General features: G+C 46.2%; 41 protein-coding genes (2 of these 41 cut by a window edge). 31 read left to right on the plus strand and 10 right to left on the minus strand.

The features are described 5' to 3' along the window. A protein-coding gene (locus HMPREF9447_RS11375) for a glycosyl hydrolase 115 family protein (protein WP_167549120.1) crosses the window boundary here: on the plus strand, positions 1–697 show its 3' portion. Its footprint begins 1,829 nt before the window's first position; 697 of the gene's 2,526 nt are visible here — the last part of the coding sequence; the start codon falls outside the window, past its left edge; its stop codon occupies positions 695–697. A gap of 15 nt (positions 698–712) precedes the next feature. Then, entirely contained in the window at positions 713–3,556 is a 2,844-nt protein-coding gene (locus HMPREF9447_RS11380; protein WP_009129884.1) for a glycoside hydrolase family 2, read from the plus strand. Between the two features lie 176 nt (positions 3,557–3,732). Here the strand turns inward: HMPREF9447_RS11380 and HMPREF9447_RS11385 are convergent, their stop codons facing one another. Then, positions 3,733–4,101, minus strand: coding sequence for a DUF3244 domain-containing protein (locus tag HMPREF9447_RS11385; RefSeq protein ID WP_009129885.1), 369 nt, complete (start codon positions 4,099–4,101; stop codon positions 3,733–3,735). A gap of 149 nt (positions 4,102–4,250) precedes the next feature. Further along, the gene (locus HMPREF9447_RS27805; protein ID WP_009129886.1) at positions 4,251–5,891 is read right to left on the minus strand and encodes a hypothetical protein; all 1,641 of its coding nucleotides are present in this window, start codon (positions 5,889–5,891) and stop codon (positions 4,251–4,253) included. Positions 5,892–6,109: 218 nt separating this feature from the next. On the opposite strand from HMPREF9447_RS27805, the gene mnmG reads away from it, so the two are divergent. The 3 genes from mnmG to uvrC are packed head-to-tail and all read left to right on the plus strand — an operon-like array spanning position 6,110 to position 10,440. Further along, on the plus strand, positions 6,110–7,984 hold the full coding sequence (gene mnmG, locus HMPREF9447_RS11395) for a tRNA uridine-5-carboxymethylaminomethyl(34) synthesis enzyme MnmG (protein WP_009129887.1): 1,875 nt from the start codon (positions 6,110–6,112) through the stop codon (positions 7,982–7,984). 57 nt (positions 7,985–8,041) lie between these two features. After that, complete coding sequence (locus HMPREF9447_RS11400; RefSeq protein WP_009129888.1) at positions 8,042–8,566, plus strand: adenine phosphoribosyltransferase; 525 nt, start codon at positions 8,042–8,044, stop codon at positions 8,564–8,566. A gap of 35 nt (positions 8,567–8,601) precedes the next feature. After that, positions 8,602–10,440, plus strand: a complete 1,839-nt coding sequence (gene uvrC / locus HMPREF9447_RS11405; protein WP_009129889.1) for an excinuclease ABC subunit UvrC — start codon at positions 8,602–8,604, stop codon at positions 10,438–10,440. 23 nt (positions 10,441–10,463) lie between these two features. On the opposite strand, the gene HMPREF9447_RS28445 is transcribed toward uvrC, so the two are convergent. After that, a complete protein-coding gene (locus HMPREF9447_RS28445; RefSeq protein ID WP_157225276.1) occupies positions 10,464–10,646 on the minus strand; it encodes a hypothetical protein in 183 nt (60 codons plus the stop codon). Positions 10,647–10,773: 127 nt separating this feature from the next. Here HMPREF9447_RS28445 and dtd point away from each other — a divergent pair, with 127 nt between their 5' ends. The 3 genes from dtd to deoC are packed head-to-tail and all read left to right on the plus strand — an operon-like array spanning position 10,774 to position 12,453. Next, positions 10,774–11,226: a D-aminoacyl-tRNA deacylase gene (gene dtd, locus HMPREF9447_RS11415; RefSeq protein WP_009129890.1), complete on the plus strand. Its 453-nt coding sequence runs from the start codon at positions 10,774–10,776 to the stop codon at positions 11,224–11,226. Beyond that, positions 11,226–11,564: a nucleotide pyrophosphohydrolase gene (locus tag HMPREF9447_RS11420; protein WP_009129891.1), complete on the plus strand. Its 339-nt coding sequence runs from the start codon at positions 11,226–11,228 to the stop codon at positions 11,562–11,564. The genes dtd and HMPREF9447_RS11420 overlap by 1 nt, the downstream gene beginning before the upstream one ends. Next, entirely contained in the window at positions 11,551–12,453 is a 903-nt protein-coding gene (deoC, locus tag HMPREF9447_RS11425; RefSeq protein WP_009129892.1) for a deoxyribose-phosphate aldolase, read from the plus strand. The genes HMPREF9447_RS11420 and deoC overlap by 14 nt, the downstream gene beginning before the upstream one ends. Before the next feature lie 123 nt (positions 12,454–12,576). Here the strand turns inward: deoC and HMPREF9447_RS11430 are convergent, their stop codons facing one another. Beyond that, positions 12,577–13,551: a polyprenyl synthetase family protein gene (locus HMPREF9447_RS11430; RefSeq protein ID WP_009129893.1), complete on the minus strand. Its 975-nt coding sequence runs from the start codon at positions 13,549–13,551 to the stop codon at positions 12,577–12,579. Between the two features lie 86 nt (positions 13,552–13,637). Between HMPREF9447_RS11430 and polA the strand changes: the two genes are divergently transcribed. The 9 genes from polA (at position 13,638) to lgt (HMPREF9447_RS11475) (ending at position 25,207) form a co-directional block, all read left to right on the plus strand. Then, complete coding sequence (polA, locus tag HMPREF9447_RS11435) at positions 13,638–16,463, plus strand: DNA polymerase I (protein WP_044138031.1); 2,826 nt, start codon at positions 13,638–13,640, stop codon at positions 16,461–16,463. 279 nt (positions 16,464–16,742) lie between these two features. Further along, positions 16,743–17,135, plus strand: coding sequence for a DUF3836 domain-containing protein (locus HMPREF9447_RS11440; protein ID WP_009129896.1), 393 nt, complete (start codon positions 16,743–16,745; stop codon positions 17,133–17,135). 142 nt (positions 17,136–17,277) lie between these two features. Then, positions 17,278–17,901, plus strand: a complete 624-nt coding sequence (locus tag HMPREF9447_RS11445; RefSeq protein ID WP_044138147.1) for an HD domain-containing protein — start codon at positions 17,278–17,280, stop codon at positions 17,899–17,901. A 118-nt stretch (positions 17,902–18,019) separates the two neighbouring features. Further along, a complete protein-coding gene (locus tag HMPREF9447_RS11450; RefSeq protein WP_148374812.1) occupies positions 18,020–20,272 on the plus strand; it encodes a DUF5703 domain-containing protein in 2,253 nt (750 codons plus the stop codon). Between the two features lie 282 nt (positions 20,273–20,554). After that, positions 20,555–21,658, plus strand: coding sequence for a redox-regulated ATPase YchF (gene ychF / locus HMPREF9447_RS11455; protein WP_009129899.1), 1,104 nt, complete (start codon positions 20,555–20,557; stop codon positions 21,656–21,658). 73 nt (positions 21,659–21,731) lie between these two features. After that, a complete protein-coding gene (locus HMPREF9447_RS11460; protein ID WP_009129900.1) occupies positions 21,732–22,547 on the plus strand; it encodes a carboxypeptidase-like regulatory domain-containing protein in 816 nt (271 codons plus the stop codon). An 11-nt stretch (positions 22,548–22,558) separates the two neighbouring features. After that, positions 22,559–23,482 carry a ketopantoate reductase family protein gene (locus tag HMPREF9447_RS11465; protein ID WP_009129901.1) on the plus strand — a complete coding sequence of 308 codons (924 nt, stop codon included), beginning with the start codon at positions 22,559–22,561 and terminating at the stop codon, positions 23,480–23,482. A gap of 21 nt (positions 23,483–23,503) precedes the next feature. Then, the gene (gene lgt, locus HMPREF9447_RS11470) at positions 23,504–24,349 is read left to right on the plus strand and encodes a prolipoprotein diacylglyceryl transferase (RefSeq protein ID WP_009129902.1); all 846 of its coding nucleotides are present in this window, start codon (positions 23,504–23,506) and stop codon (positions 24,347–24,349) included. A gap of 30 nt (positions 24,350–24,379) precedes the next feature. Next, positions 24,380–25,207, plus strand: a complete 828-nt coding sequence (gene lgt / locus HMPREF9447_RS11475) for a prolipoprotein diacylglyceryl transferase (RefSeq protein ID WP_009129903.1) — start codon at positions 24,380–24,382, stop codon at positions 25,205–25,207. Between the two features lie 65 nt (positions 25,208–25,272). Here the strand turns inward: lgt (HMPREF9447_RS11475) and HMPREF9447_RS11480 are convergent, their stop codons facing one another. Next, the gene (locus tag HMPREF9447_RS11480; protein ID WP_009129904.1) at positions 25,273–26,814 is read right to left on the minus strand and encodes a hypothetical protein; all 1,542 of its coding nucleotides are present in this window, start codon (positions 26,812–26,814) and stop codon (positions 25,273–25,275) included. A 298-nt stretch (positions 26,815–27,112) separates the two neighbouring features. Between HMPREF9447_RS11480 and rbsK the strand changes: the two genes are divergently transcribed. The 12 genes from rbsK to HMPREF9447_RS11540 all read left to right on the plus strand — a co-directional run bounded on the left by rbsK (position 27,113) and on the right by HMPREF9447_RS11540 (position 44,767). After that, positions 27,113–28,021 carry a ribokinase gene (gene rbsK / locus HMPREF9447_RS11485; RefSeq protein ID WP_009129905.1) on the plus strand — a complete coding sequence of 303 codons (909 nt, stop codon included), beginning with the start codon at positions 27,113–27,115 and terminating at the stop codon, positions 28,019–28,021. A gap of 24 nt (positions 28,022–28,045) precedes the next feature. Further along, positions 28,046–29,050 carry a GRP family sugar transporter gene (locus tag HMPREF9447_RS11490; protein ID WP_009129906.1) on the plus strand — a complete coding sequence of 335 codons (1,005 nt, stop codon included), beginning with the start codon at positions 28,046–28,048 and terminating at the stop codon, positions 29,048–29,050. 116 nt (positions 29,051–29,166) lie between these two features. After that, the gene (locus HMPREF9447_RS11495; RefSeq protein WP_009129907.1) at positions 29,167–32,178 is read left to right on the plus strand and encodes a SusC/RagA family TonB-linked outer membrane protein; all 3,012 of its coding nucleotides are present in this window, start codon (positions 29,167–29,169) and stop codon (positions 32,176–32,178) included. A gap of 11 nt (positions 32,179–32,189) precedes the next feature. After that, positions 32,190–33,758, plus strand: coding sequence for a RagB/SusD family nutrient uptake outer membrane protein (locus HMPREF9447_RS11500; RefSeq protein WP_009129908.1), 1,569 nt, complete (start codon positions 32,190–32,192; stop codon positions 33,756–33,758). Between the two features lie 17 nt (positions 33,759–33,775). After that, positions 33,776–34,765, plus strand: a complete 990-nt coding sequence (locus HMPREF9447_RS11505; RefSeq protein WP_044138035.1) for a BACON domain-containing protein — start codon at positions 33,776–33,778, stop codon at positions 34,763–34,765. 37 nt (positions 34,766–34,802) lie between these two features. Beyond that, positions 34,803–35,837, plus strand: coding sequence for a glycoside hydrolase family protein (locus HMPREF9447_RS11510; protein ID WP_009129910.1), 1,035 nt, complete (start codon positions 34,803–34,805; stop codon positions 35,835–35,837). Further along, positions 35,834–37,027: a nucleoside hydrolase gene (locus HMPREF9447_RS11515; RefSeq protein ID WP_009129911.1), complete on the plus strand. Its 1,194-nt coding sequence runs from the start codon at positions 35,834–35,836 to the stop codon at positions 37,025–37,027. Before HMPREF9447_RS11510 ends, HMPREF9447_RS11515 begins: the two co-directional genes overlap by 4 nt. A gap of 18 nt (positions 37,028–37,045) precedes the next feature. Further along, positions 37,046–38,098: a nucleoside hydrolase gene (locus HMPREF9447_RS11520; protein ID WP_009129912.1), complete on the plus strand. Its 1,053-nt coding sequence runs from the start codon at positions 37,046–37,048 to the stop codon at positions 38,096–38,098. A gap of 8 nt (positions 38,099–38,106) precedes the next feature. Next, positions 38,107–39,252, plus strand: a complete 1,146-nt coding sequence (locus tag HMPREF9447_RS11525) for a glycoside hydrolase family protein (RefSeq protein ID WP_009129913.1) — start codon at positions 38,107–38,109, stop codon at positions 39,250–39,252. A gap of 839 nt (positions 39,253–40,091) precedes the next feature. After that, entirely contained in the window at positions 40,092–41,291 is a 1,200-nt protein-coding gene (locus tag HMPREF9447_RS11530) for a glycoside hydrolase family 76 protein (protein WP_009129914.1), read from the plus strand. Positions 41,292–41,312: 21 nt separating this feature from the next. Next, a complete protein-coding gene (locus HMPREF9447_RS11535; RefSeq protein ID WP_009129915.1) occupies positions 41,313–42,776 on the plus strand; it encodes a glycoside hydrolase family 125 protein in 1,464 nt (487 codons plus the stop codon). 41 nt (positions 42,777–42,817) lie between these two features. After that, positions 42,818–44,767 carry a glycoside hydrolase family 97 protein gene (locus HMPREF9447_RS11540; protein ID WP_009129916.1) on the plus strand — a complete coding sequence of 650 codons (1,950 nt, stop codon included), beginning with the start codon at positions 42,818–42,820 and terminating at the stop codon, positions 44,765–44,767. A gap of 1 nt (position 44,768) precedes the next feature. Here the strand turns inward: HMPREF9447_RS11540 and HMPREF9447_RS11545 are convergent, their stop codons facing one another. Next, positions 44,769–45,998, minus strand: coding sequence for a glycoside hydrolase family 76 protein (locus HMPREF9447_RS11545; RefSeq protein WP_044138038.1), 1,230 nt, complete (start codon positions 45,996–45,998; stop codon positions 44,769–44,771). Between the two features lie 24 nt (positions 45,999–46,022). Here HMPREF9447_RS11545 and HMPREF9447_RS11550 point away from each other — a divergent pair, with 24 nt between their 5' ends. Continuing rightward, positions 46,023–46,205, plus strand: coding sequence for a hypothetical protein (locus HMPREF9447_RS11550; protein WP_009129918.1), 183 nt, complete (start codon positions 46,023–46,025; stop codon positions 46,203–46,205). On the opposite strand, the gene HMPREF9447_RS11555 is transcribed toward HMPREF9447_RS11550, so the two are convergent. Beyond that, a complete protein-coding gene (locus HMPREF9447_RS11555; protein WP_009129919.1) occupies positions 46,196–49,807 on the minus strand; it encodes a glycoside hydrolase family 38 N-terminal domain-containing protein in 3,612 nt (1,203 codons plus the stop codon). The genes HMPREF9447_RS11550 and HMPREF9447_RS11555 overlap by 10 nt on opposite strands. Before the next feature lie 225 nt (positions 49,808–50,032). On the opposite strand from HMPREF9447_RS11555, the gene HMPREF9447_RS11560 reads away from it, so the two are divergent. Continuing rightward, positions 50,033–54,088, plus strand: a complete 4,056-nt coding sequence (locus HMPREF9447_RS11560; RefSeq protein ID WP_009129920.1) for a hybrid sensor histidine kinase/response regulator transcription factor — start codon at positions 50,033–50,035, stop codon at positions 54,086–54,088. Between the two features lie 7 nt (positions 54,089–54,095). Here the strand turns inward: HMPREF9447_RS11560 and HMPREF9447_RS11565 are convergent, their stop codons facing one another. From HMPREF9447_RS11565 to mutS, 3 genes are all read right to left on the minus strand, one after another. Then, the gene (locus HMPREF9447_RS11565; RefSeq protein WP_009129921.1) at positions 54,096–56,537 is read right to left on the minus strand and encodes a beta-L-arabinofuranosidase domain-containing protein; all 2,442 of its coding nucleotides are present in this window, start codon (positions 56,535–56,537) and stop codon (positions 54,096–54,098) included. 217 nt (positions 56,538–56,754) lie between these two features. Then, entirely contained in the window at positions 56,755–57,588 is an 834-nt protein-coding gene (gene dinD / locus HMPREF9447_RS11570; protein WP_009129922.1) for a DNA damage-inducible protein D, read from the minus strand. 19 nt (positions 57,589–57,607) lie between these two features. After that, on the minus strand, positions 57,608–57,671 hold the 3' portion of the coding sequence (gene mutS, locus HMPREF9447_RS11575; RefSeq protein WP_009129923.1) for a DNA mismatch repair protein MutS. The gene runs 2,552 nt beyond the window's last position; the window shows 64 of its 2,616 coding nt (coding positions 2,553–2,616); its start codon lies off the right edge, out of view; the stop codon is at positions 57,608–57,610.

Here is a 57,671-nt window from a genome sequence, read left to right on the forward strand (position 1 = left end):
AGAGAGCCAATTAATGGCTGCCTGTGCCAAAAGCATCAAGGCTTATCAGGAAATACGCAACCTGACGGACTACTATAACAATGAACTGGCAGGTGGCAAATGGAAATACTCCATGTGCCACAATCCGCGAGATTTATATGTGTTCTATCCGCCTAAAGTCCCTGTATGGCTGACAGACAAAGAAATAGAGAAGTATGCTTCTTTAAAAAGAACAAAATCATTACCTTTGGCAGAAGCAGTTAAAGATAGTTGTATCGTTTCTAATGCTTGCGATTATGCAAGAGCGTCCGAAGGTGTCATGACAATTCAATCATTAGGGCACAGCATGAATGCAGTTTCCGTACCGAAGGGAAAATCAATTACTTTTGAATTTGATTGCTTATGGGATGGAGAAGCGACACTGCGCACCGCCGTCATCCCTACACAACCTAATGATAAAGGGGATATTCGTTTCAGTGTCAGCATAGATGGTGAAAAACCTCAGATATGCTCCTTTAAAGAAGGTTTCCGCACGGAGGGCTGGAAGCAGAATGTGCTTCGGGGACAGGCTATCCGTGCAACCCATCATCGATTGGCAAAAGGAAAGCACACCTTATCCATCACAGCTTTGGATGACCATGTATTGATAGATCAATGGATGATTGATTTCAAGCCAGATAGAATGTTTTATGTATTCCCTGTCCAACCAACATATTAATATAACATGAATTATATGAAAAGAATTATTGGATTATTCATTATTTTACTGTGTCTTTGTTCTGCAAAAGCTCAGCAGACAGAAGTGAGATATCTCTCCGGCACAGGACCGGATAATACTGTGAAGTGGGATTTCTGGTGTTCATCAGGTATGAATTCCCAAAAGTGGAGCAAGATAGAAGTTCCGTCTTGCTGGGAACAGCAAGGTTTTGGAGGCTATACCTACGGACGCTACTACATTTATAAGGAACGTGAAAATGAAAAGCAATATGATGCCTACAGAGAACATGATTTTTGCGATGAATACGGCATTTATCATCACCGTTTTGACGTTCCGGATAGTTGGAAAGGCAAACAGATAAGCATTGTATTCGAAGGTGTCATGACCGATGCCGAAGTGAAAATCAACGATGTTATCGTTGGTCCCACTCATCAGGGAGCATTCTATCGTTTCTCTTATGATATCACAGACAAACTGAAATTCGGGAAAAAGAATTCAATGGAAGTGACAGTGAGGAAGCAATCGGCGGATAAATCAGTAAATGCAGCGGAACGCCGTGCTGACTGGTGGCTCTTCGGAGGTATCTACCGCCCCGTATATCTGACGGCAAAACCTCGCACGCAAATAGATCATATAGCGGTGGATGCCCGTGCAGATGGCACGTTGCGTACAGATGTCTATCTGAAAAATATTTCCAAAGGACAACAAATGGAACTGTCGCTTATTTCCTGTGATTCACAGCTTCCCATAGGACGACAGGTATGTGGACTTTCGACGGAAGAGAGACAAACACTTACCACACATTGGAACAATATCAGGACATGGGACCCTGAACATCCCAACCTTTACCAGCTTACTATGCGTCTTCTTTCCACAACAGGAGATGTTGTACACGAGATAACGGAGCGCATTGGATTCCGCACCATTGAATTCCGTCCTGAAGATGGCATATATCTGAACGGTACACGTCTTTTAGTGAAGGGGACTAACCGCCATTGCTTTGATTCTGAGACGGGTAGAACAATCAGCCGGAAACTCAGCCTGAAGGATGCTTTGCTCATTAAGCAGATGAATATGAATGCCGTGCGTTCACATTATCCTCCTGATAGCCATTTCTTAGAAGTATGCGACTCCATAGGGCTTCTTTATCTCAATGAATTGTGTGGTTGGCAGAATAGCTATAGTACTGAAATAGCAGAAAAGTTGCTGCCCGAAATGATGTTTCGTGATATAAACCACCCGTGCATCTTTATTTGGGCAAATGGTAACGAAGGAGGATGGAATGCTGCCATTGACAATCGTTTTGCCGACTACGACCCGCAGAAACGCCACGTCATTCATCCGTGGGCAGATTTCAATGGCTTGGATACACGCCATTACCCCAACAGTACGGATAACATGTATCGGTTGGAACGCGGACATAAGGTTTTCATGATGACGGAGTTTCTACATGGCCTCTACGACCGTGGACAGGGGGCAGGCCTCAAAGGACTATGGTCAAAGTTTAAGGCGAATCCGCTCTTTGCCGGTGGCTTCCTTTGGGCGTATGTGGATGAAGCTATCCGCCGTACAGATACCGGACAAATGGACACTTACGGTCCTAATGCTCCCGATGGTATCGTGGGGGCAAATCGCGAAAAAGAAGGCAGCTTCTATACTGTTCGGGAGGTATGGTCGCCCATTCAAATAAATCCATTAAAAATAACTTCTTCCTTCAAAGGAGATTTTTACATAGCTAATGATTATTTATTCAGCAACTTAAACGAATGCCGAATGAAGTGGAAGGTAATGCGTTTACCTATTCCACAGGTGTCCGATAGCCCAATCTGCTTAGCGGAAGGCAGCGTACTGCTACCTGCAATTCAACCTGGTGAAAAGGGTACAGCCCACTTCGATCTGCCTGAGAAATTCTTCAATGGCGACGTTCTGGAATTAGAAGCCTACAATGCGATGGGTGACACGGTATGTAACTGGGCGTTCCCCATCAAGAATAATCGTAAGTACTTTGCAGAATACAGGCACTTACAACCAGCAACAACAACCGCCGCCAGATATCAGACAACCAGCAATAGAGTTACACTAATGGCGAATGGAGTTGCAGCAACATTCAACAAGGCAAATGGCAATTTGGTGGAAGTGAAAAATGGCAGCAAGATAATACCATTGTCTGATGGTCCTCTCCCGGTCGGGATGAAGATGCTTTTCAGCTCTGCTAACCTAAAAATGCAAGGTGACACGGCCATTTATACCGTAAAATATAAAGGTGCAGCCGACTCCATTGTCTGGAGAATGACGCCTGACGGATTGCTTGGAATGGATGCATTGGTGCTGAATTACAGGGCAGATAACAAGTTTGACGGTGCATACTTTGACCGTCCGGTTCATAATCTCGGTTTTTCATTCTCCTTTCCTGAAAAGAACGTCAGCGGGATGCGTTGGTTAGGTAAAGGCCCTTACCGGGTATGGAAGAACCGTATCGAAGGAACGAATTATGGCATTTGGCAAAAGGACTACAACAATACTGTGACGGGAGAATATTATCATTCGCTCGTTTATCCCGAATTCAAAGGATATCATGCCGGTCTCTATTGGGCGACACTCCAATCACAGACAACCCCAATGACAGTCTATTCGGAAACTGACGGTATTTTCTTTCGTGTCTTCACTCCGGAAGAGCAGCGCGACCGCGAAAGCCGTGGAATATCGGTAAAGGAATATCCTGCCGGAGACATCTCATTCTTATTTGAAATTCCTGCTGTCAATTCTCAAGGGACAGGAGGAGAAGCTTCTTATATTAAAATCAATAAGGGCGATGAGGGTTTCAGAATGAAACTCTGGTTTGATTTCCACTATCTATAAAGAAGCAAAACGGTGAGCATTCATCTCGCTTTTACATAAAGAATTCACAGACGGTGGCTATTTTTATATTATAGCCACCGCTGTGAAGAATTGTACAATTTTAATGTCTAAAGGAAAATTGCACATGAAAAAGAGGAAAGATGCTCCTTAAAAGAACAGATAAAAAGAATGTTTTCTTATACAATTTCTATCGTATAAGATTCTCCCAAATTAGTTAAGGCAATTACAAGAATATTACCGATAAAAGTGCCAGAATACACGATTTCACCGGATTCGGTATCTTTAACTACTAAATATTCGTCTTCGATAGGTGCCCCAAAGCAAATGTAGAGTTGATTGTCCTCAATATAGCCGGGAACTACGGGTAATATGGAACGAGTAGATGTTTCTCCTTTCAATAAATGAATATTGGCAGGCTTTCTGATTCTCTTCTCTTCTGTAGGAACAGACGAAGTTCCGTCAGCTATGACTGATGCATTTATAGATAGCATAGTCGACTGCAATAAGAACACACTTCCTAATAAAACCAATGATAATGCTTTCATGAATCTCACGCATTTTTATAAGATTAATAATAGGGCGAAGTTAGCCACATCAAAGCAAAGAAGAGAATAAAAGCGATAACATCTCTTTTTTATAAAAGCATATATTTCAGCATATTAAGGTATTAAGCCATAACAATTACAACCATATCTTACTGGATATCAGACTTTTGTTTCATCCTATGTCTTCTTTGAACAATTATCTGCTTATTTACATTGCCAAAGCAGAGAGCGATTGTAAAATCATCCCAGCCGCAAAGTGAAAGACATAAGAATATACAGTCGTCTTCAGTATATTTAGGATAAGTTTGGCGTAAATAAGCGATATAGTCCTTATAGATATTCATAATGCTCAGGCGAAGTTGCTTCTGTTCATCTTCCAACAAAATGCGCAGGTTCTGCTTTTTCGTGGTTTTCTCTTGACGGCTCAGTTGCTCCACTTTTCGATAAATAGGAGTTTTCTTAAAGATGATATTACATAATTCGGCCTTTTCATCGGCCAATCTTCTTATTTCACTCTCCCTTTGAGATATTCTTTCTTTATCTTGTTCTTGTTCCATACGCAATGAAGCTATATGATATTGAGATTCTGCAATATCAGCCTTTAGTGAAGCCACATCTCGTTCATGCTCCAATTGCATAATCTTTTTGCGGCGTTTCACCCGTTGAACATACCAAACAGCAAAAACAATCACAAACAAACTAAGAATAATGAAAGAAAGTCGCTGTTTTTCCATCTTCATTTTATCTTTATAGACTTTCATTTCTGCTTCGTGTTCATAAGCTTTTTGTTCCGTTTCAGAACTTCGCTTATGAAAATAAATAGAATCCATTACGCCTGAATAAGCCTCCGAATATTTCAATGCCTGCTGAGGCTCTCCTCCTACATCCATTACATCTTTCAGACCATACAAAGCCAAAGCCTTTGTTTCCATCAACGTATCACATAAAGCTTGTCTAAAATAATATTCTGCTGAATCAAGATGCTCTTGATTTAAGAATGCATATCCTACCACAATAGCAGCTTTTGAAGCCAATCTTTTACTAAAAGCTAAAGACCGTTTTCCGTAAAAGAGTATAGAGTCCATATCCTCATAAGAACAACTCAAGTTATGATAGATCATTGCAGCAATCGCAGAGTCATTCTTCTCCAAAGCAAACCCCAATCCCCGTTTCATATGTTCAAGAGCAAGCCGGGTATCACCCTGCAACAAATAATTCCATCCTATACCATTAGCAACAGAAGCCAATCCTTCCTTACAGTCACATCGCATAAAACAATCCTCAGCCTGGCGAAATGCTTCGGTTGATTTTTCCGTTAGCACCTGATTAGAATAAAGATTACCCAAATCCTCATAAAGCATTCCTTTTATCCGCAGTTCTTTCTTATCCGCCTCTCCGAGTTCTTTCAATGCTGCAAAGTAGTTTTCCATAGCCTCCGTATACATATTCATCTGAGACTGCAAACGCCCCTTATACATCAAAGCTTTCGCACGGTTCAGACCACTATCATAGTAATGAATAGCCTCATTCAACAAAGAATCGCATGCTAAGAGAGAAAGATATTTTTTATCCGTTGCTTCAGCTAAAAGCAATCCGTAATACATCTGTTCGGATTTAGAAAGGGGATCGGGAGAAATGGATTGCAGAATCTGATAACTACTGTCAGGAGAAGAAGATATTAAAGTCTCGGCACGAAGCAACTGTTTGTTTTCTACTTTATTCTTATTGCAGGAAACAAGAATCAGAAAGAGACAAAGGGCAGATAGTAAGCTATTCAATCGGGTTAACATAAAATGATTCGATTATTAAACGGCAAAGAAAACAAAAAGAAGGAGATATAGCAACATATATGTTAGAAAAATCCAGAGTAATCCGCAGCAGCATTACATAGTCCCACTGTATGTATTCTCTATAGCCCACCTTACCTTAAACAATGATAAGAAAGAGAAAAGCTAGAGGAGTAGCTGTTTTTTTCGTAACTTTGCACAGTTTTAAATACATTGAATGAATGGAGTTTAAATACGACGTTATCGTGATTGGCGCCGGACATGCCGGCTGTGAAGCTGCCGCAGCCGCAGCAAATCTGGGTTCAAAAACCTGTCTTATCACCATGGACATGAATAAGATAGGACAGATGAGTTGCAATCCTGCCGTAGGTGGTATTGCCAAAGGACAAATTGTACGAGAGATAGACGCTTTAGGCGGATACATGGGGCTGGTGACTGACCAGACCGCCATCCAGTTTCGCATATTGAACCGTTCCAAAGGCCCTGCCATGTGGAGCCCGCGCGCGCAATGCGACCGTAATAAATTCATCTGGGCATGGCGCGAAATCCTGGAGAACATCCCAAACCTGCATATCTGGCAAGATACTGTACGCGAAATCCTTATTGAGGATGGAGAGATTGTAGGTTTGACTACCTTACTGGATGTCACCTTCCGTGCCAAGTGTATAGTATTAACTGCTGGGACTTTCCTGAACGGATTAATGCACGTCGGGCGTACCCAACTTGCCGGCGGACGCATGGCAGAACCTGCATCTTACAAATTAACCGAATCCATCGCAAGACATGGCATTGAGTATGGGCGCATGAAAACCGGTACCCCTGTCCGTATTGACGGGCGAAGCGTACACTATGAATACATGGAGACACAGGACGGCGAATCAGACTTCCACAAGTTTTCATTCATGGATACCAGCGTCCGTCACCTGAAACAACTTCCATGCTGGACTTGCTTCACAAACGAAGAAGTGCATCGCGTGTTGCGCAAAGGCTTACCAGACTCTCCCCTTTTCAACGGACAAATTCAAAGCATCGGTCCCCGCTATTGCCCCAGCATCGAAACTAAAATAGTAACATTCCCCGATAAGGGACAACATCAGCTTTTCCTTGAACCGGAAGGGGAAACTACTCAGGAACTATATTTAAATGGTTTCTCTTCATCGCTCCCGATGAATATACAAATCGAGGCATTGAAGAAAGTACCAGCATTCAAGGATTTGGTAATTTATCGCCCGGGCTATGCCATCGAATATGATTTCTTCGACCCTACGCAACTGAAACATACGTTGGAATCGAAGAAAATCAAAAATCTATTCTTTGCCGGACAAGTAAACGGAACCACCGGATATGAAGAAGCTGCCGGACAAGGAATCATTGCCGGTATCAATGCACATATTAATTGCCATGGCGGCGAGCCATTTACTCTGGCACGCGACGAAGCATATATCGGCGTATTAATCGACGACCTGGTGACAAAAGGAGTGGATGAACCTTATCGTATGTTCACTTCACGTGCGGAGTACCGCATTTTATTACGCATGGATGACGCCGACATGCGCCTTACTGAAAAGGCCTGGAAGCTCGGACTTGTCAAGAGCGAGCGTTATGAATTGCTAAAACGAAAGCGTGAAGCTATCAATAGTATCGTAGAGTTCACCCGTAATTACTCGATGAAACCGGCATTAATCAATCCGGCATTAGAGAAGCTCGGTACCACTCCCCTACGACAAGGATGCAAATTAATAGATTTAATAAACCGTCCGCAAGTTACCATTGAGAACATGGCGGAACATGTTGATGCCTTCCGTCGGGAACTGGATAAGATTACCGAAAGGAAAGAGGAAATCATTGAAGCTGCCGAAATACTTATCAAGTATGAAGGGTACATCGGACGCGAGCGAATCATCGCCGATAAGTTAGCTCGACTGGAAAGCATCAAGATAAAGGGTAAGTTCGATTATAATTCCATTCAATCCCTTTCCACCGAAGCCAGACAGAAATTAGAAAAGATAGATCCGGAAACGATAGCTCAGGCGAGCCGAATACCGGGAGTATCTCCAAGTGATATAAACGTCCTGCTGGTACTTTCGGGCAGATAACGTGGAACGTTCCACGTGAAACAAAAGGATTCAATAAACGCATTAAAAATACTGATTATGAGCAAAGAAACTCTTGCAAAAAGCATTCGGGAAATACCCGACTTCCCTATTCCGGGAATTCTGTTCTACGACGTAACTACATTGTTCAAAGACCCGGCCAGGCTAGAGGAACTTTCGGACACAATGTATGAGATGTATAAAAACAAGGGCATCACCAAAGTAGTAGGCATTGAGTCAAGAGGGTTCATCATGGGACCTATCCTCGCTACTCGATTGAATGCCGGCTTCATTCCTATCCGCAAACCCGGTAAACTTCCTGCGGAAACAATAGAAGAAAGCTACGATAAGGAATACGGCAAGGATACCATTCAAATACATAAAGATGCATTGAATGAGAATGACGTTGTTCTGCTTCACGACGATTTGCTTGCAACAGGTGGAACAATGGAAGCTGCTTGCAAGTTAGTACAGAAGATGAATCCGAAGAAGATTTATGTGAACTTCATCATTGAACTGAAGAATTTGCATGGAAAGGACTTGTTCAATAAAGACGTAGAAGTGCAGTCGGTGCTTTCTTTATAACAGATCTCATTACCTAAACAGATTACAAGAGCCTCATGGAGAATAACCCGGAACTAAAAACCAGCGAATATCTGAAAGGGATTGTATTGAACCTTCCCGAAAGCCCCGGTATTTATCAATATCTGAATACCGAAGGAGTCATCATATACGTAGGCAAAGCTAAAAACTTAAAGCGAAGGGTTTCCTCCTATTTCAATAAAGACCATGAGCCGGGAAAGACAAGGGTGCTTGTCAGCAAGATTGCTGATATACGCTACATCGTCGTTAATTCAGAGGAAGATGCATTGTTGCTGGAAAACAATCTCATCAAGAAGTATAAGCCGCGGTACAATGTTCTTCTGAAAGACGACAAGACTTACCCGTCTATCTGCGTACAAAATGAGTACTTCCCCCGGATATTCAAAACGCGCAAAATCATACGCAATGGCTCTTCATACTATGGTCCTTATAGCCATGCGCCTTCCATGAATGCATTGCTCGACCTTATCAAACATTTATATCCGCTGCGCACCTGCAACCTCAACCTTTCACCCGAGAATATCAATGCAGGCAAGTTCAACGTCTGCCTGGAATATCACATTAAGAACTGCGCAGGCCCTTGCATTGGTAAGCAATCACTGGATGATTACATGAAAAACATCGGTGAAATCAAGGAAATTCTCAAAGGGAACACACAGGAAATAGAACGGATGCTCTATCAGCAGATGCAGGAGCTGGCTGCTGATATGAAGTTTGAAGAGGCACAGAGAATCAAGGAGAAGTATATGTTGATTGAGAACTACCGCGCCAAATCGGAAGTAGTAAGCAACGTGTTGCATAATATCGACGTATTTAGCATAGAGGAGGACAGCGACGGGAAATCAGCCTTTATCAACTACCTGCATATCACGAATGGAGCCATCAACCAAGCTTTTACGTTTGAATACAAAAAGCGGTTGAACGAAACCAAGGAGGAACTCCTTCCACTGGGTATCATTGAAATGCGGGAACGATACAAGAGCCTTTCACGCGAAATCATCGTGCCTTTCGAGGTGGATATGGAGTTGAAAGATGTAGTCTTCACCATTCCTCAACGGGGAGACAAGAAAAAGCTGCTAGACCTTTCCATTCTGAATGTGAAGCAATACAAGGCCGACCGCCTGAAACAGGCTGAAAAGCTGAATCCGGAACAACGCAACGTACGGTTGATGAAAGAAATACAGGACGAACTGCATCTGGAGCACCTGCCTATACAAATAGAATGCTTCGATAACTCTAATATTCAGGGTTCCGACCCTGTGGCTGCCTGTGTGGTATTTAAGAAAGCAAAACCTTCCAAACAGGACTATCGGAAGTATAATATAAAGACCGTAGTAGGCGCGGACGACTATGCTTCCATGAAAGAAGTCGTCAAACGCCGTTATCAGCGCGCTGTTGAAGAGAAGCTACCCCTACCCGACCTCCTTATTACCGACGGTGGAAAGGGACAAATGAGCGCCGTAAAAGAAGTCCTGGACGAACTGAATCTGAACATTCCCATTGCCGGGCTTGCCAAAGACGGCAAGCACCGCACATCGGAGTTGCTTTACGGCTTCCCACCGCAAACCATCGGATTAAAACAGAACACTCCCCTGTTCCGCCTTTTGACGCAGATACAGGACGAAGTTCACCGCTTTGCCATTACTTTCCATCGCGATAAACGCAGTAAACGGCAGATTGCCTCGGAACTTGATGAAATAAAAGGTATTGGCGAGAAGACGAAATCCGCCCTACTCAAGGAGTTTAAGAGCGTGAAACGCATCAAGGAGGCATCACTGGAAGCCATTGCAGCAGTGGCAGGAGAAGCGAAAGCGAGAGTAATAAAAGAGCACTTCGGAACAGAAAAGCTCTCGTAGCCCGCAGACTATACCCAGTCATTTCATACATAAACGACAGCGCAATCATTGGCATTAGTTTGCCAATGCCTTGCCACAGCTTTGGCAAAGTCTTGCCACTGCGATGGCAAAAGTTTGCCAAGCCTATGGCAAAACTTTGCCACCACGGTGGCAAAAACAAAAGACTTCCAGCCACAGGAACGGCTCTGCAAAGGGTTCAAATTCATACAGGTATGAACAAATCTTCATCAGTAAACGTAGTAGTGAATAATCATACGCTCAAATTACAGACAATCACGAATTTATTCGTAACTTTGCAGCCCGGAAAAGATTAAAAGATTAGGATAAAAGAACATGAGAATAGTCATACAACGTACCGGACACGCATCCGTTACAATCGATGGAACTTGCAAATCGGCTATAGGGAAAGGACTTCTGATATTGGTAGGCATTGAGGAAACAGACGGTCAGGAAGACATTGACTGGCTCTGCAAAAAGATTGTCAACCTGCGCGTCTTCGATGACGAGAACGGAGTGATGAACAAATCCATCCTCGATATTGACGGTGAAATACTGGTAATCAGCCAGTTCACGCTACACGCCTCCACCAAGAAAGGCAACCGCCCCTCGTACATCCGGGCAGCTAAACCCGAAATATCCATCCCGCTGTATGAACAGTTTTGTCGGGAATTGAGTTCTTCATTAGGTAAAGAAATAGGTACCGGCGAATTTGGCGCCGATATGAAGGTAGAATTATTGAACGATGGCCCTGTGACCATCTGTATGGATACAAAAAATAAGGAATGATGACATTAGAAGAAGCTCAGCAACAAGTAGATTGCTGGATTAAGAAGTACGGAGTGCGCTACTTCAGCGAACTCACCAATATGGCCGTTCTTACCGAGGAGGTAGGCGAACTGGCAAGAGTTATGTCTCGCAAATACGGCGACCAGTCCTTCAAGGAAGGAGAAAAAGACAATATCGATGACGAAATAGCGGATGTCCTCTGGGTACTCCTCTGCATTGCCAATCAGACAGGCGTAAACGTCACTGAAGCATTTGCCCGCAATCTGGAGAAGAAAACCAAACGGGACAACACCCGACATATCAATAATCCTAAATTGCATGACCATGGAGAAGAATGAACCCACTCAGAACAAGTATGATGCCGCATTGGCGAAGTACAACACACAACTGGACGATGCGGAAGTTGCTGCAAAAGTAGCCAAACTCATCGCGGAGAAAGTGCCCGGAAACCATACGGAAGCAGTAAAGAAGCTCTTGTTCCACTGCATCGACCTGACCACACTGAACACCACCGACAGCGATGAAAGCGTGATGAAATTCACAGAAAAGGTGAATCAGTTTGACGATGAATTCCCCGATTTGGAGAACGTGGCAGCCATCTGTGTCTATCCTAATTTCGCAGAAATCGTAAAGAGTACGCTCGAAGTGGAAGATGTAAAGATAGCCTGTGTTTCGGCCGGGTTCCCTTCTTCACAGACCTTCACGGAAGTAAAAGTTGCTGAAACTGCTATGGCACTGATGGAAGGTGCAGATGAGATAGATATTGTTATCTCTGTAGGCAAATTCCTGAGCGGAGATTACGAAAGCATGTGTGAAGAGATACAGGAACTGAAAGATGTCTGCAAAGAACACCACATGAAGGTTATTCTGGAGACAGGTGCCCTGAAGACGGCTTCCAACATCATGAAAGCCTCTATCCTATCCATGTATTCGGGTGCAGACTTCATCAAGACCTCTACCGGGAAACAGCAACCTGCCGCAACACCGGAAGCTGCTTATGTAATGTGCCGGGCTATCAAGGAATATTACGATAAAACCGGCAATAAAGTGGGATTCAAGCCTGCCGGAGGTATCAATACCGTGAACGACGCGGTTATTTACTACACCATCGTCAAAGAAGTGCTTGGTGAAGAATGGCTTAACAATCAATGGTTCCGTCTGGGTACCAGCAGATTAGCCAATCTTTTACTTTCTGAGATTAAAGGGGAGGAAATGAAGTTCTTCTAAATTTAGAACTAAAACTATACACAAAAAGCCTGATAGAAAACATACATTGTTCTATCAGGCTTTTTGTATATTCTTCCCATTCATCATAATTCTTTTGGGAAAAGAGAGAAACACAATACATAATCACTTTTCGCGATCAATCACATAATCCAAATAGGCAGTAAGCCCGATTTTTACATCTGAATCAGGTAAAGACGCTAACAGTAAAAGTGCTTTTTTCTTATAGGCAAGCATGGCTTGCGTAGCATATTCAATACCGCCTTGCTGTTTGGCAAACTCGATTAATCGGGCTATTTCATCAGACGTAGCAGTACCCTCTTTCACTTTCATGGCTATTTCTTCCGCAGCTTTATCTTTAGTTGTATTCAAGGCATAAAGCACAGGAAGCGTCAACTTGCCTTCAAGCATATCGTTACCCGTAGGCTTACCTATCTCCTTACTATCATAATAGTCGAAAATATCATCTTTAATCTGAAAACAAAGACCGATATATTCACCAAACAAACGCGCAAATTCAGCCTGTTCATCGGTCACTCCCACCGAAAGAGCACCCGCTTTGGTGCAAGCAGCAAAGAGCACAGCCGTCTTTTTACGTATTACGTCGAAATAGATTTCTTCGGAGAACTGGAGATTGCTTACATTGGAGAGTTGTAGAAGTTCCCCTTCCGACAAGTTCTGTCCGAGACGGGAAACAACATCAATAATAGCATAATTATGTGTCTTCCCCACCTGAACAAGCGAGGTTGCCAACAGATAATCGCCTACCAGCACTGCTACCTTATTATTATAAATAGCATTCACCGATAGCTGCCCACGACGTTCAGTGCTTTCATCCACCACATCGTCATGAACCAGACTGGCCGTATGTAATAATTCAAGAGAAACAGCTGCATGAAGAGTCTCCGGGCAAACCGTACCATACAGTTTTGCCATCAGCAAGAGCAGCATCGGACGCATCATCTTCCCGTTCTTTTGCCGAATGTGTGAGATTACTTCATTCAGTAAAAAGTTGGAACTGGTAAGTGAAGTGTCGAACAGCTTCTTAAAGTCATCCAGCTCTGCCGCTATCGGGGATTTTATAAGTGATGAGTTGTCCATGCATCGCTATTTTCCCACAAAAATAGTAATAAAACAGTTAATACGGTATTTTTTTGTACTTTTACCATGAAAAAAAGGATAAATATATGAATTCTGACGATAAACTGTTTCTTCTCGATGCCTATGCATTGATATATCGCGCCTATTACGCGTTCATCAAGAACCCGCGGATTAATTCCAAAGGGTTCAATACTTCTGCCGTTCTTGGCTTTGTAAATACACTTGAGGAGGTGCTCAAAAAAGAGAACCCAAGCCATATCGGCGTCGCTTTCGATCCTGCCGGACCCACCTTCCGCCATGAAGCATACGAACAATATAAGGCACAACGGGAAGAAACCCCGGAGGCCATCCGCCTCTCTGTACCTATTATAAAGGATATTATCCGCGCATACCGCATCCCCATCCTGGAAGTGCCGGGCTATGAAGCCGACGATGTGATCGGCACGCTTGCCACCGAGGCAGGGAAACAAGGCATCACCACCTACATGATGACGCCTGATAAAGACTACGGTCAGTTGGTATCCGAAAACGTATTCATGTACCGCCCCAAGCACACGGGTGGTTTTGAAGTCATGGGCATAGAGCAGGTGAAAGCCAAGTTTGATATCCAGTCCACCCAGCAAGTCATCGACATGCTCGGATTGATGGGCGACGCTTCCGATAACATTCCCGGTTGCCCGGGCGTCGGAGAAAAAACCGCACAGAAGTTAATCAGCGAATTCGGCAGTATCGAAAATCTGCTGGAGCATACCGACCAACTGAAAGGCGCCTTGAAGACCAAAGTGGAAAACAACCGCGAAATGATTACCTTCTCCAAATTCCTCGCAACTATCAAAATTGATGTTCCCATCAAACTTGATATGAAAGCACTCGTTCGCGAAGAACCCAATGAGGAAGAACTCCGGAAAATTTTCGAAGAGATGGAATTTCGTACGCTCATTGACCGCGTACTCAAAAAAAGTAGTTCCCCCTCCCCTTCTTCCGAAACTCCCAACCTTTTCTCAGCAGGTCCGCTTTTTACCCAAAATAACGGTCCTGTTCAAGGCAATTTGTTTGAAGAATTTGCGCCCAACGGGGCAGAAGAGCCGAAAAATTCAAATCTCGCGCGCTTAGAAACGCTTAACCCAGACTATCAACTCATTGATACAGAAGAGAAAAGAACGAAAATTCTTAAAAAGTTACTTACAACGAAAATTCTCTCAATAGATACAGAAACCACTTCGGCTGAACCAATGGAGGCAGAATTGGTAGGAATGAGTTTCAGTGACACCGAAAATCAGGCTTACTATGTTCCGGTTCCGCCCGAACGGGAAGAAGCGTTAAAAATAGTAAATGAACTCCGTCCGCTCTACGAAAATGAAAATTCGGTGAAGGTTGGACAAAATATCAAGTACGATATTCTTGTTCTCCAAAATTACGGAGTGGAAGTCAAAGGCGAACTTTTCGACACGATGCTCGCACACTACGTGCTGCAACCCGAGCTTCGTCATAACATGGATTATCTGGCGGAGATTTATCTGCATTATCAAACCATCCACATCGACGAGCTTATCGGCCCGAAAGGAAAGAACCAGAAAAACATGCGCGACCTTCCACCGGAAGAAGTTTATAAATATGCCTGCGAAGATGCGGACGTAACCCTGAAGTTGAAGAACGTACTTGAGAAGGAACTGAAAGAGCAAGGCGTGGAACACCTCTTCCACGAAATAGAAATGCCACTGGTGCGCGTGCTTGCCAATTTGGAAAGCAACGGGGTACGCATAGACACTGAGGCACTAAAACAAACGTCCGAACACTTCACCGCCCGTCTGCAAGAGATTGAGAAAGAAATCTATGAGTTGGCAGGAGAGACATTCAATATCGCTTCGCCCAAGCAAGTGGGCGAAGTCCTGTTCGATAAACTGAAAATCATTGATAAAGCAAAAAAGACCAAGACCGGGCAATACGTCACCTCCGAAGAAGTACTGGAAAGCCTGCGCAACAAGCATGACATCATCGGGAAAATCCTGGAATACCGTGGACTAAAGAAGCTGTTGGGAACATATGTAGACGCTCTTCCCCTACTGATCAATCCACGTACAGGACGCATCCATACTTCCTTCAACCAAGCAGTCACGGCTACCGGACGACTCAGTTCCAGCAATCCGAACTTACAGAACATCCCCATCCGCGACGAAGACGGCAAGGAAATCCGTAAGGCTTTCATCCCGGACGATGGCTGCGAGTTCTTCTCTGCCGACTACTCACAGATAGAACTGCGCATTATGGCGCATCTGAGCGAAGACAAGAACATGATAGATGCTTTCCTTAGCGGATATGATATCCATGCCGCCACCGCCGCCAAAATATATAAGATAGATATCAAAGACGTCACCGCCGATATGCGCCGCAAAGCCAAGACAGCCAACTTCGGCATTATCTACGGCATCTCCATCTTCGGACTGGCAGAGCGTATGAATGTGGACCGTAAAGAAGCCAAAGAACTGATTGACGGATACTTTGAAACCTATCCGCAAGTACGCGAATATATGGACAAGAGCATACAGGTGGCCCGCGAACAAGGCTACGTGGAAACCATCTTCCACCGCAAGCGTTTCTTACCCGACATCAACTCAAGAAATGCAACGGTGCGTGGGTATGCAGAACGCAATGCCATCAATGCTCCCATTCAAGGAAGTGCCGCCGATATCATCAAAGTTGCCATGGCACGCATCTATAAACGCTTCCAAGCTTACAATCTGAAAGCAAAGATGATTTTGCAGGTTCATGACGAACTAAATTTCAGTGTTCCAGAGGCTGAAAAAGAGTTCGTGCAACAAATTGTAATCGAAGAGATGGAACGCGCATATCGCATGCACGTACCGTTGAGAGCCGATTGCGGGTGGGGGAAGAACTGGTTACAGGCTCATTAAATCGCCTTATAACTTTATTTAACTTACAATCAGAAAGCAAGCGAAGCATTCTATTCAAAATACAGTTTGCTCACCAGAATATCCGGCAACATCACTGCCGGGTATTTTTTTGTCATCAATATTGGCAAAAAGAAAGAGTAACAAAGCACGCATCTCTGACATTTTGACTATATTTAGTCTATTATTTACATTTATGTCAATTTAATCCGTACCTTTGCGGCGAAATCAATGACATATTGATAGAATATAGTAAGAGATAACTTAAAAACATATGGAACCATGAAAACAAAAGTATTTTTAAAAACAGTTGCTTTGTCAGCAGTAATTCTGTTTGGTAGCATTGCAGCTTCTGCAGCTAACAAAAACAACCTTATTTACAATTCGGAAGAAAGAGACGGAGTGATGGTAGGACAGACCGTTTACAAGATGGACGGTGGTGCTTTAGCAAACTATATGAAGTACAGCTACAAGTACGACGACCAGAAACGCATGACGGAAAGTGAAACTATGAAGTGGAACAGCACAAAGAACGCTTGGGAAAACGATCTCCGCGTTTGTTACGCTTACCAAGGAAAGAGCCTCACTACTACTTACTACAAGTGGAACAGCAAACAAAAAGCATATGTCCTTGTTCCTGATATGACAGTTACAATGGACAACCCCAATCTGTAAAAAACGACAGATACTCTCTTAAAATTCTAACAAATCGAACAAACCGAAACCTTTATAAGTTTTGTACACTAAGTGGAAGCCGGAATACGTGATGTATCCCGGCTTTTTTCATAACTTTGCCCACCAAAACAATACTAATTCTATGATACCCGCCACCCTCACCCACTACATTGAAACGGAGATTATCCCGCGTTACGAGCATTTTGATAAAGCTCATAATCTTTCGCATGTGCAGACAGTGATTGAAGAAAGCCTTTCACTTGCCGCGAAATATGACGTAAATGAAAACATGGCATACACCATCGCTGCATACCACGATACAGGGCTTTGCCGGGACAGAGCGACACACCATCTCCTTTCGGGTGAGATTCTGAAACAAGACAAAACGCTCCGCCAATGGTTCAGCGAGGAAGAGATAGAAACCATGAAGGAGGCAGTGGAAGACCATCGCGCATCTACCGACCACGAACCACGAAGCATTTATGGCAAAATAGTGGCAGAAGCAGACCGCGTAATTGACCCCGTCATCACCCTGCGCCGCACCGTGCAATACGGGTTAAAGCAAAAACCGGAAGCGGAAGAAGAGTGGCACTACCAGCGTTTCCACCAGCATCTGATGGAGAAATACGCACCAGGAGGATACCTGAAGCTCTGGTTCCCGGAGTCAAAGAATGCAGAACGGCTGAAAGAACTGCAAAAGATTATCGCAGATGAAGCGCAGTTGAAGAATATCTTTCAACAGTTGTTTGCCGAGGAAAAGCAATAAAATCTCACCTTACTCTATCTTTCCTCTTCCGATTAAGATAATATTAATCCATTCTTTAATGGAGCACGCTAACTTTGTGCCCCAACTCAGAATTTATGTACCTAATATTATCAAGAACATGAAGAACAAACTTTTCCGCTTGGGAATATGCCTCTGTTTCCTGTCATTCATCAGCGGACCCAAGGAGGCCTCTGCCAAAAACGAATTGCCAGCCGACGTATTGAAACAACTGAATCAATACAACGTAGTGTGGAACACCCTCAGCACCACTGGCTCTATGGAATCCATGCCTTTGGGAAACGGAGACATCACCGCAAATGTATGGATTGAAAAGGGAGGCGATTTACTACTCTACATTGGCAAATCGGACACCTGGAGCGAAGCCACACGGCTCCTGAAAGTAGGCAGGATACGGGTGAAATTCACCCCCAACCCTTTCACCGAAGATGCCTTTTTCTCACAGGAACTCAACCTGCACAAAGGAGAAATCAACGTAACGGCAGGCCCGAAAGGCAATGCCACCCGCATCAAACTATGGATTGACGCCAACCAACCCGTCATCCGCATAGAAACCGCCTCCGACAAGAATATTTCCGTAAGCTGCACCACAGAACTGATGCGTCCCCACCCCTACACCATGACGGGGGGCGATGACCCTCTGGCATCCAGTTTCCGGGGATTGATGGACAGCCCTGTCCGTCCTTCCGAAAGTGCCGACGTACTGGAACGGAAACCAGACCGCATCCAGTGGTATCACCGCAACCAAAGCTCTTTCTTCGAGACCATACTCACCCATCAGAACGTTCCGGAACTGATAGGCAAATATCCCGACCCGTACATGAACCGTACCTTCGGAGCTGCCATCATTGGTGAGAGCATGCACCCGCAAAACGACAGTACCCTCGTCTCCTCAAAAGAAATGAAGAAGCATACCCTCTCCATCTACCCCTACACGGCACAAACAGCCACCGTACAGGAATGGAACACCCAACTCGAAGCCCTCATCGCCTCCGCCAACAGCGCACCTCTGAAAACATCCTACAAGCACCATCAGGAATGGTGGGACCGCTTCTGGAACCGCAGTTGGATATTCCTTTCCGGTGACGAAGATGCCGAAGTGGTCACCCGCGCATATCTGTTACAACGCTTCATGATGGCTTGCCAAAGTCGCGGCGCATATCCTGCCAAATTTAACGGCGGCAATTTCACCTTCGACTACAAAGGCAAAAACGGTGATTACCGTACATGGGGGCCCGGCTATTGGTACCAGAACTGCCGCCTTTACTACTGGCCGCTCTCCGCATCGGGAGACTTTGACCTGAAGAAGCCCTGGTTCGACATGTACCTCAACATGCTCCCTTTGCAGACAGACATCACCCGCATTTACTACGGACATGAAGGTGCTTTCTTCCCCGAAACCCTGAACTTCTTCGGCATGTACATCCAGGACGACTGGGGCTGGAACAACAAAGGAAAAGCCTCGCAAACACGCTGGATACGCTACCACTATTCCGGTGCACTGGAGATGTTGTCCGAAATGCTCGACAGCTACAACTATACCAAGGACGAAGCATTTGCCCGCCGATATATTATCCCTTTTGCCACCCAAGTCATCCGTTTCTTCAACCAGCACTGGCCGCAGATAAACCAAACCCTGCGCTTCATTCCGGCAAATGCCATCGAGCAATTCTGGGATTGCCTGAACCCGATGGACTACATCGCCGGATTGAAATACAACATCACCCAACTGGCCGAACTGCCCGTCGGAATCATTGAGCCCGCCCTGCTTAAAGAATGGAACGATTGCCTGCAAGCACTCCCTGCCCTTCCCAAAACAGGAGATGGCAAAAGGCTGCTTCCCGCCGAAGAATACGGTCAGGGACGCAATTTCGAGAACCCCGAATGTTACGCCATCTTCCCGTTCAAACTCTACGGGCTGGGACGCCCCGACCTGGACGTTGCCCTCAATACCTTCGCTCACCGCGAATTCAAGCAGACCACCTGCTGGTCGCAAGACCCCATACAGGCACCCCTGCTGGGGCTAGCCGATGAGACCAAAGAGTTTCTTTTAAAGAATGTGCGCGCAACAGACCCCGAAGTCCGCTTCCCTGCATTCTGGAAACCGGGTAGCGATTACATTCCGGACTTTGACAACGGTGGTGCCTTCACAATCGGCCTGCAAAACATGCTCTTGCAGAATGTAGGCAAGCAAATCCTCATTTTGCCCGCATTCCCGGCATCATGGAAAGTAGACTTCAAGCTACATGCCTATGACAACACCGTGGTGCGTGCAAAGGGCACAGGAAATAACGTTACAGCGCTGGATGTCCTTCCGGAAGCAAGAAAGAAAGATGTCGTTATAAACAAGTAATCGCAACCATTACTTTACCAACGTTTTGCCAAGGCTGTGGCAAGCTTTTGCCATCGCACTGGCAAGACATTGCCACAGCCTTGGCAAAACGTTGGTAACATAGCAGCAAAAGATGCATGTACCCTGTCCTGTCCCTTCAAAAAGCCGAATCCACCCACGCTTACCACTAACCCTCAGACGAAAACCAATGCCCCCAATGGTAAAAATGTACAATCCGTAAGGCAATAAACAGAAGAATACCTATCTTTGCAGACAGAAAACAAAGTAATAACGAAATAGATAATGGCTTTACAATGTGGTATTGTCGGCCTGCCGAATGTAGGCAAGTCGACGCTTTTCAACTGTTTGTCCAACGCAAAAGCGCAGGCGGCAAACTTTCCTTTTTGTACAATAGAACCGAATGTGGGTGTAATCACCGTGCCCGATGAGCGCCTGACGAAGCTCGCCGAACTGGTACATCCGGGCCGCATCGTGCCCACTACAGTGGAAATCGTGGACATTGCCGGACTCGTAAAGGGTGCCAGCAAAGGCGAAGGATTGGGTAACAAATTCCTCGCGAACATTCGTGAAACGGATGCCATCATTCACGTGCTGCGTTGTTTCGACGATGAAAACGTGACACACGTAGACGGAAGCATCAACCCGGTGCGCGACAAGGAAATCATCGACTACGAGTTGCAATTGAAAGACCTGGAAACCATTGAAAGCCGCATCCAGAAAGTGCAGAAACAAGCACAGACGGGTGGCGACAAAGCTGCCAAGCTGGCTTACGATGTACTGGTGCAGTATAAAGAAGCACTGGAACAAGGCAAAAGCGCACGCACCGTGCAGTTCGAAACCAAAGATGAACAAAAGATTGCCAAAGAACTTTTCCTCCTGACCAGTAAACCGGTGATGTACGTTTGCAACGTGGACGAGGCAAGTGCAGTGAACGGCAATAAGTACGTGGAAATGGTGCGCGAAGCAGTGAAGGACGAAAATGCCGAAATCCTGATTGTAGCCGCCAAGACCGAAGCGGACATCGCCGAGCTGGAAACGTACGAAGACCGCCAGATGTTCCTCGAAGAAGTAGGATTAAAGGAGTCCGGCGTAAGCCGCCTGATTAAATCGGCCTACAAACTGCTGAATCTGGAAACCTTCATCACCGCCGGAGAAATGGAAGTGAGAGCATGGACCTATCAGAAAGGCTGGAAAGCTCCGCAATGTGCCGGAGTTATCCACACCGACTTTGAAAAAGGGTTCATCCGCGCAGAGGTTATCAAGTACGAAGACTTCATCCAGTATGGTAGCGAGGCCGCCGTACGCGAAGCCGGAAAGCTGGGCGTGGAAGGCAAAGAATACGTGGTGCAGGACGGAGACATCATGCACTTCCGGTTCAACGTCTGATTTACGGAACTCATTATAAATCGTCCGCCGGATGGCGGACGATTTAATCACAGAATAATACTGCAAACCAATCATGAAGCAACTTTTCTCCACTCTACTCGTCATGCTTCTGTGCAGTGTCGCTTATGCACAGCAACAAGACTCAGTGACCATCTCCGGTCGTGTGACAGACTATGACGGGCAACCGATAGACAGTGCCAGTGTTTGGTGGCAAAACCCGCAGTTCGACATTGCCATAGAAGCCATCACCGGTAAAGACGGGCACTACACCGCCCGTGTGCCTAAAGGCAAATATCAAAGTGTATCCGCTATCTATCTCCCCTCTTATGCACATATGGCCATGAAAAGCGGTCTGCCCGAAGCCGAACACCGTCTGGAGTTCTGGGCTTGGGACTTCATCGCCGACCGTGACACTACGCTCAACATCCGCTACAACCGTATGGAAGCTTACGGCCTGCGTGCTTTTCGCATTCCCGGCGCCATGCCCACCTATCAGATATACGTCCGCCCCATGAGCCTGACGCGCTTCTACCAATGGATGGAAAAGACAAAGCCCGAATCCATACTGCACGGTGAAGCCCTTGGCGACATCAAGCAAGAGTCCCAAAGCAAGGATGCCAAAGAATCGCAGTGGGCACCCCGTCCCGAACAACAGAAAGTCACAGTCTGGATAGACGGCGAAGAAGTCCCCGTATTGATGAAGCAGGAAATAAAAGAGTACTTTGACGCCAACGAATACGCCAATGCCTATCTGCTGACCGTGGACCTCCCCAAGCATCCGAAGGCAGGACTTCCTTACCGTGTTTTCAAGGTAGAGCTGGAAGACCTGGAAAACGGTGACCGGGGCGAAGGACTTTACTATATGGAAAAAGAAATCTACGTAAAATAGTATATTGCAAAATGGAGAACAATAATATGAAATACCTTATAGCCGGCACAGGTGGCGTGGGAGGCAGTATCGCCGCCTTTCTTTCCCTTGCCGGAAAAGATGTGACCTGCATTGCCCGCGGTGAGCACCTGGCTGCCATACGCGAACACGGATTGCGTCTGCACTCCGACCTGAAAGGCGAACATACACTACCCATAAAAGCCTATACTGCTGAAGAATATACAGGTAAAGCCGACGTCATCTTTGTATGCGTCAAAGGCTATTCCGTAGACTCGATAACGGAGTTGATAAAACGCTCCGCCCATAAGGACACTGTCGTAATCCCTATTCTCAATGTCTACGGCACAGGTCCCCGCATCCAGCGCCTAGTGCCCGGAGTGACGGTTCTGGACGGCTGCATCTATATCGTCGGCTTCGTGTCCGGCAAAGGGGAAATCACGCAAATGGGCAAGATATTCCGTCTGGTTTACGGTGCACACAAAGGCACGGTTGTTCCCCGTGGAACGTTGGAAACTATCCAACAGGATTTGCAGGAAAGCGGCATCAAAGCCGAAATATCTCCCGACATCAACCGGGATACTTTCGTGAAGTGGTCTTTCATCTCCGCTATGGCTGTCACCGGAGCCTATTACGATGTGCCTATGGGCGAAGTGCAGAAGCCCGGAGAGGTGCGCGATACGTTTATCGGGCTGTCCCAGGAAAGTGCCGCACTGGGCGCTAAACTCGGCATTGATTTCAAAGAAGACATTGTAGAATATAATCTTAAAGTTATAGACAAACTGGACCCGGAAAGTACTGCTTCCATGCAGAAGGATATGGCTAAGGGACACGAAAGTGAAGTACAAGGATTGCTTTTTGATATGATTGCTGCCGCAGAAGAACAGGGGATTGATATTCCGACGTACAGGATGGTGGCGGAAAAGTTCAAACAATAAACCATATAATCAGATATATTTATGCCATCACTGCTGACTATCAACTGGAATCCCGACCCCGAACTGTTCAACCTCTTCGGAAGTTTCCCCATTCGCTATTATGGGCTACTGTGGGGCATCGGCATCGTACTTGCCTGCATCATAGTCCAGCGCCAATACCGTGACAGGAAAATCAGTGAAGACAAGTTCACCCCGCTCTTTTTCTATTGCGTAATAGGCATCACTCTCGGAGCAAGATTAGGACACTGCATCTTCTACGATTGGAGTTATTATCAGAATCATCTCATAGAAATGATACTTCCCATCAAGCAGTTTCCGAACGAAGGCTGGAAATGGATAGGCTATCGAGGACTTGCCAGTCATGGCGGCACCCTCGGACTCATCATCGCCCTGTGGCTGTATTGCCGCAGAACCAAGATGCACTACATGGACGTACTGGACATGATAGCCGTAGCCACCCCCATCTGCGCCTGTTTCATCCGCCTTGCCAACCTGATGAACTCCGAAATCATCGGTAAGCCAACCGATGTGCCCTGGGCTTTTGTTTTCGAACAGGTAGATATGCTACCCCGCCATCCGGCACAGCTTTACGAAGCAATCGCCTACTTCATCTTCTTCCTGGGAATGATTTACTTATATAAGAAATCAGACCATGGCACAAAGCTGCACCGCGGCTTCTTCTTCGGTCTTTGCCTGACAGAGATATTCGTCTTCCGTTTCTTTGTGGAGTTCCTGAAAGAAAACCAAGTGGATTTTGAGAATACAATGACTCTCAACATGGGGCAATGGCTCAGCGTTCCGTTCGTTATCATCGGAATATACTTCATGCTCTTTTACGGGAAGAAACAAGCGATAAAAAGTAAATAAACTCATCTATAAACCAAATATATTAAAAATATGCTCTCATTACTAACCATCAACTGGAACCCCAACCCCGAACTGTTCAACCTGTTCGGTCATGTACCCGTCCGTTACTACGGTCTGTTGTGGGTAATTGGCATCGCATGTTCCTATTTCGTAGTCCGCTACCAGTATAGAGATAAGAAAATCAGCGACGCCAAGTTCGAACCGCTGTTCTTCTATTGCTTCTTCGGTATCCTCATCGGCGCCCGGCTGGGACACTGCCTGTTCTATCAGCCGGAATATTATCTGCATCATTTCTGGGAAATGATATTGCCTATACAATTCCCGCCCGAAGGTGGCTGGAAGTGGACAGGCTATGCTGGACTTGCCAGTCACGGCGGTACCCTCGGATTGATTATTGCTCTCTGGATGTACTGTCGCAAGATGAAGATGCACTACATGGATGTGCTGGACATGATAGCCGTATCCACCCCTATTTGCGCCTGCTTCATCCGTCTTGCCAACCTGATGAACTCCGAAATCATTGGTAAAGCAACCGATGTGCCCTGGGCATTTGTTTTTGAAAGAGTGGATATGCTGCCCCGCCATCCGGCACAGCTTTACGAGGCCATCGCCTATTTCATCTTCTTCCTGATTATGATTTTCCTGTATAAGAACTACGGCAAAAAGCTGCACCGTGGCTTCTTCTTCGGACTCTGCCTGACAGAGATCTTTGTATTCCGCTTCTTCGTAGAGTTCCTAAAAGAAAACCAGGTAGACTTTGAAAACAGCATGTCGCTGAATATGGGACAATGGCTGAGTGTTCCGTTTGTAATCATAGGGGTATATTTTATGTTCTTCTACGGAAAGAAGAAGGCATAGAAGCATAAAGAAAACAAGCAAATGGCTGAAGAATCTTGTGTAAGATTCTTCAGCCATCTGTTTCTTTATTTACGTTGCCATTTACTCTTTGAAGCATGTTCCCGTTTCAATATATCACTTAATGGCACTTCAAATATTTTAGCCTCAACCCACGCCACAAAGTCAAACTTACGCAATATCTGACTTTCATATTTATCGGCATACAAAGCACGCACCTCCTCTACCATACTCTCCCATATCTCCGCCCGCTTTTTCCGATTGGCATTCGCGAAAGAATAGTTCAAGAACTTAAGTAAAAACAACTCTACCTTCAAATTATCCCCCTTGTTTTTGGACATTTCCCGCTTAATAGACCGAAGTTCAGACTGAATATAATCAATATCACCCAGTTCATAATGAATCATCACATTCACAATCCGAATGGTGCGGAACAGCGGAAGAGAATACAGATGTCCCCTACCAATAGTAGCACTCAAACGTTTTCTCGCCTTTCTATACTCCCCATTTCCAAGATAGACAAGAGCAATATACAATGACATTTCCGCCTGCTGTTGCTCTTTCAGCAAAGGCATCTTGTCAATCAGAGCTGCCTGATGCTCTGCAATCCACAGGCCAGCTTGTTCAAACTCTCCCCTATCTATATACGAAAACAGCCGGTAGGTAAATATCACATAAGCCACATTCAATTGGAAACTGGAAGACGGTGAAGATAGCTTTTCCAACTTCTCAATGAAATAATTCATCCCCTCATAGTTGTGCATGATGCGAAGACTCTCTAACATTCCTTCTACCGTCATCAGATAATATACCGGAGGATTATTCCAAAGATGGGTATTCTCTTCAAACAGTTTATTCAGCTCCACAAATGAATTGAACGCAGCTCTATAGTCGCCTACCGTCACAAAGTAATTGGCCTGGAAAAGCTGGTGATTCTTCTTTATTTCAAAGTTCTCGACGCCTGCACTTGCCACAATACTTATCTCACTGGTCACCAGGTCATCCAGTTTCTGAGTCTCCTCCAACGAACGTGAAGCCCCCCTGTTCAACATCCTGTGCTTCAATAACTCATACAATGAAGACTGCTCATTCAGCTGACTGATACTTTTCAGCGTACTTTTCATTTTATATTGTTTATTCAGCAGTTTCTTTTCATCCACTTCCTCAAAATCCAGCGTCAGGAGATAATTCAGTTCCAACCTCTGTGCCACAAGCAACGCAAAATGATTTTCATAATAAACAGCCTTCTCCTTCACCTTTTTCAACACCTGGAAGCATTCCTGATACATAGACTTCTCATACAATACTCTGGCATGCAGCAGCTCATTGAACAGCAGATAATAACTATCCTGCTCTGTACGCAACTCCGTCAATATCTCTATCAGCAGATCGAACAGGTAAATAACCACCGTATTGAAAGAAGAAGTGGGTTTTGCCTTCAGGAAACACTGTTTCAGTTCTTCAGGGTCACTGATCTTCTTATCATCAATCAATCTGAAAAGGAAGATATAGTCTTTCTCCGGCTTATTGGATATATAGATAGAGAATTCTTTCTTCTCTTGCTTCGTGAGACTATTTATCAACTGGATAAGCGATTCGGACTTTAGCATAGCATTAGTAGATTTTGAAATAACGAAAGCAAGGTAGAGAAAAAAACAAAAGGAAACAATCTTTTCGCGGAATAATATAGGCTTTGGTTATATTACAAATATTAAAATACCGCATATAAATACACATTGAAAATACTATATATCAATCGATTAACACAAACATTAACGATATTATATAAATTTACCAGTATTATATTTGTGCACTTTTTGTTTGCTTATGAATTATCTATCGCATACTTTTGACGTAGAAAAAGAAAGCACAGTTCCGAATTACTTAATCTTAAACTAATTAATAGCCATGAGCAAGAATATCATTGTAATAGGTAGTTGTAATACAGATATGGTCATCAAGGCCGACCGTCTCCCCGTCCCCGGAGAAACAGTAATGGGCGGCAGTTTCATGATGAACCCCGGAGGTAAAGGGGCTAACCAGGCTGTAGCCGCTGCCCGATTAAAAGGAAATGTGTACTTCATAGCCAAGACCGGCAACGATCTATTCGGCAAACGTTCCATAGAGCAGTACGAAGACGAAGGAATTCACGTTGAAAATATCTATTCAGACCCTACCCTCCCTTCCGGAGTGGCGCTGATTATGGTAGACGTGAACGGAGAAAACAGTATCGCTGTCGCCTCCGGAGCCAATGGCTCACTGAGTCCTGAAGATATCCGGAAAGCACAGCCCGTCATCGAGAAAGGAGATATCTTGCTGATGCAACTGGAAATTCCCATAGAAACAGTAGAATACGCAGCCCAGATAGCAAGCGAACAGGGTATCAAGGTTATCTTGAACCCGGCACCCGCCCGCGCGCTCTCCAACAAGCTGTTGCAAAACCTGTATATGATTATCCCCAACGAAACGGAAGCCGAAATCCTTTCGGGAATCAAAGTGACCGACTGGGAAAGCGCCCGGAAAGCCGCGGATATCATCAGTGCCAAAGGAGTGGACATTGTCGTTATCACAATGGGGTCCAAAGGAGCCCTAATTAAGGAAAACAACGCATACCATGAGGTTTCCGTCCCCAAAGTGAAAGCGGTAGATACCACGGCTGCTGGAGACACCTTCTGCGGCTCCCTGTGTGTAGCCCTATCCGAAGATATGAATGTGCTGGACGCCGTGAAGTTTGCCAATAAGTGCGCCTCCATCACAGTAACCCGCATGGGAGCACAGTCTGCCCTGCCCTATCGCAAAGAAATAGATGTTTTATAAATAATAACTTTAAATTCTAATACCATGTTTATTGTAGACAGTTACTCATTAGCCGTTATTTTCTGCGTTATCACGATGCTCTGTTGGGGTTCGTGGGGTAATACACAGAAACTTGCCGGGAAGACCTGGCGTTACGAATTGTTCTACTGGGATTACGTTATCGGTATCCTTGCCTTCTCCCTCCTTCTAGGGTTCACGCTGGGCAGTACGGGAAATGCCGGACGTGGTTTCGTTGAAGATCTGAAACAGATCAGTATGGAGAACTATGCAAGCGCTTTTGCAGGAGGGGTTATCTTCAACCTATCCAATATCCTGCTGTCAGCTTCCGTCTCGATGGCCGGACTTACGGTAGCATTCCCTCTAGGAGTCGGCATAGCACTGGTATTAGGGGTTTTCGTCAACTACTTTGGTGAACCCAAAGGGGATGCGGTGATTCTGTTCAGTGGCGTGGCTCTGGTGGTACTGGCCATCATTTTCAATGCCATAGCTGCCGGAAAGATGAATAAGAAAGGAAGCAGTACGAATAAGAAAGGAATTCTTATCGCCATCATAGCAGGTGTACTGATGTCCTTCTTCTACCGGTTCGTTGCCGCTGCCATGGACTTAAATAACTTTGAGTCGCCTACTCCCACAATGGCTACTCCGTATTCTGCATTCTTTATATTCGCAATAGGTATCTTCATAAGCAATTTCATTATCAACACCATCGTGATGAAGAAGCCGTTTGTAGGTACTCCGGTAAGCTATAAAGAGTACTTCCAAGGCAAATTCAGCACACATATGGTCGGAGTGCTGGGAGGAGCCATCTGGGGATTAGGTACGGCTCTGAGTTACATTGCAGCAGGGAAAGCCGGCGCGGCCATCTCGTATGCACTGGGACAGGGAGCACCTATGATTGCAGCTTTGTGGGGCATATTCATCTGGAAGGAGTTCAAAGGCTCTTCACGAACGGTAAATATCCTTCTGGCTTGCATGTTCGTTCTGTTTATATCCGGTTTAGGAGCAATTATCATCTCCGGAGCCAATTAATCCGGCTCTCACTCGATCTCATAAATTAATGCTTTCTTTTTCTACCCTTCATCGAGTGAAAGAGGAAATTGCCTGAACTAAATATACATTTTCGTTCAACCTAAAATTTTTAATACATGAGACTAATTAAAGCAATATTATTCTGTCTATGCATGTGTTCGTTCGACTTGTACGCACAAGTCAATGTCACAGGTATTGTAAATGATAACACCGGGGAGACACTTCCCGGAGTATCTATTCTGGCAAAAGACGGCGACCGTACCTACGGCACCACCACCGATATGAATGGTAAATACCAGATTAAAGTCAACCAAGGCACTACCCTTGAGTTCAGTTTCATCGGCTTTGCCACACAAAAGGTGAAAGTGGGCACCGGCAACGTCATCAACATCACTCTGGAGCCCGAAAACAAACTACTGGACGAAGTAGTAGTCATCGGTTATGGTACTGTAAAGAAGAAAGATTTGCTGGGTTCCATATCTACCGTCAAGGAAGATGCTCTAGCCGAACGCGTTTCGGGTAATGTAGTGGAATCTATGCGCGGTCTGACTTCCGGTGTAAAGATTACGAGCAGCGGTCAGCCCGGCTCCAATGCCAACATCACGATCCGCGGTTTAGGCAGTCTGACGAACAATAACCCGCTGTTCATCATCGACGGTGCCTATGGCGGCAGCGACTTGGGTGTCAATGTGGAAGATATCGAATCCATCCAAGTGTTGAAAGATGCCTCATCAGCGGCCATATACGGATCGCGTGCAGCCAACGGTGTTGTAATCATCACCACCAAACAGGGTAAAGAAGGTGACTTGAAAGTAAAGTTCGACTCCCAACTGACGCTAAGCTGGCTGCCCCGTTACGACCTGATGGATGCCGAGACTTATAAAATTTACAATGACCGCGCCTATGACGAAGCTATACTGGCAGGCGTCTCAGGCATTACCAAACGTCAGAACCACTACGACGGGAATACCGACTGGCAGGATGAAATGCTGAGCACCGGTGTTTTACAAAACTACAACGTCTCGTTGTCCGGTGGTTCCAAAACGGTGAAGTACTACGCCTCACTGAACCGCATGGTCGACGACGGCGCCCTATTGAATACCAAGTATGACAAATACGGTTTCCGCATCAACACAAGTGGACAGAAGGGCATCTTCTCCTATGGAGAGAACTTCTACTACACCAAGTCGGACCGGAAAAACCTGAATGGTAATCCCTGGAGTGACTTTATCGGTATAGCACCAACAATTCCGGTATATGATGAATCACATCCCGGAGGATACGGATATGGTGACGTAGACCGCGCGAACACATACGGTCTGAACCCCGTAGCCATGCAAAACCTGTATGTGCAGAACAACGAAGAAGAGTATCTGACAGGAAACATCTACGGACAGATATCACTCTTCGGGATGTTCGATGCCAAACTGAATGTTGCCTACAAGAGTTATATGGGTATTACCAACTCATTGCGCAAGAAAGGTAACTGGACGATGGGCCAGGGAGACGATGCCGCGAGCTTAGGCTACGACAGCGCCAAGAATCACGACATCCTGATTGAGCAGACCTATAACTTCAAGCATAAATTCGGTAAGCACGATGTGAATGCTCTGTTCGGTATCACCTACAACAAGTTCCACGAAGAAAAGCGCTGGATAACGAAATTAGACCCACTGATGATAGGTGACAAATACATCACTTCACTCGATGCCGCTACCGGCAACACCACCGCAGGCGGTAATTATGGTGAATCTGCCTTGATTTCCTACCTCGGACGAATCAACTATTCGTATGCCGACAAATATCTGGCACAGGTGACTGCCCGCCGCGACGGCACTTCCCGTCTGCCCAAAAACGACCGTTGGGGAAACTTCCTCTCCGTTTCACTGGGCTGGCGCATCAGTGGAGAGAAGTTCTTCCAGGTGCCCTGGATTGACGATTTGAAGATACGTGCCAACTACGGTACACTCGGTAACAGCAGTATCGGCTACTGGGACTACCAATCGGTCATCAACACCGCTCCGCGTGCAGTGATCGGCAGTCCCGAAAACATCCTGATTGGTATGACGCAATCTCAGTTGAGCAACAACGACCTTGTCTGGGAGAAGAAGACAACCGCCAACATAGGTTTCGACTTAGTCGCCCTCAACAACCGTCTCCGCTTCACGGCCGAATATTTCTACTCCAAAAGCGAAGACCTACTTGTCTACCTGCCTATCCTGATGAGTTCAGGTAACGAAGGCGGTGCACCGGCTGTCAATGCCGGCAGTCTGGAAAACAGAGGAGTCGAATTTGAAGTAGGCTGGAATGATAAGGTCGGTGAATTTGAATACTCAGCATCATTAAACATCTCCCACTTGAAGAACAAAGTTATCGATCTGGGCTATGGGAAACAGAATAAGAAGATTCCTACATATACCACGCTCGCAATAACCGAAGTCGGACAGCCTCTCGGTATGTGGTACCTTTACAAGATGCTCGGCATCTTCCAATCCGAAGAAGAAATACAGAACTATGTAAACTCCGAAGGCAAAGTCATTCAGCCGAATGCCCGCCCCGGTGATATCAAATACGATGATTACAACGGCGATGGAATCATTTCATCCGAAGACCGCCAGAAAGTGGGCAATCCGTGGCCTAAGCTCGAACTCGGCTTAAATCTTGGTGCTTCCTATAAAGGTTTCGACCTGAGCATCAGCGGTTACGGCCGCTTCGGACAGGAAGTATGGAACGGCTCGGCAGCCGCAGCCGGTGACTTCGCCAACAACCAGAACAACTTCAACGGCATTGTTCCCTGGACACAGGAGCACCCGGTGAACGACCGTCCGCGCATCGTATACGGAGACTCCCGCAATAGCCGAAGCGACCAGGACCGCTGGTTAGAGAACGGTTCGTTCTTCCGTCTGAGCGACATCACCTTAGGATATACGGTTCCTACCCGTTACATCAAGAAAATCGGTTTGGAGAGACTCCGTGCGTCAGTCACCCTGCAGAACATGGTTACTTTCACCGGATATTCCGGACTTGACCCTGAATTTGCAGACAGCGGCATCTTCACTATGGGAGCAGACTATTGCTCGTTCCCCAACCCGCGTGCCGTACAGTTTGCCTTATCATTCACATTCTAAATACTGCCGATATGAAAAAGATAGCTCTATATATATTATGCGGCGCAGCAGCGCTGTTCACGTCGTGCGACCCTTCCCTGCTCGACCTGCAAAATGAGAACACCCTCAGTACGGGCGTATACTGGAAGACGGAATCCGACATTGAGGCCGGTGTAATATCCGTATATGGCATGTTCTACCGCCAGGGAACATGGACCCGCAATATCTATACACAGATGATAGGCATGGCCGACGAAGGCGTCAGCTATGCCGGATGGACGGAACTGAACGAATACACCAAATTCATCTTTACCGATTATAACTTCGGAGAGGCAAATACCAAGATCTACCGGGAACACTACACCGCCATCTTCCGTGCCAACCAGGTGCTGGACAACATTGATAATGTTACGTTTGCCGACGAAACGCACAAAAATGACCTGATAGGCCAAACCAAGTTCCTGCGTTCTTTCTACTACTTCTATCTGACCACTCTCTGGGATAACATTCCCATCGTCCTGAAGACTTCTTCAGCCGCCGACAAGCCCATGCAAGCCAATGCAGACGAAATGCTCACTCAGATAGAAACCGACCTGGAAGACGCCGTCACCAAACTGCCCGCCACCCGCGACGCCAATAACTACGGCCGCCCGACGAAAGGCGCCGCCTACGGACTACTGGCGAAAGCCTATGCACAGCACCATAAATGGGAAGATGCCCGCAGATGCCTCGAATGGCTCATCGACGGTGAAGGAAAGCGGTACTACGACCTCGTCCCCAACTGGGCTGACAACTTCAGCAACCAAACGGAAGACAACAAGGAGTCGCTATACGAAATCCACTTCTCACTGACCAACCGGGTAGGCTTCGACCAAACAGACAACTACCTGGACCCGAACGCACAGTTGGGCACACAGATTGAGATGAATCAGGCCCCCACCGGAATCGGTTGGAACAACATTGAAGCAAGGCGTTGGCTGGTGGACTACTATAAACGCGAACAAACCACAGATGGAAAGAATGACATCCGCCTGTTCTACACCCTGTGGTACGACGGAGCTGCATCCGACTTCCCCGAATATCCGAACCAGCTGATTTATGGCAAGCCTTGGAACAGCGATTGGGGTAACCGCGTGTTTATCAAGAAGTATAGCACCGATGCCTCCCCGCTGTATTACTGGAACGACAACAACTTCCGTTCATTGCGATATGCCGATATGCTATTGCTCTATGCCGAAGCACTCAACGAGCTGGGAGCCACCCCGTCTGCCAAAGCTATCGAATGCCTCAACCGCGTGCGCAACCGTGTAAACCTGCCCGACATAGAAGACAGTTCTTTCTACAATGGCAGCCAGATAACAGGCAATAAAGACGCTTTCCGCGAACATCTGAAGATTGAACGCGCCCTGGAGCTTGCCATGGAATGTGTACGTTGGGTTGATTTAAAACGCTGGGGCATCAATGACACCAACACTCTGAACGAGTTGAAAACCCGCGACAGCGACTTCAACAACTTCATCATCGGTAAGTCCATCCGTATGCCTTTACCGCAAAGCGAAGTGGACAACAACCCGAATCTGAAACAAAATGACCAATATTAACCGAAGACATCTGAGTTATGACTAAAACAAGATATTTATTGATAGGAGCAGTCATATCACTGCTGACTTTATGGGGATGCAGCAACGATTCCGATTACGTGATCGGAAGCAATCCCAACGAATTTGCCATCAATCCGGTAGCCATACCGGTAAGCGCGGATGGCGGAACCTACGAACTGACAGTCACCGGCAATGAGTCCTGGACAGCCAAACTAACCGACTCCAACAGTTCGGCACAAGACTGGTGTACACTGAGTGCAACGTCGGGCACAGGCAAGATGGTAATCACGCTCACCGTAAAGCCGAGTACCTCGTTCGTAAAAAACCGTTCCCTCCTCATCGAAGTAAGCGGCGGCAACAAGACGCTGAAGTCCAGAGTGCTGCAAGAAACGATGGTACTGGGCGAAGACGAAATACTGATAAACGGTATGGTATGGTCTACCAAGAACGTAGGCTCTCCCGGAACATTCGTAAACTCTCCCGACGAGATAGGACAGTTGTATCAGTTCAACCGCAAAGTGGGTTACCCCGCCGGTCCGCAAGGTGACCCCGCACCGGCCAACTGGCCCGCAGACTATACGAACGACAACACCAACTGGATGACGGAGAACGATCCTTCACCCGAAGGCTGGCGTGTGCCTACCACACAAGAAATGGCAGCCCTGTGGGAAAAAGGAGCAACATGGGTGACAGCTGCCCAAACCGGCTTCAAAGTTGACGGAATCATTATCGGAGTAGACGAGACCACCGCTAAACGCGCCACCAAGGACAATCTGAAGCAACTGGGCTGCCTCTTCCTGCCCCAAAGCGGCTGGAGAAGTGAAAGCGGAATGATGGACCGCACATGGCTCTGTGCCGTACGCAGTGCCAATTCATTGAGCGCCACACATGGCGGAATGTCACTGGGAGACATAGGCGGTTATCGGGACATATGGGGTTGGGGCGACGGACAAAAAGCCCGTGCAGCCATGATACGCCCTGTCAAAAACATACAAGTGGAGGATTGATTTGTAACCCATTCATTAACGAACTAATTTTAAGAAGATGAACAGCTACAAGACCTATATATGCCTTGCTTTGTTCGCCCTTTCAGGCTGCAAAAACAAGGACGGCAATAAGCCACAGACACTCATACCGCAAATCCGGTATGAGTTCAGCGGTGGCGCAGGGCACTATAATTATGCTCCGAGCATCATTCAGGACGAATACGGCATCCGCTACGGGTTCATCTGCGAGAACCGCGACCCGTTCAAGATAGTGGACTATGTTTATCTGTATAAAGGCATCCCTACGGAGAAAGGCTACGTATGGCAACCCGGCACACAGATTATCGAACCCTCTGAAAGCGGCTGGGACAACTGCCACATCTGCGACCCCGACGTCCGCGAATTCAAAACGACCTATAAAGGGGAAACTTACAACTGGATTATGACCTACCTCGGCGTAGATCGTTGGGACTGTAACCATAACCAGATAGGACTCGCCATCTCCAAGAACATTGAAGGTCCTTATATCAAGTTCGACAAAAACCCATTGGTTGCCTATCAGGACACCACCAAATGGGGTGTAGGACAAAGCACCACCATCGTCAAGGACTCCGCCACCATACAGTTGTTCTATCACTCTACCACGGAGAACGGCCCCTTCTGCATGCGCGAGATAAAACTGAACGATCTGGATAACATCGTATTGGGCAAGGAACAGGCAATCCCCTTCCTGAGCGCCAACAGTTATCCCGCTATGTCCGACAAGTACATCTATATGGTGTCCGAAACCCGCGTATCTCCCATTAAGGAAATACCCACCTGGGTAGGCGATGTATGTCGCCTGGCGTACAAACCGAGAACCGAAGACCTGGCCGGAGACAAGGACGGCTGGATAGAGATAGGACATGCCGGACCGGAAGAAACAGGATTCCCGCGAAACCATAACCCGGGCATCCTGACGGACACGAAAGGTTATATGCTCAGTGATGACGAACTGGTGATGTACTTCACCCCTGCCATGACAGGAGAGAACTGGTTATGGTCTTATGACCTGTATTCGGCTACGTTCAATCTGAAAAGTTACTTCAAATGAGAAAGACAGCGCTACAAACAGTATGGCTCGCCCTGCTGCTCCTTGCCCTCCCCTGCGGGCAAGCGGCAGGGCAGCAGAAGACTCCCGTGATAGTAATCACCGACCTGTATCATCCCTACCAAGACCCGGGGGATAATATGGACCTGATTATGGGATTCGGCCTGCCCGACGTAGATCTGAAAGCCGTACTTCTGGACATCACCGACGCTTTCCGTAAAGATACCGCCGATCACCCTACCCTATGGCGGGATCCGCGCGGACCGAGGGAAGCAGGTATCATCCCGGTGGAGCAATTGAGCTATATCTTCAACAAGAAAGTCCCCTACGGCATAGGCCCATTGTCCATGATGAAATCGGAAGAGGATAAGATGGAATACCTTCCCGGCTACGAACAGGAAGCCATCCGGCTGCTGACGGACGTGCTGAAAGCAAGTAAAGAGCCGGTGGAAGTCCTCTCTTTCGGTTCGGCAAGGATACTGGCAGTTGCCTACAACCGCACCCCCGCACTACTGAAAAAGAAGATACGCAAGATTCACCTTAGTGCAGGCACAGCAAGCAAGAACCACGAACTGGGAAGCGATGCCGGAGCCAACGCCATCCCCGGTGGAGAATGGAATGTAGCGCTGGATGTATTTGCTTTCACAAGAATATTGAAGTCAGACCTTCCGGTAGCCATCTATCCCTGCGCAGGCAAAGACGGTGGCTTCGTGAAGGACTGCAACAACACCTACTGGCAACTGCCCGATATGGAGTTTACGCGCAAAATGCATCCCCGGTTGCAGCGGTATCTGGACTTTGCCTTTAACCGGAGACTGCAATACGACTTCCTCCGCGCAATGGATGCCGGATATCCGGCAGATATGGACATCAGCCGCTACCCTAAACCTTTTCATGTATGGGAAAGCGCCATCTGGCTGAAAGCTACCGGAAGGGAGGTGGTCTGTACGCCCGAAGGGAAATACCGCCTCGATAGAGAAGGGGAGACAAAACAAGGTGACCAGCTCATTAAGAACGAGTTGCGTCCTTGCCGTCTGGATGAAATAAGGAATGACGGACGTTTTCAGTTCTCATACACCGGAAAGCCGTCCGGTAATAAAGAGATATATTACCGCCCGGACCCCAATGAGAACGAGAAAGCACTTCAAGCAGTGATTCCCGAACTCTATATTTCCATTTCACCGAATAATTAACTTCTAAAACATAATGTTATGATCAAGAACAAACTTTATCTATTAGGCTTATTTCTACTGGCCTTGTCGAGCTGCACCTCCTCCGGGAAACAGCAGAAAACGGAAGTTGCTTCAAGCGCGGAAAAGATTATCCTGGAAACGGACATCGGCAATGATGTGGACGATGCCCTGGCACTGGATATGCTCTACAAATATCTGGATGCGGGAGACATCGACTTATTGGGCATCATGATAAACAAGGAGGGCACTTACCCTGCCGAATACACAGACATCATGAACACTTGGTACGGTCATCCCCAAATTCCCATCGGCATCATACACGATGGAGCGGACTGCGAAAATGACGCTACAAACTATGCCAAAGCCGTATGTCTGATACAGGATGAGAACAGCAAACCGACATTCAAACGTTCGCTGAAAGGTGGTTACGACCAACTACCGGAAGCTCCCGCCCTCTATCGCAAGCTGCTGGCACAGCAACCGGACAGTTCCGTCACAATCATCTCCGTAGGCTTCTCTACCAACCTTTCACGCCTGCTGGACACTCCGGCCGACGAATACTCGTCGTTGACGGGCAAAGAACTGGTTGCCAAAAAAGTGAAACTGCTATGCACTATGGCAGGATGTTTCAACAACCCCGAATTGTACGAATACAACGTTGTGAAAGATATTCCGGCAGCAAAGAAAGTATTTACGGAATGGCCCACTACGCTGGTGACTTCGCCTTTCGAGGTAGGTATCGCCATCAACTATCCTGCTACCAGCATCGAGAACGATTTCCAATGGGCACCGATGCATCCGATGGTAGAAGCGTACAAGAGCTATCAAAAAATGCCATACGACCGTCCGACATGGGATTTGACCTCAGTACTCTATTCTGTTGAAGGACCTTCCTACTTCACAGTTTCGCCCGCAGGCAAGATAAGCGTAACGGACAAAGGGGCTACGGAATTTACTCCCGATGCAACCGGAAACCGCTACTACCTCACGGTAGATGCCGCCCAGGCTGAGAATATCAAACAACATTTTGTCAAACTGGTTAGCAAACAACCGGCTCACTTCACTAAATAATCAATATCATGACTAAGTATCTATTCTATATTATCGGGTTATGGCTATTCTGCTCCTGTTCGGACAGCACACCGGGAGAAGAACCGCCCGTTACCCCTCCCGAACCGACTCCTACCATAACCATCAGCAAACCGGAGTTTATCTTCGGTTTCCGAGGAGAAAATAAATATTCCTACTGTCCGAGTGCATTGAGGCAAGAGGACGGTACTGTTCATCTGTTTTTCTGCGGAAATCCAGAGAATCAGATTATGGTTGATAACATCTTCCATATAAAGATTAATCCGGACGGTTCGCAAACTGCTCCCAAAAGTGTGCTCCAACCGGGCATCGCAGGCACATGGGACGATCATCACACCTGCGACCCTTCCGTCATCGAGGGCAGTTTCTACTGGAACAATACGACTTACAAATATGCCATGTTCTTCTTGAGCAATATGTACGGAGTGTATTATAATGAAATCGGTGTGGCATTCAGCAACAGCCTAGATGCCGATAGTTGGGTGAAATATCCGAAACAGATTATAAAAAAGACGTGGTCGGACGACGGTGACCAGGAAATCGGCGGCGGCGGAAAATCATGGGGAGTAGGCCAGCCATCCGTAGTATCTCTCGACAAGAAAGGGAAGGTATTGCTGACTTACACCATCGGAGATATTGGTGGTACGCGAATAGCATGGGCCGAAGCCGACTTCAGCAACATGGACAACTATACCATCAGCACTCCCATGACCATCGTTCAAAGCGGCTTGCTGGCTATTGACAACAAATCGAGAGATTATACCTGCAATTCCGAATTCGCCATCAACCAGAATGCGGATAAAATAGTCATGATACGTCCCGTGCAACCTATGCCCAGCGATTACCCTGCTTATCTGAATAGCTCTCTGGAAATAGACTACATGAATCTTTCCGACTTCATGAATCAAAGCGGCAGTTGGACGCCCATATACCGAATCACTCCTGACGATACGGGTTATCCGAGGAATCATAACGCAACTTTATTACGGGATAACTTCGGACACTTGCAGGATTGGGAAGAACCAACTTTTTACTTTACAGTCAGCAAAGCAGCACCCGATGTACAACCTTCGGGCAGCAGCCATGCCGAATGGACATATCATATATGGAAGAGCAAAGTGATGAAAAGCAAATAATGTCAATCTGACAATTTGATAATCCTACGCACCCGAGAGTACCTCCTTTCCGCCTTAAGACTAGGAAAAGAAGAAAAAACGCAAGGATTTCATTTTGCAGAAATGCAGAAAGGAGGCAAAAGCCCTTATAGAAAAACATGAGGGAAATATTTGTCCCCTTTCCGTGTTTTAAAGCCCGATATTAGGCGAAACGCTAACAAAAGGTAGATTGAATAGCCTCGGACTATTCATTCAACCAGAAGAAAATAAAGCATGTTTTCGGTAAGGCTACACCCTTTCATCCACATAGTATAACCCTTTCAGGGAAATGGCTACACCCTTTTGGAAAAAAGGTGTAGCCTTACTGAAAAACAGATGGTGTATTTTACCTGAATACATCATCTGTTTTGTCTGAAAAGACCATCCGTTCAAGGTAAACAGATGGTGTGTTGCGGATAAAAAGGTGGTTTATCTCCCGAAAAGAGATGATGAATCGTGCTAAAAGAAGTAATTCATTCCAATGCCACGTTAGCAGAATTTCAGGAATTCAATTTTTATGCAAGCAAAAGGACCAATAAGGTATCATACCGAATCTTAAACGCAGAAAGATACGAAAAACTACATTTCCGAAATGTGCTCTTAACATACTTTAGTTCAGAAGAAGTTTTACCATCGGCACACAAGAAACAGCCACAACTCCGGCAATATCCAGGCTGATATGCTTATATACTTTTGTGACATATATATATCAATTCATGACATGGATACATTTATGTCGTGAAACCGTATATCTCTTTATCCATTTGCGCATAACTTTGCACATAGAAAAACATACCTTTAACAATCTAAAATTAAGAATGATGAATTCGAGACAAGCACTTTTCAGTCTATTGATCTGCGTACTGGCAATCACAGGTTGTGATACGCAAAAGCAAACTGCTGTAGGCAATGAACCCGCCCTGACACGAGCCAAGCAAACATTAGATTCCTTATATCAGAATTATGAAGCCTCCGGCACATCCCTGTTGCGTGAAAATTATCCTTCAGATATCGATAATTACACAGCAACTTATCTGGCATCCGAAGAACAAAAGAATATACCCAACCAGTATTCTTATCTATGGCCCTATTCCGGGACTTTCTCAGCTGTAAATGCTCTATTCGCCGCTACAGGCGATGCAGACTACAAGTCATTGCTCGACAACAGAGTATTGATAGGACTGGAGGAATATTACGATACCCGCAGAACTCCCGAGGCATACGCTTCATATATCAACAGCGCACCGCAATCCGACCGTTTCTATGACGATAATGTCTGGTTAGGCATCGACTTCACCGATATTTATCTGCTCACCCGGGAAGCAAAGTATCTCCAGAAAGCGGTACTCATCTGGAAGTTTATAGAAAGCGGTACGGATGATAATCTGGGAGGCGGCATTTATTGGTGCGAACAAAAGAAAAGTTCCAAGAATACTTGCTCAAACGCTCCCGGTTCAGTCTTTGCACTGAAACTCTTCGAAGCCACCAAAGACAGCGCATACTTCACTAAGGGACAGCGCCTTTACGAATGGACCAAAGCAAACCTGCAAGACTCCACCGATTATCTCTATTTCGACAATATCTCCCTAAGCGGCAAGATAGGTAAAGCCAAATTCGCCTACAATAGCGGACAGATGATGCAGTCGGCAGCACTCCTTTACCAGTTAACCGGCGACAAGAACTATTTGGTTGATGCCCAGAACATCGCCCAAGCCTGCCACAACTATTTCTTCATGGACTATACCCCCGAACAGGGTGAGTCCTTCAAACTATTGAAGAAAGGTGATATCTGGTTCACCGCAGTCATGCTGAGAGGATTCATCGAACTGTATCAGGCGGACCGGAACAAAACCTACCTGGACTCTTTCAACCAAAGTCTGGACTACGCCTGGGAACATGCACGGGATGAGAAAGGCCTGTTCAACGCAGACCTCAGTGGAAACACCCACGACAACCGGAAATGGTTGTTGACACAGGCCGCTATGGTTGAGATGTATGCCCGCCTTGCAACTATCAAATAAGAAAACATTAATACCCACCATATGAAGAAAAGAAATATCGGCCTATGCGCCATAGCCTTATTTTGCATGCACAATAGTGCCAAAGCAATGGAACCAGCCCTGAAGCAGGACAACACCACCGTTGTGAACCATGCTCAGATAGCTGCTGCTTATAAGACCAACCGTCCTGCCGTAAAAGACAGGCTCTACGTTTCCAAAGCCGTAGAAGCCGAAATCCTGCGGGTAAAGAAGTTACTGACCAACCAGAAGCTGGCATGGATGTTCGAGAACTGTTTCCCGAACACTCTGGACACCACCGTACACTATCGTTTGCTGAACGGGAAACCCGATACATTTGTCTATACCGGTGATATCCATGCCATGTGGTTGCGCGACTCCGGCGCACAAGTCTGGCCGTATGTGCAACTAGCGCACAAAGACCCTGAACTGAAGAAGATGCTGGAAGGCGTCATTCGCCGCCAGTTCATGTGTATCAACATCGACCCTTATGCCAATGCATACAATGATGGCCCCACAGGCGGTCACTGGATGTCCGACCTGACAGACATGAAACCCGAATTGCATGAACGGAAATGGGAGATCGACTCCCTTTGCTATCCTCTCCGCCTGGCTTACCAATACTGGAAAGAAACAGGCGATGCCAGCGTTTTCGATGAGGCATGGCTCCAAGCTATCACAAACATACTCAAAACATTCAAAGAACAACAACGCAAAGACGGCATCGGTCCTTACAAATTCCAACGCCAGACAGAACGTGCGCTCGACACTTTGAACAACGATGGTTTAGGTGCTCCCGTCAATCCGGTGGGGCTCATCGTTTCTTGTTTCCGCCCCTCAGACGATGCCACTACATTCCAGTATCTGGTTCCGTCCAACTTCTTTGCCGTATCCTCTTTACGGAAAGCAGCAGAAATTCTTTCATCAGTCAACCAGAACACTTCCCTGGCACAGGAATGTACAGCTCTAGCTGACGAGGTAGAGGTTGCTTTACAGAAATACGCCACTTACAACCATCCGAAATACGGTACTATCTACGCCTTTGAGGTAGATGGTTTCGGCAATCATATGCTGATGGATGATGCCAACGTACCCAGCCTTCTTGCCATGCCCTATCTGGGGGATGTAGACGCGAATGATCCTATCTACCAGAACACCCGCCGCTTTGTATGGAGCCTAGACAATCCGTATTTCTTCAAAGGCAAAGCCGGTGAAGGAATAGGCGGCCCACACATCGGATATGATATGGTATGGCCCATGAGCATTATGATGAAGGCTTTTACCAGTCAGGACGACCAGGAAATCAAGGAATGCATCAAAATGCTGATGGCTACGGATGCAGGCACCGGATTCATGCATGAATCTTTCCATAAAGATGATCCTGCCAACTTCACCCGTGCCTGGTTTGCATGGCAGAACACACTCTTCGGAGAGTTGATACTTAAACTGGTGAATGAAGGAAAACTGGACTTACTGAACAGTATCTGACAGGGAATATCATACAGCTTCTCAAACATAAAAACAATACCATGAAAAAACATTTGTTATTATTATTAACAGTTTGCATGTCCCTGCACAGCTACGGACAAAAGACATATGAACTTTCATCTCCGGATGGAAAGTTAAAAATGTCAGTGAATCTCTCTGACAAGATTTACTATGATGTCGTTTGCCTGAACGATACACTGTTGAAACAATGCAACCTCCGGATGGAGATTAATAATCAGTCATTAGGCATCAATCCCAAACCGGCAAAAATAAGCCGGAAAGGGATTGATGAACTATTGACTCCAATCGTTCCGCTTAAATATTCAGCAGTCCCCAACCAATACAATCAGCTCTTGATGGCATTCAAAGGCAACTATTCCATCGAGTTCCGTGCGTTCAATGACGGCATTGCCTACCGCTTCATTACCAACCAAAAAGGACAGATTGAAGTGAACAGCGAAACTTTCCGGGTAAATTTCCCGGAGAATTACCGGCTTCACGTGCAGCAATCCGGAGGATTTAAAACGGCTTATGAAGAGGAATACCGACATATACAAAGCCACGAATGGAAGACATCCGACCCTATGATCCACCTCCCGGTTCTGATCGATACACAAAAAGATTATAAGATACTAATCAGCGAATCGGACCTGACGGATTATCCAGCTATGTTCTTCAAAAGTACCGGAGGAAACGGAATGTCCGCCACATTCCCTAAAGTACCGTTGGAATTTGGTGAGGACGGCGACCGCAGCGTCAAAATACTGAAAGAAGCGGGTTATATAGCCAAGACAGACGGCAAACGCAGCTTTCCCTGGCGCTACTTCGTAATCAGCCGGGACGACAGACAATTGCTTGAAAACACAATGACCTACAAACTGGCAGAAAAGAATGTATTGGAAGATACTTCCTGGATCAAGCCGGGAATGGCAAGTTGGGAATGGTGGAACGGTGCAACCCCTTACGGTCCGGACGTGAACTTCGTGGCGGGCTGCAATCTGGATACCTACAAATACTTCATTGACTTTGCCGCCAACTACGGAATCTCTTACATCATTATGGATGAGGGCTGGGCCAAGAGCACCCGCGATCCCTACTCCCCCAACCCAACGGTAGACGTGCACGAACTGATCCGTTATGGCAAAGAAAAGAATGTAGGCATTGTACTCTGGCTGACGTGGCTGACGGTAGAAAACAATTTCGGTCTGTTCGAGACTTTTGAGAAATGGGGCGTAAAAGGCGTTAAAATCGACTTTATGGACAGAAGTGACCAATGGATGGTGAACTACTACGAAAGAGTGGCCCGGGAGGCTGCAAAGCATCATTTGTTCGTCGATTTCCACGGCTCCTTCAAACCTGCCGGCCTGGAATACAAGTATCCGAATATTCTCTCTTACGAGGGCGTGAGAGGCATGGAACAAATGGGAGGATGCCGACCCGACAACAGCGTCTACCTGCCATTCATCAGAAATGCAGTAGGCCCAATGGATTACACCCCGGGAGCCATGCTCAGCATGCAGCCTGAAGTGTATTGTTCCAACCGCCCCAATTCTGCCAGCATAGGCACACGCGCCTATCAGATGGCTTTATTTGTCATCTTTGAAACCGGACTCCAGATGATGGCTGACAATCCGACGCTCTATTACCGCAACGATGAATGTACCCGGTTCATGACTCAAGTGCCGCAAACCTGGGACGAGACAATAGCCTTGGAAGCAAAGGTGGGCGAATACGCCCTTGTTGCCAAACGGAAAGGGGATAAATGGTTCATCGGCGGCATGACTAACAATCAGAAGCAACAGAGAGAACTGGAAGTAAATCTCGACTTCCTGAAAGAGGGCCGGTCTTATCGGATGACGGCTTTTGAAGATGGCATAAATGCCAATCATCAAGCCATGGATTACCGTAAGACAGAACACAGTCTCAGGAAAGGAGACAAACTAACTATCCGCCTGGCACGCAATGGAGGTTTTGCGGCAATTATAGAGTAGCTCAGAAAACAGGGAACAGTAACATCAATGCCGGTATGCCGGAAGCTGAGTAACTGTCAACCACCATGCCGGGTTGCAGAGGCTTATCATATTCACCGCTACAAACATTGCGTGTTTTGTCCCTGTTGGCCCAGCCACAGTTGATAGTACGCTCCAGATAAGGAACATACTGGGTTTGCCCGCAATCGTACACCAGCATGGCAATGTACTGTGCAAAAATGGCGGTATAGATGCCTTGTTCTATTCCTCTCTCAAAGGGTAGTATCTTTTGTTCGGAAGACATAGTATTGAAAGTATAATCGGCCGCCAGAATTGCATTATCCAGATAGAATTTCTCTCCCGTAGCTTTATATAGCAAGACGGAGGCACCAATAAACGAAGCCTGATTATAAACATGTGCTTTCCAGGCCGGAGAACCATTGCCATGACGGCTATCGGCTATCCGGCCAGTCTTCTTGTCCATCAGGTTCTCCACTCCCCATGCATATATCTCCCGACCTTTCTCCAGATATTGCGCCTTGGTCTGGTACTTGGGCGTGCTTTCAGATGACTGCTTTCTTCTTTCCGGTACATTGTTGTAGAGAGTAAGGGCAGCCACTACGGTCGGAAAATTAATACAAGCCATCTTTCCATCTCCGAACTTATTGGGAGCCGGATTCCGGATAGGTTGCCATTGCCAGAACATTCCTCCGTTCTCCTTGTCATAGGAGCCGGAATCTCCCACTTTGTCCGACCCATACCACACGCGGCTAAAGCTACCCTCCGACAGTTTCAGGTATTCCTTATCGCCAAACAATTCATAAGCACGCGCAAGGGTGATAGTCCACCACATGATGTCGTCATAGATGAACCATCCGGTGTTCTCGTTATTATCATCAAAATCGAAGTTCGCATAGTGTGCTCTGTTGCCTGCAAAGATGTCGTCGCACAACGCTTTCATAGTCTTCTTTCTCGCTTTGTCTTTCTGCGCTTCCGCCAGTTTATAGGCATTCATTGCCATATCCCAGTAAATGGGCTGACACCAGATGGCGGCCGCACCGTTGTGCCGGTCTACGGCGGACTCAAAAGAAGAGTCGGTTTTATAGATACATTTCCCGGGGTCGAGGAAGGTGGCATTAAAGCCGTCATAAGCCGCCCACACTTCTTCGTTAATAACCTTCGGAGATACTTTTCCCGGACTATCGAACACTATTGCAGATACAGCCCACAAAAAAAGAACACTTATATTCATCTTGGTAATAGAAGTAAAATGATAATGAAACAGATTAAGTATATCAGCCTAATTAATTATACCCCGGATATACCTGCACTGTACTTGCTCCGTACCAAAGCCGTACATTCTTCGGTCAGAAGTACTCCTGAGCGAAGAATATACGGAGCAAGTGCATCCCGGATACGGGCTTGGTATCAACAGGGTGTAGTCAACAACTACTTGTAAACGGCAAATTCATAAATACGTGTAGCTTTCCCATTGGGAGCCTGCACGGGCTGGGTAACCAACAAACGCAGATAGCGTACTTTTTCGGCCTTACCTAAAGAACGGTTGATTACATTCTGCTTATTACCCGTAACAAAGTCCAGCGTGCGCCATGCCTCATCCTGGCTGCTCCGACCTTGCAGGAAGCAGCCGCCGGTGATGTACGAGAAATTTTCCTGGGCGGCATTCACCACCTTCCAGCCACTGATTTCTTTTTCTGCCCCCAGGTCGAAGTCCACGTAGTTGGGAAGCATGGAGATGTCACACCATTTGGTGCTCTCATTTCCGTCGATAAGGAATGCAGGCTTCTCTTTGTCGTTGATATATCCCGACCAGGCAACAATGTGTTCCGGTTTCAGCAGATTGACCTTGGGTTCTGTCACCCCTTGCAGACCGACATTACCCTTATTGGCAGTGCGGAACAAAGTAGATACAGCCTTGACAGGAGCATAAGGTTCTTCCACAAGCGTAGCGGCAAACAGGACAATATCTTTATTATCCGGCAGGATAATCTGAGTGGCCTTAGCCGGAATATCAATGGCAAACCTGAACATATACGTAAACTCATAAGCCTGGTCTCCTTCGGCAGAATGGCGGTGTGTACCGGTGTAGGCCACTTCGACATCTTTCAGATAGCCTTGCGTATGGCCGGTGTGTCCCCACTGTCCTATGAAGCCCGTATAAGATGGAACAACAACCTCCTGCACGCTCTTACCTGCACGGAATATACCTTTAGAGTCCTGCTCGGCAGTTGCCGCAGCAGCCAGAATATACAAACGGTTGTAAGTGTGCCCCGCAGGCAACTGCAAAGTATCTCCGGTGCATGCCATACCATTCAGTTCTTCTTTGGTTTCCAGACGGAAAGGAACCCGGTTGACAGCCAATTCAGCAGGAATCAACTCGGCTGCATAGGAATAGCCTGACTCAAAATCGGCTTCCCAACGGAATTCATTCCAGCTAAAGCATTTACGGTCATAGTTCAGAGGAAGCTGTTCAAACTTCAACGCTGCTTTTCCGGCAGCATTCAGGCGGAGTTTATAAGTCTTAATACTGTTGGGCTGTATGGAAACTTGCAGTTGATTGCCATTAAAGGCGGCACTGCCTGTAGTCTTTTCCGTTCCGTCCGCTTCATTGGCGCTCAGGATGTTTCCGGCAAAGGTCAGCACGGCATTCTGCGGGGCTTTGCCACCGGTTTCGTATACACGCACCACATACTCGTCAGAGCTTTCCGCTTTCTTCAAAGCCTTAATTACCACATTGGAGTTGTCCGAAGATACCAACGAGAAGGTTTTTCCTAATGTTCCGTTATGCTTCTCTACTTCGAAAGCCTTGACACGCTGATTCAACACTTCGGCATCTTTCGCAATTTGTGCTTTGTCCAAATTGCCGGCATGAGGCATCAGGCTGTATGTAAACGTATGATAGCCTAAATCCTGGCGGTCCTGATAAGAATAATTATTCTTTGTGGCAGGCGTATGGAGCAAAGTCAGACGGAGCGTATGGTTATCGGGCTTATCCCAGCCATATTTGCTGTCATTCATGATGGCAACGCCATAGCTGCCGTCACGGTCAGTCAGGTCCGCCCAGTATTGGGCATACACCTCATAAGCGGTCAATACGTTGTTGCCGCGCTGAACTGTACCTACACCAAGGTCATAGGTTGCTTTCTCGTTATCAAGATTCAAAGGGAATTCCGCTTTCAGGAGGGCATTGGTGGATTGCCAGTCAATTTCATTGTAGAAGTCGATACGTTCAGCCAGTTCTCCCTCGTAAAGACGGATATACTGACGGAATACAGATTCACCATGACGCTTTTCCACACATAAGGTCTTGCGCAAGTCTCCGTCTTCGCTCAGAGTCATTCTGACATCTTCCGTGATGGAAACAGGGGTACTGTCCACTGTCTTCTTCATTATTTCCCAAGCAGGCCAGTTGTAAGAGGCATTATCCGTAAATAGTGCCAGCCGAATTGACTTACCGTTCTTAACAAGCTCTTTATTGTTCGTCTTATCATACAAAGAGGTTATATCCCCTTGTTCATTCAGTGAAATCTTATATACGGAGTTCTCTATAGCAGTGGTTGCGGCAGACGCGGCTGCCTGTTGCTGATTTCCGGAAAGACGGATGTCATAAACGGCATATCCGGTGGCAGGCACCGTGGCTTCTACCAGCAAGTGCACTTTTCCGTCTTCATAAGACAGAAATTGGGAAGCTACCTTCTTGCCCTCCGCATCATAAGCACTGACGCCTTTAGGAAATTTGGGAGCCTCAACGGCTATTTCCACCACATCCGTCACCGGAAAGCCCAGTGCATTGTAGAATACCACAGGGGTTCCTTTGACACGGGTATCCATCTTCTCGGAAACAGCACCGACAGAGGTAGTCAATATACCGGAGAACTGTTTCAATGAAAGGAATTCGTCATTCCATGAAAACTCATAAGCACGGGGAATACTGGTGCCGGTAAGGTCATCGTGGAATTGGTGGAAGATGAAACGTTTCCACGATTCTGTCAGGCTCTCGCCCGGATAGTCGGCTATACCCAGCCAATCTGCGGCAACGGCAGCTCTTTCGGCTGCATCACCCAGCAGTTCATTCTGCCGGTTGTAGAGTTTCATGGCAGCCTGTGAAGTATAACATCCCGTTCCATGCACATCCATCAGAAGTTCACCGTTGAAAACGGGTAGTTCGGGATGTTTGTCATAGGGGAGATAGTCTTTAAACAACTGGTCACTGGTGGCGCTGATGATTTCCAGCGGCCCGTTTCCTTTGATGCCTTTCTCCACAGAGTTGACTGAACCCAAAGTAGGGGAACCGCCCGTATCACCCGTGCCGTAATAGCGGTACACAGTATTCAACGGAGTACGTCCGGCCAGTTTCAGCAACTCTTCATCCCCGGACAAGTCTACATCTTTCCAGCGTTTGCCATAGTCATATCCATGTGCAAGCATGATAGAAGAACCATCGACTCCTTGCCACAGTCCAATCGTGAAAGGGTGTTTGCTTTTACCATAGAAAGGATTGACGCGCCAATCCAGTTTCTGGGAAGAAAAGCCGATGAGACCGCAATGACTGGCAATGGTAGGCAATGTCCAGCCAAAGCCGAAGCAGTCGGGAAGGAAAATATCGGTACTCTCCACTCCGAACTCTTGCCGGTAGTATTCCTGTCCAAGCAAGATATTACGGATAGAAGACTCTACGGAAGGAACCAGTACGTCCGAAGCTTCCCAACTACTGCCACTGATGTGCCAGCGGCCCGAAGTGATAAATGATTTGAGTTGTTCGTACTCGCCGGGATAATACTCCTTCATCCACGCGTACTTGACGCCGCCTTCAAAATTGAAAACATAATCGGGGTACTTTTTCAGTAAAAAGAGGTTGCGCGACAAGGTATTCCAAACATACTCCTTAATGGTGGTTTGTATATCCCAATTCCATTGGGTATCCAAGTGGGCATCTGCCACCATATACGCTTTTGCCTGCTTCTCCTGTTTCGCATTTTGTGCATACGCACCGCTTGAACAAAACAGCATAGATGCTAATAAAATAACCGGTAATTTCATAGTCAGATATTTATTGTGATTAATATAAACGCTCTATCAATTACAAAAATAAGCGCATTCACCTAAAAGCATATACACATTTGCGACATAAGAGTCCCACAATAGAGTCATGGCATCATAACGAACAAAAAAGTCAGAAAAGTATTACTCTTTTTTCATGCATCTCTGCCATATCCTGCCATTATTCCCTATCTTTGCAATACCCAATTAGTCCGATATACAGATATGAAAAACAGACACTACCTCTTCGGAATGTTATTGCTGACCTGCATCTTATGTTGCTGCCTTACACACCAGGCCCATGCATATAGCTTACGGCAATTCTCCAATAAGGACGGATTATCCAACAGTGCCATCCTGTCTATCTATCAGGACCATCAAGGCATCATCTGGATTGGTTCGTGCGACGGGTTGAACGTGTTTGACGGTAGCAGTCTGCATGTCTATAATCCTGTCAATACTTCCAAAGCATTGCTATCCGGCAACCTGATAAACAGCATCATGGAAACCGAAAAAGACGTCCTGTGGATTCAAACCAATTACGGGCTCGACCGGCTGGATACCAAACAGCAGACCTGCCAAAGTTTTGCCGAATTCAAAGACAAGAACTACATGGCCAAAAGTGATAATAATGACCTGTTCATCGTAAAAGACGACGGATACCTCTACTATTATCAGCAGGAGAAACAAGCCTTTCAGAAGCTGGAAGTTCCCCGGATTACATTCGGACATGTGCTGTCTGTTACCATTGATGCGAATAATATATTGTGGGTCTTCACTTCCGATAACGACACCCGCAGCTATCAGATAAACAAAACAGCCCAAGGCGTAACCTTGACGCCTAACAACCTCTTCAAGCATCCGGAGAAATTGTTATGGGCTTTCTCAGAAGAGCGTCTGGTGTATTTCATCGACGGAACCTACTCGCTCTATGAATACGATTTCAACAACCAGCAGCAATACTTCATTGCCGACCTCAAAGCGGAAATCGAGTCGCATGGAGAGGTTTCTTCCATCATCAAACAGCAGAACGACTATTACATCGGCTTCAAAAGCAGCGGCCTGATTGTGCTTAAATACATGTCCGACCAGAAAATCAAATACCAGATACAGTCAACAGATATTCATTCCGGCATTTTCTGCCTGATGAAGGACAAGTATCAGGACATTGTGTGGATAGGAACGGACGGGCAAGGGGTATATATGTATTTCAATGATGCATTTTCCGTTACCAACACCTTGCTGGATACTCCCGTATACCAGATAAACAACCCTGTGCGTGCACTCTACTATGACCATGAACAGACATTATGGATAGGCACCAAAGGAGGAGGTATACTACGCATCAGGGGCTATGCTCCGGGAAACAGTACTCCAGCATCCTTCGACCGTATTTCCATCGGTAACAGTACCCTGACCGACAATGCGGTTTACTGCTTTGCTCCCGGTTCCATGGATAGATTATGGATAGGCACGGAGAACGGTATCAACTACTATTCTTATAAAAATAAACAGATAAGGGAATTCCCCGTCATAGCCGACGGAGAGAAAGTGAAATATGTACATTCCATCAATGAGTTGAATGATTCCACCCTATGGGTAGCTACTGTAGGTGAAGGTATTGTGAAGGTTATTCTGGATGGAAACAGTGCTTCTCCTACCATAAAATCAGCCACCCGAATAGTATTGGATGACGGACGCATGGCCTCCAACTACTTCTTCACCTCTTTCCGGGAAAACGACTCCACACTATGGTTTGGCAATCGTGGTTATGGCGCTTACCGGATGAATGTCGATAACGAGGAATTGACCCCTTACCGCTTCGACAGCATAGTGAACAGCCAGACGGCCAATGACATTTTCGCTATCTACAAGAATGAAAAAGGGTATTGGCTGGGAACCAGTTCGGGATTGCTCTACTTCAATCAGGAGGATTCACACTACCATGACAAAACCGATTTATTCCTGAATAACACCGTACATGGCATCCTGGAAGACCAGCAACACAACCTTTGGCTCAGCACCAACCAGGGACTGGTAAGATTTAATCCCCATACCAGTACAGGGCAGACTTACAATCGGGAAAACGGACTTGCCGTCACCGAATTCAGTGACGGAGCCTTTTACAAAGACCAACGGACGGGGACGCTGTTTTTTGGCGGTACAAACGGATTTGTGACTGTCAAGTCCAATGCATATATCATGGAGGATTACATGCCCCGAATACACCTGAAAGGACTGAGTATCTTCGGAAAAGATTATAATATCTATAATTTCCTCTCTGAGAAAAAAGGCTTGCCGGTATTGCAACTGGATTACAGCCAGAACTTCTTCTGCATCAACTTCATGGCGCTCGATTACATCAACGGCAATAACTATTCCTACTCTTATAAATTGGAGGAAGTAAGCGACCACTGGATAGAGAGCGGAACATCAGCCAGTGCCATATTCTCCAACCTCTCACCCGGACAATACACCCTGTTAGTGAAATACAGGAACAATATCAACGGGCAAGAAAGCCAGCCCCAGAGTCTTACCATTCACATCACTCCCCCTTGGTACCTGAGTTATTGGGCATATGGCGTTTATTTCATTCTGTTTGCCTCCCTCTGTGTCTTGCTGGTTTATCAGTTCATCCAAAAATACCGTCGCAAGCAACACCGTATGATTGAGAAGATGAACCGGGAGAAGAAAGAAGAAATTTATGAATCGAAGCTGCGTTTCTTCACCAATATCACGCATGAATTCTGCACACCGTTAACGCTGATTTACGGCCCGTGCGAGAAGATACTAACCTATGCAAATGCCGATTCATACATCCGCAGGTATGGGCAAATGATACGGCAGAATACGGAAAGGCTGAATAGTCTGATTCTGGAATTGCTTGAATTCCGCAGATTGGAAACCGGTAACAAAGCGCTCTCTGTACAGCGCCTGTCCGTTTCGGAGAAGATACGGAATATAGCAGAATCATTCGGTGAGTTGGCGGAAAACCGCAATTTGAACTATCAGTTAGACATCCAGCCCGATGTTTTGTGGAACACAGATATCAGTTGTTTCAACAAGATTACCAATAATCTAATATCCAATGCTTTCAAGTATACTCCGGAGAAAGGAAGTATCGCTGTCGGATTGAAGGTAGAGAACCAGCTTCTCACCCTTCGCATTTCTAATTCCGGGAAAGGAATAGCCAAAGAGAACCTTGCGAAGATATTCGACCGTTACAAGATTCTGGATTCCTTCGAGATGAACGGAGCAAACTCCCGGAATGGACTCGGACTGGCTATATGCAAGAGCATGACAAATCTGCTGAACGGGCAAATCAACGTAGACAGTGTGCCTAATGAGATAACGACATTCACAGTAACCTTGCCGGAACTGGCTTTAACGGAGCAAGAAATGCAGCAGGAAGTATACAAGGCGCCCCCTTTGAATGTCAATACAGAACCTATGAAACTGGAAAAGACCATCGCAAATTTCGACGTTTCCAAACAGACAATTATGATTATCGACGATGATCCTTCCATGTTATGGTTTGTTTCAGAGATATTCGTAGAAGAGTACAATGTATTGTCTTTCAACAATGCCAAGGAGGCTTTAGCCAATCTGGAGTTGAAACAGCCGGACTTAATCATCTCCGATGTGATGATGCCCGAAATCGACGGTCTCTCTTTTACACAACAGATAAAGCAGAATAAATTGTGGAATCACATACCACTGATTCTATTGTCCGCCCTCCACAACGAAGATGAGCAGGTGAAAGGCATCGAATCAGGCGCGGAAGCTTACATCACCAAGCCTTTTAATGTGAAATACCTGGAGAAGATTGTCTACCGGCTGATTAAGCGAAAATCGGACTTAAAAGAGTATTATAGCTCCATTTTCAGTTCCTTCAAGGTAGAGAACGGCAACTGCATCCATAAAGAAGACCAAGAATTCCTGGATAAAGTGATAGAAACCATAGATAAAAACATTTCCAATCCTGATTTATCCGTGGAACTACTGAGCAGTGACTTAGGCTATAGCACCCGCCAGTTCTACCGGAAACTGAAACCAATAACTGAGAAGTCGCCGTCCGATATCATCAAAGAGTATCGCCTTACCATGGCGGAACGTTTACTGCTCACCAGGAATCTCACCATTGAAGAGATTATGGATCAGACAGGATTCAATAATCGCGGCACCTTCTACAAGCTGTTCACTTCGCGCTTTGGCATGCCGCCAAGGCTATATAGGGAACAGCAGAAGGATAACGTAAGGGCAGAGAGATCAGCACTATAGCCCCCGATTAGAGGTAAAACGAATAATCGGGGAAAAGCTCAGGATCTGTCGTTACTTTCAAAGCAAACACTGCTCCCGCCTTTTTGCCCGGGTGCGACTGGAAGCGGATGGTAACCTTCCCTTTTCCGTCCGCCATGCCGGAAGGTATCTTGTAGACTTCTTCATAGAACGTAAAAGGATACTTGCCGGATAAGTGCTCTGCTGCTATTTTTTGTCCGTTTATCAGGATATCAAAGTCATGATTTTCCTTCTCATTCCCCCAATAAGTCACTACGAGATAGTTCCGGGCAGCCTCCTGATTCACCTTTACCTGATAAGAAAACCAACCGTCCGTATCCGTCATACGTCCTAAACGGGTAGCTTCCCAGAAATTAGACAAAGCTGCCTGGGGAGCCTTTTCACTCTTTTCCTCCGACAATTGGTGAGCCTTCTCGTCAGCATCCGAAGCAACACGCAGTTCATCACTTACCACCCGGTTTCTGCAAGCCATTTCATCCGGAGTATACATTTTCAGATAAAGCGAATAACGTTGATGATGCGTCTGATAATAAGGACGCAAAAGCACATCTTTGGGCTTTCCCTTCAGAATACCCGCCTTTTGGGTACGATATGCCTGGGGAACAGCATTATCTGCCTTTAGCCAGCTATCCGGATCCATTTTATTCACGATAAAAAGAGGTATATCGTCCAAAGGAAGGAAAGAACTATTCTGGCGGGAGGTCTTGATATACTCATTAGGCAGATGGTCGGCTCCAAGTTGGGCTGCATAAGCTATGGGACCACGGAAGATTACATTCATGAACGGATCATCCGGTGCCGCTTCCAGCCTGAAAGTCTGCTTCATTTCTATCCGTATCCGATCGCCCGTTTTCCAAGGGTGTTGCAAGCGGATATATTCCCCTGCCTGTGCATGCAAGGGATATTCTTCATCATTAATCCGGACACTCACCTCTCTGCCCGCCCAATGGGGATAACGGATATAAATAGGATGATTGTAAGCGCCGCTCTCGAGGATAGTCAGAGTAGTACAGTCCCCTTGCGGGAAGTCGGTTTCCTGCTTCAGATGCAGGTTCTTTTCTTTCCAGTTCAGTTCCGAAGGGATGAAAAGATTGACGTAAAGCGATTGGTGATTATTGAAGTAAATACATTCACCATACTTGGAGTGGTTCTCCATTCCCGTGCCTACACAGCACCAAATACCCTCTATATTGAAACGGTCGCTATAAGACTTGAACCCGCCCGGAAGCAGCATGGTATAGTAAGTCACACCTCCCGTTTCGGGATCCTGCGATGCTAGTATATGATTATAGAGTGCCCGTTCAAAGTAATCCATGTGGTGCAAATCGCCGGTCGATTCAAATGTATTCAAGGCAATTTTCATCATGTTATACGTGTTGCACGTCTCGCTAGAAGTAGAACCGAGGCGTTTTGTAATCTCACCCGAACGTCCGAAGCGTTCATAACAACTGTTTCCTCCGATACAATTCATGTGGTCCCGATAATAAATCCCGGCAAAGTTTTGAGTAGCTTTCCGGCATACTTCATCTCCGGTGAGTTGGTATTGTCGGGCTGTACCCTCGAATGCCGGTAACTGGAAGTTAGCATGTCGCCCATACAACACATCTTTCCCGTTTGCTATATTCAAGATAACCTTCTGATGATTGAGTTTCATGGAAACAGCCAGATAGCGTTCATCGCCGGTAAGGGCATATAAATCGGCAAAAACGGCATTAATACCCCCGTTCTCTATATCCAGAAAACCCTCAAACAGGTCGGGATTGACTTTCAAAATAAACTCCGTAACAGGTTCTGCCTGCTTAATCCAGAGGTTCAAGGCTTTGAGGTTATCACAATAAAGGTAGGCATCCCGATAAGCGGCAAACTCTTTATGTTGCCAATAGAAAGGAATCCAGCACAGCCCTCCCCACGGATAACCGGCCTCATCCGGACTGTTAAGAAGCAGTTCACCCTTCATTAGTTTAGCATAAGGCAATTCGAGCTTTTTTCCCTGAACCCGGTAAAGAGAGTCTTTGCGGTTATCCAGCATTGCCAGTTCATCTATCAGATAGTTTACACGGTCCAGAAAACGTCTGTCACCTGTCTGAGCATACATAAGGGAGGTGCCGGAGATATAGTGATGCCAGTCGGTGGCACGTGTCCCCGCCGGTTGGTTTGAGCCCGGATAGGCTTTCTTTTCGGGGATGCCGACTTCTTTTCTCCGTCCATTCAACATGCGTTCTATATCAGCGTCCAGCAGATATTGTTGGGATACCTGCATAGCATGATAGAAAGGACTACCGGGCAGCAAGCGTACTTCGGAAAGGCAGAATGTTTGCCACAATTTAGGTTGCTTACTGATGACAACGGTCTTATCATCTATTTCACCCGCATACAACAAGCAAGAACAAAACAACAGAAACGGAACCAGTAACAAATTTCTTTTCATCATATTATTGATATAAAATTACAAAGTATATGATGCAAAGATAGGCGAAACCTACTGGTTCGTATAATAAAATTCTACCAGAAAATAGCGTTAATCAGCTATCTTCGTCTATTAACAAACTTACTCCGGATGCTTAAGCCTTTCAGAATAAAAAGAAAATGAAAAATAGGATTATAAAAGGCACACCTCCTACAACCCAAATCACATCAAACAAATGAAACTATTTTTTCTTTGCCTCTTTGAGTACCTTCTTTTCTGTTCCGTCTAATTTTCGCTGTACTTTCTTCACGTCTTCAGCAGGCGGCAGATTTTCAGGAACAATACCTCTTTGCAATAACATGTTCCTGACAGCAATATTATTATCGACATGCTCCTGACCTATCGGATTAATTCCTCTTAAATCTTTTGTCTGCACATTCACACTCGTCATTTCAGCAGCCAGATCCTTAGCCTTAATACTGATAGTAGGCAGAAAGTCAGCTACAGGACGACTATCAGGAACTCCCATTTTACGTTTCAATTGCTGGGTATTTAAACGAAACAACGCCTGATCACCTTTAGAACGTATTAAGGCAAAACCTTTGTTATCTACTCCCCGCTCATAAATAACACCCGACAACTGTTTTTCTGTCTGACTAAGTTTCTCACGAGCTTTCACACGTTCATATTCAAGTAAACGTTGCTCTATCAGTTCAGCTCTCCGGGTTTGTACAGCAAAGTAGTTTTGAGCAAAAGCTATTTGTTCTTTACGGCTATCACCGTTTTGGGCAATCAGATAACAGGCATAGCGGGTGAGCATCATGTCATCAATAGCTTTTTCCGCGCCAGAGCCTATCTGAACCATTTTCCTGATGTCAGGAAAATGGTCGAGAACATGTTCTGAGGCATGTTCACAAGCTTCTTTAGCCTTATCAATCACCTTGATGAAGTTCTCCCACTTAGAGTAGCCCAATAATACTTGTAACTCTCTTGCACTCCAGCACTCTACACCTTCGTATTCGGAAGCGGCCTCTTCAAACTGGCGGAATAAGGCTAAAATTTCATTTCCTTTCATTCATTTATAGTAGTTGGTTCTATTTCCCTTTCACAATCCGCTTGATATCACTCAGCTTATTCAACGCCTCTAGTGGTGTCAGA

The organism is Bacteroides oleiciplenus YIT 12058 (assembly GCF_000315485.1).
In the GTDB taxonomy this organism is placed as follows: domain Bacteria; phylum Bacteroidota; class Bacteroidia; order Bacteroidales; family Bacteroidaceae; genus Bacteroides; species Bacteroides oleiciplenus.

Bases quoted from the DNA above. Each gene is read 5' to 3' on its own strand.
- HMPREF9447_RS11380 (WP_009129884.1), top strand. From the start codon at position 713: ATGAAAAGAATTATTGGATTATTCATTATTTTACTGTGTCTTTGTTCT.
- HMPREF9447_RS11385 (WP_009129885.1), bottom strand. From the start codon at position 4,101: ATGAAAGCATTATCATTGGTTTTATTAGGAAGTGTGTTCTTATTGCAG.
- HMPREF9447_RS27805 (WP_009129886.1), bottom strand. From the start codon at position 5,891: ATGTTAACCCGATTGAATAGCTTACTATCTGCCCTTTGTCTCTTTCTG.
- mnmG (WP_009129887.1), top strand. From the start codon at position 6,110: ATGGAGTTTAAATACGACGTTATCGTGATTGGCGCCGGACATGCCGGC.
- HMPREF9447_RS11400 (WP_009129888.1), top strand. From the start codon at position 8,042: ATGAGCAAAGAAACTCTTGCAAAAAGCATTCGGGAAATACCCGACTTC.
- uvrC (WP_009129889.1), top strand. From the start codon at position 8,602: ATGGAGAATAACCCGGAACTAAAAACCAGCGAATATCTGAAAGGGATT.
- HMPREF9447_RS28445 (WP_157225276.1), bottom strand. From the start codon at position 10,646: ATGAATTTGAACCCTTTGCAGAGCCGTTCCTGTGGCTGGAAGTCTTTT.
- dtd (WP_009129890.1), top strand. From the start codon at position 10,774: ATGAGAATAGTCATACAACGTACCGGACACGCATCCGTTACAATCGAT.
- HMPREF9447_RS11420 (WP_009129891.1), top strand. From the start codon at position 11,226: ATGACATTAGAAGAAGCTCAGCAACAAGTAGATTGCTGGATTAAGAAG.
- deoC (WP_009129892.1), top strand. From the start codon at position 11,551: ATGGAGAAGAATGAACCCACTCAGAACAAGTATGATGCCGCATTGGCG.
- HMPREF9447_RS11430 (WP_009129893.1), bottom strand. From the start codon at position 13,551: ATGGACAACTCATCACTTATAAAATCCCCGATAGCGGCAGAGCTGGAT.
- polA (WP_044138031.1), top strand. From the start codon at position 13,638: ATGAATTCTGACGATAAACTGTTTCTTCTCGATGCCTATGCATTGATA.
- HMPREF9447_RS11440 (WP_009129896.1), top strand. From the start codon at position 16,743: ATGAAAACAAAAGTATTTTTAAAAACAGTTGCTTTGTCAGCAGTAATT.
- HMPREF9447_RS11445 (WP_044138147.1), top strand. From the start codon at position 17,278: ATGATACCCGCCACCCTCACCCACTACATTGAAACGGAGATTATCCCG.
- HMPREF9447_RS11450 (WP_148374812.1), top strand. From the start codon at position 18,020: ATGAAGAACAAACTTTTCCGCTTGGGAATATGCCTCTGTTTCCTGTCA.
- ychF (WP_009129899.1), top strand. From the start codon at position 20,555: ATGGCTTTACAATGTGGTATTGTCGGCCTGCCGAATGTAGGCAAGTCG.
- HMPREF9447_RS11460 (WP_009129900.1), top strand. From the start codon at position 21,732: ATGAAGCAACTTTTCTCCACTCTACTCGTCATGCTTCTGTGCAGTGTC.
- HMPREF9447_RS11465 (WP_009129901.1), top strand. From the start codon at position 22,559: ATGGAGAACAATAATATGAAATACCTTATAGCCGGCACAGGTGGCGTG.
- lgt (WP_009129902.1), top strand. From the start codon at position 23,504: ATGCCATCACTGCTGACTATCAACTGGAATCCCGACCCCGAACTGTTC.
- lgt (WP_009129903.1), top strand. From the start codon at position 24,380: ATGCTCTCATTACTAACCATCAACTGGAACCCCAACCCCGAACTGTTC.
- HMPREF9447_RS11480 (WP_009129904.1), bottom strand. From the start codon at position 26,814: ATGCTAAAGTCCGAATCGCTTATCCAGTTGATAAATAGTCTCACGAAG.
- rbsK (WP_009129905.1), top strand. From the start codon at position 27,113: ATGAGCAAGAATATCATTGTAATAGGTAGTTGTAATACAGATATGGTC.
- HMPREF9447_RS11490 (WP_009129906.1), top strand. From the start codon at position 28,046: ATGTTTATTGTAGACAGTTACTCATTAGCCGTTATTTTCTGCGTTATC.
- HMPREF9447_RS11495 (WP_009129907.1), top strand. From the start codon at position 29,167: ATGAGACTAATTAAAGCAATATTATTCTGTCTATGCATGTGTTCGTTC.
- HMPREF9447_RS11500 (WP_009129908.1), top strand. From the start codon at position 32,190: ATGAAAAAGATAGCTCTATATATATTATGCGGCGCAGCAGCGCTGTTC.
- HMPREF9447_RS11505 (WP_044138035.1), top strand. From the start codon at position 33,776: ATGACTAAAACAAGATATTTATTGATAGGAGCAGTCATATCACTGCTG.
- HMPREF9447_RS11510 (WP_009129910.1), top strand. From the start codon at position 34,803: ATGAACAGCTACAAGACCTATATATGCCTTGCTTTGTTCGCCCTTTCA.
- HMPREF9447_RS11515 (WP_009129911.1), top strand. From the start codon at position 35,834: ATGAGAAAGACAGCGCTACAAACAGTATGGCTCGCCCTGCTGCTCCTT.
- HMPREF9447_RS11520 (WP_009129912.1), top strand. From the start codon at position 37,046: ATGATCAAGAACAAACTTTATCTATTAGGCTTATTTCTACTGGCCTTG.
- HMPREF9447_RS11525 (WP_009129913.1), top strand. From the start codon at position 38,107: ATGACTAAGTATCTATTCTATATTATCGGGTTATGGCTATTCTGCTCC.
- HMPREF9447_RS11530 (WP_009129914.1), top strand. From the start codon at position 40,092: ATGAATTCGAGACAAGCACTTTTCAGTCTATTGATCTGCGTACTGGCA.
- HMPREF9447_RS11535 (WP_009129915.1), top strand. From the start codon at position 41,313: ATGAAGAAAAGAAATATCGGCCTATGCGCCATAGCCTTATTTTGCATG.
- HMPREF9447_RS11540 (WP_009129916.1), top strand. From the start codon at position 42,818: ATGAAAAAACATTTGTTATTATTATTAACAGTTTGCATGTCCCTGCAC.
- HMPREF9447_RS11545 (WP_044138038.1), bottom strand. From the start codon at position 45,998: ATGAATATAAGTGTTCTTTTTTTGTGGGCTGTATCTGCAATAGTGTTC.
- HMPREF9447_RS11550 (WP_009129918.1), top strand. From the start codon at position 46,023: ATGAAACAGATTAAGTATATCAGCCTAATTAATTATACCCCGGATATA.
- HMPREF9447_RS11555 (WP_009129919.1), bottom strand. From the start codon at position 49,807: ATGAAATTACCGGTTATTTTATTAGCATCTATGCTGTTTTGTTCAAGC.
- HMPREF9447_RS11560 (WP_009129920.1), top strand. From the start codon at position 50,033: ATGAAAAACAGACACTACCTCTTCGGAATGTTATTGCTGACCTGCATC.
- HMPREF9447_RS11565 (WP_009129921.1), bottom strand. From the start codon at position 56,537: ATGATGAAAAGAAATTTGTTACTGGTTCCGTTTCTGTTGTTTTGTTCT.
- dinD (WP_009129922.1), bottom strand. From the start codon at position 57,588: ATGAAAGGAAATGAAATTTTAGCCTTATTCCGCCAGTTTGAAGAGGCC.